Annotated in this window: 30 protein-coding genes (2 of these 30 running past the window's edge); 19 read left to right on the top strand and 11 right to left on the bottom strand. The window is 34.7% G+C overall.

Going from position 1 to position 57671, the window contains the following annotated elements; genetic code table 11:
• From C1H87_RS23555 to C1H87_RS08345, 7 genes are all read left to right on the top strand, one after another.
• A protein-coding gene (locus tag C1H87_RS23555; protein WP_233783402.1) for a MopE-related protein crosses the window boundary here: on the top strand, positions 1 to 3697 show its 3' portion. Its footprint begins 167 nt before the window's first position; the window shows 3697 of its 3864 coding nt (coding positions 168-3864); its start codon lies off the left edge, out of view; it ends in the stop codon at positions 3695 to 3697.
• Between the two features lie 777 nt (positions 3698 to 4474).
• A complete protein-coding gene (locus tag C1H87_RS08370) occupies positions 4475 to 5635 on the top strand; it encodes a T9SS type A sorting domain-containing protein (protein ID WP_102755375.1) in 1161 nt (386 codons plus the stop codon).
• Positions 5636 to 5993: 358 nt separating this feature from the next.
• Positions 5994 to 9320, top strand: coding sequence for a SusC/RagA family TonB-linked outer membrane protein (locus C1H87_RS08365; RefSeq protein WP_233783400.1), 3327 nt, complete (start codon positions 5994 to 5996; stop codon positions 9318 to 9320).
• A 12-nt stretch (positions 9321 to 9332) separates the two neighbouring features.
• Positions 9333 to 10808 (top strand): RagB/SusD family nutrient uptake outer membrane protein, encoded by a 1476-nt coding sequence (locus tag C1H87_RS08360; protein WP_102755374.1) that lies wholly within the window; start codon positions 9333 to 9335, stop codon positions 10806 to 10808.
• Positions 10809 to 10937: 129 nt separating this feature from the next.
• Entirely contained in the window at positions 10938 to 13604 is a 2667-nt protein-coding gene (locus C1H87_RS08355) for an alpha/beta hydrolase family protein (protein ID WP_102755373.1), read from the top strand.
• Between the two features lie 127 nt (positions 13605 to 13731).
• On the top strand, positions 13732 to 14937 hold the full coding sequence (locus C1H87_RS08350) for a thioredoxin family protein (protein ID WP_102755372.1): 1206 nt from the start codon (positions 13732 to 13734) through the stop codon (positions 14935 to 14937).
• 16 nt (positions 14938 to 14953) lie between these two features.
• The gene (locus tag C1H87_RS08345) at positions 14954 to 15673 is read left to right on the top strand and encodes a hypothetical protein (RefSeq protein WP_158655164.1); all 720 of its coding nucleotides are present in this window, start codon (positions 14954 to 14956) and stop codon (positions 15671 to 15673) included.
• Positions 15674 to 16478: 805 nt separating this feature from the next.
• Here the strand turns inward: C1H87_RS08345 and C1H87_RS08340 are convergent.
• The 11 genes from C1H87_RS08340 to C1H87_RS08290 all read right to left on the bottom strand — a co-directional run bounded on the left by C1H87_RS08340 (position 16479) and on the right by C1H87_RS08290 (position 29803).
• A complete protein-coding gene (locus C1H87_RS08340) occupies positions 16479 to 16784 on the bottom strand; it encodes a DUF6520 family protein (RefSeq protein WP_102755370.1) in 306 nt (101 codons plus the stop codon).
• Positions 16785 to 17276: 492 nt separating this feature from the next.
• Positions 17277 to 17585 (bottom strand): DUF6520 family protein, encoded by a 309-nt coding sequence (locus C1H87_RS08335; RefSeq protein WP_102755369.1) that lies wholly within the window; start codon positions 17583 to 17585, stop codon positions 17277 to 17279.
• A 107-nt stretch (positions 17586 to 17692) separates the two neighbouring features.
• Positions 17693 to 18790 (bottom strand): hypothetical protein, encoded by a 1098-nt coding sequence (locus C1H87_RS08330; protein ID WP_158655163.1) that lies wholly within the window; start codon positions 18788 to 18790, stop codon positions 17693 to 17695.
• Positions 18787 to 19242: a MauE/DoxX family redox-associated membrane protein gene (locus C1H87_RS08325; protein WP_102755367.1), complete on the bottom strand. Its 456-nt coding sequence runs from the start codon at positions 19240 to 19242 to the stop codon at positions 18787 to 18789. The genes C1H87_RS08330 and C1H87_RS08325 overlap by 4 nt, the downstream gene beginning before the upstream one ends.
• A 444-nt stretch (positions 19243 to 19686) precedes the next feature.
• Entirely contained in the window at positions 19687 to 19971 is a 285-nt protein-coding gene (locus tag C1H87_RS08320) for a DUF6520 family protein (protein WP_102755366.1), read from the bottom strand.
• Between the two features lie 499 nt (positions 19972 to 20470).
• Positions 20471 to 21085, bottom strand: coding sequence for a hypothetical protein (locus C1H87_RS08315; protein WP_102755365.1), 615 nt, complete (start codon positions 21083 to 21085; stop codon positions 20471 to 20473).
• Between the two features lie 2269 nt (positions 21086 to 23354).
• A complete protein-coding gene (locus tag C1H87_RS08310; RefSeq protein ID WP_102755364.1) occupies positions 23355 to 26018 on the bottom strand; it encodes an outer membrane beta-barrel protein in 2664 nt (887 codons plus the stop codon).
• 797 nt (positions 26019 to 26815) lie between these two features.
• Positions 26816 to 27808 carry a helix-turn-helix domain-containing protein gene (locus tag C1H87_RS08305; protein ID WP_102755363.1) on the bottom strand — a complete coding sequence of 331 codons (993 nt, stop codon included), beginning with the start codon at positions 27806 to 27808 and terminating at the stop codon, positions 26816 to 26818.
• 121 nt (positions 27809 to 27929) lie between these two features.
• The gene (locus C1H87_RS08300; RefSeq protein WP_102755362.1) at positions 27930 to 28916 is read right to left on the bottom strand and encodes a helix-turn-helix domain-containing protein; all 987 of its coding nucleotides are present in this window, start codon (positions 28914 to 28916) and stop codon (positions 27930 to 27932) included.
• 112 nt (positions 28917 to 29028) lie between these two features.
• Positions 29029 to 29412, bottom strand: coding sequence for a DUF7793 family protein (locus C1H87_RS08295; RefSeq protein ID WP_102755361.1), 384 nt, complete (start codon positions 29410 to 29412; stop codon positions 29029 to 29031).
• A 13-nt stretch (positions 29413 to 29425) separates the two neighbouring features.
• Positions 29426 to 29803 carry a DUF7793 family protein gene (locus tag C1H87_RS08290; protein ID WP_102755360.1) on the bottom strand — a complete coding sequence of 126 codons (378 nt, stop codon included), beginning with the start codon at positions 29801 to 29803 and terminating at the stop codon, positions 29426 to 29428.
• A gap of 540 nt (positions 29804 to 30343) precedes the next feature.
• On the opposite strand from C1H87_RS08290, the gene C1H87_RS08285 reads away from it, so the two are divergent.
• The 12 genes from C1H87_RS08285 to C1H87_RS08230 form a co-directional block, all read left to right on the top strand.
• Positions 30344 to 32764, top strand: a complete 2421-nt coding sequence (locus tag C1H87_RS08285) for a bifunctional aminotransferase class I/II-fold pyridoxal phosphate-dependent enzyme/GNAT family N-acetyltransferase (protein ID WP_102755359.1) — start codon at positions 30344 to 30346, stop codon at positions 32762 to 32764.
• A gap of 597 nt (positions 32765 to 33361) precedes the next feature.
• Positions 33362 to 34687 (top strand): sugar MFS transporter, encoded by a 1326-nt coding sequence (locus C1H87_RS08280; protein WP_102755358.1) that lies wholly within the window; start codon positions 33362 to 33364, stop codon positions 34685 to 34687.
• 53 nt (positions 34688 to 34740) lie between these two features.
• On the top strand, positions 34741 to 36669 hold the full coding sequence (gene nagB, locus C1H87_RS08275; RefSeq protein WP_102755357.1) for a glucosamine-6-phosphate deaminase: 1929 nt from the start codon (positions 34741 to 34743) through the stop codon (positions 36667 to 36669).
• A 642-nt stretch (positions 36670 to 37311) separates the two neighbouring features.
• Complete coding sequence (locus tag C1H87_RS08270; RefSeq protein WP_102755356.1) at positions 37312 to 39564, top strand: alpha-N-acetylglucosaminidase; 2253 nt, start codon at positions 37312 to 37314, stop codon at positions 39562 to 39564.
• Between the two features lie 16 nt (positions 39565 to 39580).
• Positions 39581 to 42037 carry a glycoside hydrolase family 88 protein gene (locus C1H87_RS08265; protein WP_158655162.1) on the top strand — a complete coding sequence of 819 codons (2457 nt, stop codon included), beginning with the start codon at positions 39581 to 39583 and terminating at the stop codon, positions 42035 to 42037.
• A 141-nt stretch (positions 42038 to 42178) separates the two neighbouring features.
• Positions 42179 to 44602, top strand: coding sequence for a glycoside hydrolase family 88 protein (locus C1H87_RS08260; protein ID WP_158655161.1), 2424 nt, complete (start codon positions 42179 to 42181; stop codon positions 44600 to 44602).
• Between the two features lie 7 nt (positions 44603 to 44609).
• Positions 44610 to 46169 carry a family 20 glycosylhydrolase gene (locus tag C1H87_RS08255; RefSeq protein WP_102755353.1) on the top strand — a complete coding sequence of 520 codons (1560 nt, stop codon included), beginning with the start codon at positions 44610 to 44612 and terminating at the stop codon, positions 46167 to 46169.
• A 31-nt stretch (positions 46170 to 46200) separates the two neighbouring features.
• Positions 46201 to 48486 (top strand): family 20 glycosylhydrolase, encoded by a 2286-nt coding sequence (locus C1H87_RS08250; RefSeq protein ID WP_102755352.1) that lies wholly within the window; start codon positions 46201 to 46203, stop codon positions 48484 to 48486.
• A 36-nt stretch (positions 48487 to 48522) separates the two neighbouring features.
• Positions 48523 to 51108 (top strand): glycoside hydrolase family 31 protein, encoded by a 2586-nt coding sequence (locus tag C1H87_RS08245; protein ID WP_158655160.1) that lies wholly within the window; start codon positions 48523 to 48525, stop codon positions 51106 to 51108.
• A gap of 123 nt (positions 51109 to 51231) precedes the next feature.
• Positions 51232 to 52578 (top strand): MGH1-like glycoside hydrolase domain-containing protein, encoded by a 1347-nt coding sequence (locus C1H87_RS08240; protein WP_102755350.1) that lies wholly within the window; start codon positions 51232 to 51234, stop codon positions 52576 to 52578.
• 270 nt (positions 52579 to 52848) lie between these two features.
• Positions 52849 to 54900, top strand: a complete 2052-nt coding sequence (locus tag C1H87_RS08235) for a six-hairpin glycosidase-like protein (RefSeq protein ID WP_102755349.1) — start codon at positions 52849 to 52851, stop codon at positions 54898 to 54900.
• A gap of 463 nt (positions 54901 to 55363) precedes the next feature.
• On the top strand, positions 55364 to 57671 hold the 5' portion of the coding sequence (locus C1H87_RS08230; protein ID WP_102755348.1) for a hybrid sensor histidine kinase/response regulator transcription factor. Its footprint extends 2084 nt past the window's final position; the window shows 2308 of its 4392 coding nt (coding positions 1-2308); the start codon lies at positions 55364 to 55366; its stop codon lies beyond the right edge, outside the window.

The following is a 57671-nucleotide window of genomic DNA, read 5'->3' as shown; positions in this document are numbered from 1 at the left end:
CTGTGACGGCACGATAGACGAAGGGGTAACCACGACGTTCTATGCCGATGCGGACGGTGACGGCTTCGGAGATGCGAACAACACCCAAGAAGCGTGTTCAGCACCAGCGGGCTATGTAACGGACAATACGGACTGTGACGATACCGATGCGGGGATCAACCCGAATACGGTATGGTATGCAGGTGTGGACACGGACGGAGACGGTTCCTTCGGGAGCACGATCTCGACGGTACAATGTACCTCACCGGGTGTAGGATACACGACAACAGCGCCCTTGGCCGATGACTGCGACGACACGAACAATACGGTATATCCGGGCGCTACAGAAATCTGCGACGGACTGGACAATAACTGTGACGGCACGATAGACGAAGGGGTAACCACGACGTTCTATGCCGATGCGGACGGTGACGGCTTCGGAGATGCGAACAACACCCAAGAAGCGTGTTCAGCACCATCGGGTTATGTAACGGACAATACGGACTGTGACGATACCGATGCGGGGATCAACCCTAACACGGTATGGTATGCAGGTGTGGACACGGACGGAGACGGTTCCTTCGGCAGCACGATCTCGAGCGTACAATGTACCTCACCGGGTGTAGGATACACGACAACAGCTCCCTTGGCCGACGACTGCGACGATACGAACAATACGGTATACCCTAACGCACCAGAAATCTGCGACGGACTGGACAACAACTGTGACGGCACGATAGACGAAGGTGTAACCACGACGTTCTATGCAGATGCTGACGGCGACGGCTTCGGTGATGCTAACAGCACCCAAGAAGCGTGTTCGGCACCGGCGGGCTATGTAACGGACAATACGGACTGTGACGATACCGATGCGGCGATCAGCCCGAATACGGTATGGTATGCAGGTGTGGACACGGACGGAGACGGTTCCTTCGGCAGCGCGATCTCGACGGTACAATGTACCTCACCGGGTGTAGGATACACGACAACAGCGCCCTTGGCCGATGACTGCGACGACACGAACAATACGGTATATCCGGGCGCTACAGAAATCTGCGACGGACTGGACAATAACTGTGACGGTACGATAGACGAAGGGGTAACCACGACGTTCTATGCCGATGCGGACGGTGACGGCTTCGGAGATGCGAACAACACCCAAGAAGCGTGTTCAGCACCAGCGGGCTATGTAACGGACAATACGGACTGTGACGATACCGATGCGGGGATCAACCCGAATACGGTATGGTATGCAGGCGTGGACACGGACGGAGACGGTTCCTTCGGGAGCACGATCTCGAGCGTACAATGTACCTCACCGGGGGCAGGCTACACGACAACAGAGCCCTTGGCCGACGACTGCGACGATACGAACAATACGGTATATCCGGGCGCTACAGAAATCTGCGACGGACTGGACAACAACTGTGACGGCACGATAGACGAAGGGGTAACCACGACGTTCTATGCGGATGCTGACGGCGACGGTTTCGGGGATGCTAACAGCACCCAAGAAGCGTGTTCGGCACCGGCGGGCTATGTAACGGACAATACAGACTGTGACGATACCGATGCGGCGATCAGCCCGAATACGGTATGGTATGCAGGTGTGGACACGGACGGAGACGGTTCCTTCGGCAGCGCGATCTCGAGCGTACAATGTACCTCACCGGGTGTAGGATACACGACAACAGCGCCCTTGGCCGATGACTGCGACGACACGAACAATACGGTATATCCGGGCGCTACAGAAATCTGCGACGGACTGGACAATAACTGTGACGGTACGATAGACGAAGGGGTAACCACGACGTTCTATGCCGATGCGGACGGTGACGGCTTCGGAGATGCGAACAACACCCAAGAAGCGTGTTCAGCACCAGCGGGCTATGTAACGGACAATACGGACTGTGACGATACCGATGCGGGGATCAACCCGAATACGGTATGGTATGCAGGCGTGGACACGGACGGAGACGGTTCCTTCGGGAGCACGATCTCGACGGTACAATGTACCTCACCGGGGGCAGGCTACACGACAACAGAGCCCTTGGCCGACGACTGCGACGATACGAACAACGCGGTATACCCTAACGCACCAGAAGTATGCGACGGACTGGACAACAACTGTGACGGCACGATAGACGAAGGGGTGACCACGACGTTCTATGCGGATGCTGACGGCGACGGTTTCGGGGATGCTAACAGCACCCAAGAAGCATGTTCGGCACCGGCGGGTTATGTCACAAATAATACAGATAATTGCCCATTTATTGCAAACCCAGACCAATTAGATACCGATAACGATGGTATAGGTGATGTTTGTGATGATAACAATAACCCATGTCATACTTTTAATACTAACGATTTCGAAAGTGGATGGGGTATTTGGAATGATGGAGGTAGTGATGCCAGAAGGTCGTCTTATGATTATTATTACGCTAATTCTGGATATTATGCCGTTAGATTAAGAGACAATTCAGGAGAAGCATCTTCCATGTATACAGATGATTTGGATTTGAGTGACTATTCAAGTCTAGATATAAGTTTTTCATTTATTACACTTAGCATGGAATATAATGAGGATTTCTTTTTCGAAGTTTCAACAGATGGAGGTCATTCGTATTCAATTGTAAAAGAGTGGAATTCTGGAACAGAATTTATAAATGGAGTTCAATATGACGAAGCATTTACTATAAACGGAATAACCTTTACGGACAATACTGTTTTAAGAATTCGTTGTGATGCGTCATCAAATTATGATATGATATTTATAGATGATATTGTTATTAAAACATGTGGAGCGGCTTCAGATTCAGATGGTGATGGTGTGCCCGATGGAAGTGACAATTGTCCGCTAATACCAAATGCTGATCAGGCTGATATGGATGCTGATGGCATAGGAGACGTTTGTGACGATACCAACAACCCATGTACTGTTTTTGATACTAACGATTTCGAAAGCGGATGGGGCATTTGGAATGACGGAGGTAGTGACGCTCGTAGATCATCAAAAGATTTCTATTATGCCAATACTGGAATCTATACCGTTAGGTTAAGAGACAATTCTGGACAAGCATCTTCTATATATACAGACGACTTGGACTTGAGTGCATATTCGAGTTTGGATGTAAGTTTCTCATTCACTGCACTCAGCATGGAATACAATGAAGATTTCTTTCTTGAAGTTTCAACAGATGGAGGTAGTAGTTATAGCATTATAGAAGAATGGAACTCCGGAACCGAATTTGTTAACAATACAAGGTACAATGAAACAGTGACAATAAGTGGAATAAACTTTACAGATGAAACTGTTTTACGTTTCCGTTGCGATGCTTCTGGCAATAAAGATTATGTTTATATTGATGATGTAGTTATTAACGCTTGTGGAATTGTATCTAGTTCTAAAGAAAGTGGAAAAACACCTAGTGACTCTAATGCCATATTAGAAGCAAATGATGATGTTGAAATCTATAATATAGATGTGAAATCTTGGCCAAATCCATCAAATTATTATTTTAATGTTAAAATTAAAACAAGTAATACCATTGATAAAGCAGAGATATATGTTTTCGATGTTAACGGTAGACAAGTACATTACAACAGATTTGATGCCACTAAGGTATATCAATTTGGAGAAGAACTTGAAGGTGGTGTTTATTTAGTTAAAGTTATACAAGCAGGAAAACAACAATCTATGAGATTAGTGAAATATTGATAATCTCCAGTTATTTCCTTCTAACCAATTAATAAATCAAATTAGTTAGAAGTATACCTGTATAAAAAATGAAAATGACTTAACAATAAAAAATGTAAAATTAAAAGTAAAGAAAACAAAGAGGTTGAACTCTAAGTTAGAAGCAAAGAGTTAACCAAAAAAAGAAGCCTAATCGTAAAGATTGGGCTTTTTTATATTCTATGATTTATGAAAAGTGAAGATTGTTGTCTTTTAATAAACCTAAAACATCATACAGTTAACTTAACTTTTACGACATTTAAAAGCTAAAACTATATACTTTCCTTTTTTAAGTAGTTTTTGTTTTAATATTGTATGTTGTAACTTTTCTTACGCTATTATAGTCGTCATGAATGTAAATACGTAAGGGATTACTTGTGATTTTTATTTTTAATTTATTGAAAACTAAAGCATTGTGGTTTTTCGGGAAATTTCCCGCTAGTTTTCCCACTCTTCTTTTAATTTTTGTTGTGTTAATTAAAAAATTCATAATTGTTACTCTCAAATCAAAAATAAGAATAATACTTTCAGTCCCATAATCTCCATTATTAGAACATAAATAGTGTTATTGTACTATGGTGAAAAGAATGAAAATGATTAGTTGTTGTGGATAAACGAAATGTAAGTAATTGAACTATGGATGTTACAGTTAGTTGACAATTAATAGGCCATTTTTGTAAAACCAAAAATTTCTTTTAAAGAGTTTACCATTATATTGATTAGATCGTTAAAAATAAATATTAAATAATCCTAAAATTCATGAAAAAAACTACATTCTTACTAGTTGTTTTAACAATTGTTTTTAATACCGTTAATGCACAAACGGTATTTGATTTTGACACAAATGCTACAGATAACGGAGATAATATCACCGAGACAATAGATGGAATCACGATGACCTTATCTGGTGCATCGGACTTAAGGCTAGTAAATGGAGGGGGAGCATTTGGAACATCGGGAGATGCCGCAATGACGACCATAGCGCCGACTTCATTAACAATTACCTTTAGTGAAGCGGTGAATGTAAATTCGATACTGCCGTTTTCAGCTTCGGCTCAGTCATTAACCTATACCCTTACACCAGATGGAGGTGGGTCGCCAGATATGGTAGTATTAACAAGTGGATCGTCTCCAGGAGAAAGCCCTGTTGATTTGAATTGGACCAATGTAACCACTATAACTGTAACCTCGTCCACAGGATCGGCAAATTTTGGATTTGATGATATTTCGGTGAGTGCCATTAGTAGCCCACCAGCTACCGTATTTGATTTTGATACAAATGCTACAGATAACGGAGATAATATCACCGAGACAATAGATGGAATCACGATGACCTTATCTGGTGCATCGGACTTAAGGCTAGTAAATGGAGGGGGAGCATTTGGAACATCGGGAGATGCCGCAATGACGACCATAGCGCCGACTTCATTAACAATTACCTTTAGTGAAGCGGTGAATGTAAATTCGATACTGCCGTTTTCAGCTTCGGCTCAGTCATTAACCTATACCCTTACACCAGATGGAGGCGGATCGCCAGAAATGGTAGTATTAACAAGTGGATCGGCTCCAGGTGAAAGCCCTGTTGATTTGAATTGGACCAATGTAACCACTATAACTGTAACCTCGTCCACAGGATCGGCAAATTTTGGGTTTGATGATATTTCGGTAAATCCTATTACATTATCCGTTCAAAATGATACATTATCAAAAATAATAGTGTCTCCTAACCCCGTAAGAAACGTAATTTATATTAAAAATATTTTGAATCTAAAATTCACAAATGTATATAATAGTTTAGGACAAAGGGTGTTACAAAGTAAAGATGAAAGTATAGACGTAGGGCACCTGTCGAAAGGTGTATACTTTTTACAAGTACATGCCGATGAGGGTGTGCAGGTTAAAAGAATCATTAAAAAGTGATATTTATTTTAATTGATAAAAGATTGCAAAAAGTTTGTCTGTCTCAAGTAAAGTATATAAGAATGGCATCTATATAATTTAGTGAGCTTCAATAAAAAATGATGATGACAAACACAAAAAGAAAAACAATTCTTTTTCATGAAAAATGAGATAGTCTTCATGATTTAAGGATGAATTTCGATTTTCACCCAAAGTAAAATTAATAATAAAATAAAAGGATAGCCATTGAATTGTAGTTAGTGGTTAAGATAATAAACAAAAAAGGAAAACAGTTCACACCTGGTAAGTAAGAAACTGTAATCCCTTTAAGATGCATTCATTAATTATAAAAATGAATTAACAAATTACATGTAAATTTATGAAATTTGAATTAATCCGCGTGCTTTTCTGTTTTGAGGAAGCATTTTTAAAGGTCATTATGCGAACTTTTATTTTATTGTTTTGTACAACACTATTTGGTTTGGCTCCTAGGCATGGGGTTTCCCAAAATGACAAAATCAGGATAACTGAAGATAAAGTTATATCTATTGATGAAATATTCCAAATAGTTAAAAAGCAAACAGATTATATGTTTGTATATCGTCGCGATATGTTTAAAGGGTTTCCAAATGTACATCTTAAAAAGGGTGTTATTCGGTTAAACAAATTGCTAAGTAATAGTTTGTCAGGAAAGAATATAAACGTGATTTTTTCATCTAACAATACAATTATTATAAAGGAGAAGATTCATCATTCCAAAGCACAACAACACTCTGTTTCAGGTAGTGTTAAGGACCAAAATGGGGTTCCTGTGGCTGGTGTAACTGTTTTAATAAAAGGTACGAATAAAGGAGTCGTTACCGATTTTGATGGATTGTATGAAATTTTAGTGCAGGACCCAGCCAATGTACTGGTGTTTTCATCCATGGGCTTTGAGTCTCAAGAGATCACCGTAGGAAACCAGACTACAATAAATGTAAGTCTTAATGAAAGCTTAAGTGAATTAGATGAAGTAGTTATAAAAGGGTATTACAAGTCTACAAAAAGAAAGGAAACGGGGAGTGTGGCTAGTATAACAGCAAAAACTATCGAAAAACAACCAGTTGATAATCCCTTAGCTGCTATGCAAGGACACCTATCAGGGGTTAATATTTCACAAAACACGGGGCTCCCAGGGGCAAATTTACGCATCCAAATTAGAGGACAGAATTTTTTGGATCGCAGAGTGAGTAGTGGAAATATAGATAATGATCCTTTATATGTTATTGATGGGATTCCGTATAGTTCAGCTACATTGGAAAGTACTTTTATAACTGATCATATTATTGGTCAAAGAGTAAGCCCTCTCAATAGTATTAATCCTGCAAATATAAAAAGTATAGAGGTATTAAAGGATGCTGATGCCACAGCTATTTATGGGTCTCGTGGTGCCAATGGTGTAGTTTTGATTACAACTAAAAAGGGGCAAGTAGGAAAAACAAAAGTCAAGCTTGATGTTAGCACCACTTTAAGTCATGTTCCCCGTTTTGTGAATCTATTAAATACCGAACAATATTTGGGAATGCGCCAAGAAGCATTGATTAATGATAATTTGTGGCCTGTAGCAACGGAGGATAAGTCAGATTATCCAGATTTATTTATATGGGATCAAAGTCGGTATACAGATTGGCAGAAGGTACTAATTGGAGGTACAGGGTATAGACAAAATGCTCAGTTATCCTTGTCAGGAGGAAGTGCACAAACCCAATTTTTGTTAAGTGGTGGTTATGTAAGCCAATCCACAGTTTTTCCAGGAGATTTTATGTATAACAAAGCTTCAGTTCAATTAAATACAAATCATCAGTCTAAAAATGAAAGATTTAAGTTAAACGTATCCGTAAATTATAGTGGGGATACCAACAATTTGCCGGGTACTGATTTGACTGCGCAGGCTAGAATTTTGCCACCAAATGCTCCGGCACTTTATGATGATCAAGGAAACTTAAACTGGGAAAATTCTACTTGGCTAAATCCTTTAGCTATTTTGGAAACAAAATATAACGCGGTAACACGTAGCCTTATCGCAAATACAGTTTTGTCTTATAGTCCAATATCTTCGTTGGAGTTTAAAGTCAGTATGGGATATACAGATTATCGTTTGAAATCTTATTTAACCGAACCAACAACTGCTTGGGATCCCAATATAATTCAAGGGCAAGATATCAGCTTTTCATCCATTAAAAGAAATGAGGGAAATCGTAAATCTTGGATTATAGAACCACAAATGAACTGGAAACAGCATTGGGATAACGCCAAATTAAAACTATTAATTGGAGGGACTTTTCAACAGGATAAAAATGAGCAATTAGCTCTATTCGCAAGAGATTTCCCAAGTAATGATTTGCTATTGAGTTTAAGTGCAGCTAATTTTATTAAAATAGGAATAGATCGAGAGTCTGAGTACAAATTTCATTCCATATTTGGTAGACTGAATTTTGATTGGAAAGATAGATATATTATCAACCTAACAGGGCGTCGTGATGGTTCTTCTCGTTTTGGACCTAATAAAAGATTTGGTAATTTTGGAGCTATAGGTGCTTTATGGATATTTTCTGAAGAGGGTTTTCTTAAAGATAATACCGTCTTAAGCTTTGGTAAATTGCGCGCTAGTTATGGCATTGCAGGAAGTGATACGTCTCCAGATTATGCTTTTTTAGATACTTTTGAGTTGGACGGTAGCAGCTACAATGGTTCAGGATTAGAACCTACGCGGCTATATAATCCAAATGTTGTTTGGGGGGAGACTAAGAAATTAGAAGCCGCTTTGGAACTTGGGTTTTTTAAAGGACGTTTTTCTATAAGCACATCCTGGTATCGTAACCGATCATCTAATCAGTTAATAGAAAGACCTTTACCTACAACTACTGGTTTTAATGGTATAAATGATAACTTAGATGCTATTGTAGAAAATTCAGGTATTGAGATAGACTTCAATTCAACCAATATTAAAAACAATCATCTTAAATGGCAGACCACGTTTAATATTTCTGCCAACAGAAACAAACTAGTAGCATTTCCTAATCTTGAAAATTCGGTCTATAATAATCAGTATGTTATTGGAAAATCGTTGAGTATAGGAAAACGTTATCATTTCATTGGTGTAGATTCAGAAACTGGGATAGCTCAATTTGAAGATTATAACAATGATGGAGTTATAAATGGTCGTGACCTTTTAAGGATTGTAGATTTTACACCTAAATATTTTGGAGGGTTAGGTAATACGTTAGAGTATAAAAACTTTCAATTGAATGTGTTTTTTCAATTTAAGAAACAAAAAACATCAAGCTTGTTAGAGCGACTGACGCGAACTGACCCTGGAAGAGCACCATTGAATGTTCCTGTAGCAATATTAAATCGCTGGCGTCAAGCTGGTGATCAGAATCCAATACAACGCTATTCTATAACTGACAGTCAGGTGTTTGATGCAGGATCTAGATATAGAAACAGCAATGCAACCGTAATAGACGCTTCTTATATTCGATTACAAAGTGTATTACTAAACTATAGGGTACCCAAAACGGTGACCAACGGATTGGATTTAAATATTTATTTGCAAGGTCAAAATTTATTTACTATCACATCGTATGATGGACCAGAACCAGATATGGGGTTAAATACATTACCACCATTACAACAATTTACTTTGGGTTTTAATTTGGGGTTTTAAAAAAATACAATAATGGGAATTAAAAGAAATATAAAACATAAGAACATTTTACACTGCTCAATAAATAAGATAATTATTAGGCTTATCACAATAAAAAGTTTAGCATTTTTTTTGTTATTTGGCTGTAGTGGTTTTGTCGATGTAGACCTTCCTAAAACCCAACTAACTTCAGAAACAGTTTTTAATGATATAAATACCGCAACTTCTGCTATAAGAAGTGTCTATGCCAAAATGCGAGATGGAGGGGTGCTAAATAGTAATAGTGGCTTCTCAAGGAATTTAGGACTATATGCTGACGAATTGGATATCTCTCTCATCAGTAATACGTTTTATGAGCATACCATATCATCAAGTGGCGGATCAGCAAGTTGGTGGAGTTATTCTTATAATGTGATCTATGCAGCAAATACAATTATAGAAGGTGTTGAGGGGTCAATAGGTATAAGCGCAGAAGATAGAGATCAATTATTAGGAGAAGCACGGTTTATAAGGGCGTATTCACACTTTTTGTTGGTACAACTTTATGGTCCGGTTCCCTATGTCGCAACAACCGACTATATAACAAATACAACAGTATCGCGTACCCCTGTAAGTGAGGTGTATAATAATATAATTAATGATTTAATAAAGGCTTCTAATTTGTTAGGAGATGATATTTCAGGAGAACGAACACGAGTTTATAAAAAAGTGTCAGAAGCATTGCTATCCAGAGTTTACTTGTACAAACAAGATTGGAATAATGCAGCAGATATGGCATCTAATGTTATTAATTCGTTCGTGTTGGAATCAGATATCGCTAAGGTATTCTTAAAAAATTCATCAGGCACTATTTGGCAATTGAAATCAGAACTGGAAGGAGAAAATACAAGGGATGGACTTAATTTCATTTTTACAACTACTCCTGGTACTAGGCCTTCATTATCTAGAGTCTTAGTTGAAGGTGTTTTTGAACCTAATGATTTACGGTCCTCAAGTGAATCTAATTGGGAATTTAGCTGGGTAAAAGGCGTCGTAATTGGGACAGAAACGTTTTACCATGCCTATAAATACAAAGAAGCGGGTGATACATTTATCTTAAATAGTAATAATGAAGAAGTGCCTACATCATTTGAATATCCCGTCATATTTCGCTTGGCAGAACAGTATTTAATAAGGGCAGAAGCAAGGCTAGAACTTGGTGATATACCTGGAGCACAGTCAGATTTAAATGTAATTAGAAACCGGGCAGGATTGCCTAATACAACGGCAGCTACTACTAATGAATTGTTAGAAGCTATTCTTCAGGAACGCCGTGTAGAATTCTTTACAGAACAAGGGCATCGATGGTTCGATTTAAAACGTTGGTTTGAATTGGGAAGGGCAGGACATGCAGCAGAAGTCTTGGCACCAATAAAACCCAATTGGCAGGACAGAGATATTTTATTTCCTGTTCCTCAACCCGAAATCTTATTGAACCCCAATTTATTGCCTCAAAATAATGGATATTAATAAGCCTATTTTCCATTCCTATATAGATGCGGGCATAATGAACTTTCAAAAAGCTTGAATAATAATAACAAACAGAAAAATAACACCTAGTTATATTCTGTTTTAGGAAATAATCATAAAAAGTTTTCTATGAAAAAAACAACCATAATATTATTATCATATATACTTGGTTTAAGTTTACAAATAAATGCACAGTCGCTTATAAAAAGAAATAGTGATAGTGAGGCATCTCAGCAAATTAAAACAATACAAAAAAGGCATTTAACTCCTGAAGATTACAAGTTATGGGAAAACATAAAGAATTATTTCATATCTGATAACGGTGACTGGCTTACATATGTTAAGTATAAAAAAGATGAAAGCACCTTGTTTCTTCAATCTACTAAAAACGCTTTAAAGTATAGTTTTTCATCAGGAGGAATCCACCAATTTAATGTTGGAAGTAAATGGTTTGCTTGTTTGGTCGCAAAAAAAGGTCTGGGATTGCTGAATTTAGAAATAGGAAATACGCAATGGATTTCAAACGTAACTAAATTTGAATTTTCTTCAGATGGGAATTATTTAATGTATATAAAAACGGACGATGTCAATAAGGTGTCAAGTTTAATAATTCGTAATTTAAAAACAGGAAAAGTAGATGCCATAGCAAACGTAAATGATTATTTGGCAAACCCGTACTCAAATCAATTGGCTTATATTCAAAGTACAAAAGAGAAAAAGGCGGTTAAAATTCTATTTCTAGGTTCAACAGTATCTACAACAACTATTGCTGAAAATAATTTACACAATTATAAAGGATTGACTTGGAACTTAGAAGGAATGGCTTTAGCGTTTTTACAAGAAAAACTTGGTGCTACAAAGATTCAAAATGCTTATAAAATCTATTGTTATAAAACCTTAAAAAATAAATCGAAATTGTATAGTTTGGATACTTTTTCGGATAATAACTTATTTATTGGAAGGCGCATAATATATCACCGATTCAAACTGAAATTTGCTCCAGCCGGGGCAGGACTCTATTTTAATGTTTCTAGATTGGAAAATGTGCCAAAATCTATTAGTAATAAGGGTGTCGGAGTAGAGGAATGGAAGGCAAGTGATAAAGAGTTATATCCAACCCGTAAAAGAAACCAAAATTCGAAGAACTATGGAGCAAGATTGGTGTCTTGGTTTCCAGAGACAGGGAAGGTAACTGTTTTAGAGACAAATCTTCTTCCTAAGGCTGTTATTACGAATAATGAAAAGTATATGCTGTCATATAATCCTTTAACATATGAGCCTAGTTTTGCAGTAAAAGAGAATAATGACCTATACCTGATGAATTTGAAAACAAAAAAATCTAATTTGTTTTTAAGACAATTTGGTGGGATTGCTCATATATCTCCTAATAGTAAATATATTAATTATTTTAAGGATAAGCACTGGTGGGTTTATGATTTAGAGACGAAAACCCATACCAATATTACTAAAGGTATACCGATAGCGTGGCATAAGGATTTCCCAAAGCATCCTCATAAGAATGGAGTAAAACCTTATGGGGCACCAGGATGGACCAAAGGTGATAAACAATTAATTGTTTATGATAAATATGATGTTTGGCTAATTTCTCCAAAAGGAAAAGCCCAAAAAATCACTCAAGGGAGATCATCTCAAATCAAGCATCGTGTTTATAGTAATTCCATATTGTATAAAGGTCAAATTAAATCATCTGCTTATGGCGTTAGTGGAGTGAGCAGCATTATAAAGACAACACAGGAAATTGACCTTTCAGAAGGTTTGACATTCTATATAAAAGGTGCAGATAAGGCGTCAGGATATTCTGTTTGGGAGCCAGGAAAGGGAATCAGAGTTTTGGTATATGAACATAAGCATATTAGTGATCTAAGGAAGGCCCATAAGGGAAAAAGCTACACTTATGTAGAACAGTCTTTCAACATTTCACCTCGAATCATGTATTTAAGTGATAAAACTTCTAGTTCAAAAGTTTTAGTAGAGAGCAATACACACCAAAAACAATTTTATTGGGGGCATTCCGAACAGGTACGTTATAAAGGACCTAACGAAGAAGATCTAAAAGGCGCTCTATGTTATCCTGCAAATTATGATCCCCAAAAAAAATACCCGATGATTGTGGAGGTTTATGAAAAACTTTCTGATAAATTACACCTATATCAAAACCCTTCAGAATACAGTAGCGATAGATTAAATACTTCTAATTATACCACAGCTGGCTATTTTATGTTTTATCCTGATATTGTTCCTGTATTTAATAATGTGGGAATGTCCGCAGTGCGTTGTGTAGAAGCTGGTGTTAAGGCAGTTGTCAAAAAAGGAGTTGTGGATGCAGATCATATCGGTCTCGCTGGTCATTCCTTTGGAGGCTATGAAACCAATTTCATAATTTCTCAGAGTAATCTTTTTTCTGCAGCTGTTGCTGGGGCAGCAGTATCTGATTTAGTAAGTTATTATCATCTAGATAACATGAAGAAGTTTGAAGATTGGCAATATAATTTTAAAGATTCTTTTTATGAAAACCCAAAAGCCTACATATATAATTCTCCCATATATCATCTAAGGAATGTGAGCACTCCTTTACTGCTATGGGCAGGGAAAAAAGATAGTACTGTGGATTACAGACAGAGTCTTGAAATGTATTTCGGACTTCGTCGTTTAAACAAGACCTGCGAATTGTTATTATATCAAAATGATGAGCATAACTTGATGAAAGCAGAAAATCAATTAGATTTAACTAGGCGTATCAAGATGTGGTTTGATAAATATTTAAAACTTGATTAACTCTTCCTACTTACAGCTGTTAAAAGTTGTTTGAAAGAAGGGGATTCATCCAATGGATGTTTGCAAAATATGAAAGATCAAAGACATGAGACTATGGTAATTAGAAAAAAGTAATAAAAATAAACGTATGAAAATAAACAGGTTATTAATTGGTATATTGTTGTCTCTAATCTATGGGAGCATTAAGGCACAAGGAATTGAATTTAAAGTAGGTGATTGGGAAGTGGTTAAGACCAGAGCTAAAGCTGAAAACAAGCTGATTTTTGTAGATGTCTATACTACTTGGTGTGGTCCATGTAAAAAGATGGATAAATATGTCTTTAAGGATAAAAAAGTGGGGGCTTTTTATAATACTAACTTTATTTCTTTTAAAATTGATGCTGAAAAAGAAGAAGGTGTAGATTTTACAAAAATATATGAGGTTAATAGTTACCCCTCTTTTTTATTTATAGATAATAACGGAAAGCAAATAAATAGAAAAACGGGGGCTTTGGAAAGGGAAGAATTTCTAAAACTTGGGGAGAAAACATTAAATTCAGAAAAGGACTTTGTATCATTAATGTCTGCATATAATAATGGGAATAGAGAACCAGAATTTATCCTGAAGTATCTTTCTTTATTAAAAGGGAGGGGGCTACCAACAGAGGAAATCGCATTATGGTATTTTACAATGATTGAAAAAGAAAACTGGACATCTTTAGAGAATCTAAAGTTAATTAAAGCATATTTGAATAATCCTTTTAGTTCTGTTGTAGGATATTTAGCAAAGAACAAGGAGCCAGTTAGAGTTCAAGCAACACTAAATTCAGTGTATTATACTCTTTTTTACGTGTATAAGAACTATATAAACACAACAATTTCTAAAAGAAAGAATAATAAAGAAAATGATGCATTACTATTATCTCATATTAGTTTGAATTTTTATCCCAATGAAGCTGACTACTTAACTTTTATTGCAAAAAGAGTCATTTTTAGTAGAGATAAAAATTGGAAAAGCTATGTAGAGGTCGTTGTTGGTTACGTTGATAGCTTTAAAAAACCCAATGCTTTAACATTGAATGAGTGCGCCTACCTGTTTTATAAAAATAATATAAATGACGAGAGTGCCTTGAATATAGCATTAAGTTGGATCAATACAGCATTGGACATAACAAATAAAAACCATCATAATTATTGCCATTACCTGGATACCAAAGCAAGTATACTATATAAGTTAGGTAAAAAAGAAGAAGCACTTCTGTTTGCCAAACGAGCCATAAAAAAATCAAAAGAATCAGGCTCAGATACTAATAGTACAATGGACTTAATAAAGAAAATAGAAAACCACAGTTAAAATGGATTTTAAAAAAATGATTAAGAAACCAATACAACAACAATACTTACTAATATGTTTGTTAGCAGGTATGTTCATATCGTGTAGTGAAAATGATAATGATTTCGTAAAAGCAGCAACAGTAAAAGTAGTCAATTTAATGAGTGGAGAAGATTCCGATTCTCTTTTAGTAAAATTAGGGAGTAACCCGATCAATTATGCCACAACAAAGGCTGTTGTTACTTTCGAACAACCAGAAAATTTTTCTATTGCCCAGAATGTTACAACACAATTGGAGATTGTATCGTTAAGTGATACCTTAACCTCAATTTTTTCAGAATCATTGAATTTAGAGGGGATACATTCATTGTTTTTTATTGGAGATCGGGATGCTTCAAATACCCTATTAATTGAGGATAAACCAAAACAATTTACAGATAGTCTAGTGGGGGTTAGGTTTGTAAACCTCTCTCAACTGGCTGGTTCAATAACTATTAATGTTGCGGGGGGAGAATCAATTGTAACAGGGTTAGATCAAAATTCGGCAACAGATTTTATAGAGTTTCCTGCAAAAGTACAAGATGAGAGTTATGTATTTGAATCTAGAAATGCTACCGGAGAGCTGTTATCTAGTTTTACATTAAATCCTACAGAAAGTAATAATGTCTCTGTTAAAAAGAATTTAACCCTTGTTATACACGATAAAATAGCTTTTGCATCACTTATTCAAGGTTTTAGTAGGGTAAACAGTTATTAATTTGAAAGAGGTTAACAAGGAATTCGGAACATGAAGTCCAAATTAATAAGCGTATGGATGTGAGATTAGTTTTGTTAAATAATGTATTTGAATGAGAGATTAACCAAATAAAATAAGTCCAGTTTGTGTAAACTTGTTAATTTAATCTTTATCACACCTTTTTAAATAAATTGATATCAATTTTAATATTTATTGAAAGCTTGTCTGTTTTTTGTATGGTGTATCCACAAGTATGAACATTTTATTAAGGATTAAAAAAACAAAAACTTAATAATAATCTTAAGAACGGGTTATCGGTAAATCACGTTATTTATAAGAATAAAAATGTGAAAATTCAAAAACCAGCTACGAAGTAATAGATAAAACAATTAAGGGATGCAATTAAGACTAGGCATATCTCAAAGAGTTAGAGAATATATTCCTTTGAAGTGGCATTTCTTTGTTTACTTTTTTTGTCCAAGGAACTGTAAATAAAAATATAAAAGAGAAACTAACTAAAGTTATGAGCACAGCAACAGACAAAGACAAGGTCCGAAATTCATTATTATAAATTATTCCGCTTTTGTGTTCAAATATAATGTACGTTGTTTCCATAATGTTCAGAATTAACTTTATTTAAAAAAATTAACTATGTAATTCTAGGAATAAATGGAATGAAACTGATTTTAATTTAATAGAGTTTCTTATATTAAAAACAAGTAAAAATATTTAATAATTATAATCTATAAAAAACCTAATAGGGGCTTATGAACTAGTTTAAATTTCACTACCCCCCCCTTTTTTTAAATTAAATCTCTTTTTCTAATTATAGAGGTTTTGTTAATAAATTAGTGTATTCAAAACTTATACATGGGCTGTCTTCGTACAATGCCACATTGGCAGCATTAGGTTGTCCTAATATGTATACTGTACACACAATACCTCCATGGGTTGTACAATTAATTATTTTAGTCTCATGAACGGTTATAGCTGTACAGGCATTATTATTATTTGCATCTTTGTAATAAACATTAATTACATTGCCACTTGCTTTAGAAGTAAAGGCAAGCGAAAAAGCGATGGCTATAATTGAGGCTATAGTGGGTAAAACAATTTTAGTAAAAATCTTCACAATATTAATGTTTTAAAAATTAATGATTTGCTCAGTTTTATAGGTTTTCAGTCAGAAGGGTTTATAGACATTTCTGCTTCTTTTTTTGAATTTTGGATATGTTAATCGAGGGGATGCCTTAAGATCATAATTCGTTAAAAGTTTTGTTTAATTAATAACAAAAACGATGTGATTTATTGGACATACTCTAATTTCAAAGTTCAAACAAAATCAATATGATATGGGGCAATTGCTCGTATGTCAGAGGCGAGGATAATGTAACACTTTAATATAGCCATAAAAGAATCATTAAAAGGTTATGTTGAATTCATTATGACAAAATACTATATAATCCATAAAATAAGAATCTAAATACAAATGTAAATGTTCATTTTTTAATAAATAATAAGGCTAGATTGTTTACCATGGATTTAATTTAACTTGAAAAATCAGTTGGTTTTAATGGAAAAGGCATCTGTTAAGATGCCTTTTCCTTACCATTTGAACCTTATATTATGGATTCTTTGGTTTTTTTAATAGATTATCTGGAATAGTAGCACAATCATCTGTATCGTATAGACTAACAGTGCCAAGCCCAAATACAAAAGTTGTACATATTTCACCATCATTGATTGTTTTACAGTCTGGTATTTCTGTTATGTCATCAAGCGTAATTAGTGTACACAAATTATTATTGGTTGTGTCAATGTAGTATGCGTCTTGGGGAGCTTCATCACTTGCATTGGTTGTAAAAGCTAGAGAAGCAGTAATTGCTAACATTAACGCTAAAGCTGGTAAAGCGATTTTAAAAAGATTTTTCATAATATAGATATTTAAAAATTAATGACCTACTCTATTTTACAGGTTTTCGGTCTTATCCCTGACTGCAGTTTTGTTAACAGATATCTCTGTATTTGTTTTTTTAAATTTTAGATATTCTTATTTAGGTTTTGGGGCTCTATTGGGGGAGATGATTCATCAAAATAACGATCATTTAGTTGATATGAAATGATGTTATTGCCAATAAGCCCTATTAATTTATTATCAAGCATGTAAAATGCTTTAAGTTTATTTTCTCCAATATCCTTAACATAAAAGCTGAATTTATATTTTTTTTTCTCGATATTATACACATCAATGGTAGTAGATTTTTTCCAAGAGACCAGATGTTCTTTTCGTCCTAATATTTGAGAGTTTATAAAAAGATGGTCTCCGGAGGTTGCACTATACCTATTTACCATCAACGAAGGAGCCAATTTTTTTTCTTTTTTAGTGGTAATCACTTTTATTTGAGCCTGACTAATGGAATCAATAGTTTTTCCTCGTAGTTGTAATTGGAGATTATCGTTAACAACGATGTATTGGTTACGATAAAAATAGGTATATATTAATTGTTTTCGTTGTCTATTGTACAGAAGTTTTCCATCTACGTCAAAAATACCATCCACTTGTTTTTGTAAAAGTTTATGAGATAGGGTTATTGTAGCTGAGTCTGAAAGGTGTATAGTTCCCAAGGCAAGTTCTCTAGTTTTACTACTCATGGCACTTACAGCCAATGAAATCGAATCTATGGCTTGTACATCAGTAAAATAAGGTATAGTTTCCGATATGGAATATGCTTTCCAGTCTTTGGTGTTTCCTCTAAGGATATAAGGAACAGTACCATCCATTAAAAAGAAATAAGGAGGTATCACTCGTAGCTGCGGATTGCGTATAAGTAAGCTATCCTGGTCTATACTCAAACGAATAATTTGCTTCTTTTGAAGAGCTGAGTCTACTACAGTAAGACTTAAGGGAGAACTTGGGTGCCCTAGATAAATTTTATCCTCAGCAGCTCCAGCAATATAATACCGATTAGATTCGAGATCTAATTTCTGAATTTTAGCTGGGGAGATATGCTGATAGAAACGACGAAAACTTGTATCTATTGGTAGCTTTTTCTTTGTAAAAGCAAACAAAAGAACCATAAACCCTATACTGGCTATAGTACAGATTAGAATCGATTTATATGAGTTTTTAAGTGTCATAAAGAGGCGTATTTCAGGGGTGTGTGATTTCTTTTTTCGTTTATTAAAAGTATTCCCATAAACCCTAAAATCACAAAAAAGATATTAAAGATTAAATGTTCAGTCCATCCAAGTTTTTCTATAATTCCTCCACAGGAGCAAGGGATGTCGTCACTAAAATTTAAAACAATAAAGATATAGGCAGTAAACATAACCATGAGATTAAATGCAGCATACATACCAAGCTGCCTAAATCTTGGAAAAATTATTAGTAGAGCAATTAGAATTTCTAGGGGTGGTATAATCCAGACTATAATGCCTGCAAAATGAGTGAGCATTTGGGATTGTTCAATCTGGGCTTTAAACGTATCAAAAATCAGTAATTTGCTTAAGGCTGCATATACAAATAAGAGGATATATAGAAAACAAATTAGTTCTAATAAAATGCTTTTGTATCTATTATGAATTTTCATAAATTAATGATTGTTATTTGACAATACAAAGATGAGAGATAAAACTTATTTTAAATGGATAAATAGTTGCCTTAGAGGGATTTGTTAGTGAAACTCAATTTTGAGAATTCCGATTTATATCGAGAGCAGTCAAAATTGTAAGTTGAACTAATCCCGCCTTGGGAGGGATATGAATATTTGATTTGTTTATGAAGAGCAAATTTCAGTAGGCATTTTAATATTTAGGAGCTTATAAAAGGCATTAGCCAAAACCAACGAAGTGGATGTGTATAACTGATAACAAATGAAGAATTATAAATTGGAAAACCAGGATTTAATTAACAATTTGAAGATATAGGGTCATATACAAGTTTGTATGATGTTTATAAGTGATTGGCTTTACTTTTAAATACAGTTGGTTTTAAGAAAAAGGAGATTATTTAGGCTCCTTTTTCTAATTACTCATTAAGGTTTTCTTAAATGTAAAGTGCAATTAGCGTCTGCAAAAAGGAATGCCGCACCTTGTCCAAAAACAAATATAGTACATACAGGGCCTGTATTTATAACATTACAATTAGGTATGAATGAGTCATCAATAGTTACGCATATACATTCATCAGTGTCTTTATCTTTATAATAAACATCGATGGGAGCCTCTTCAGATACATTTGGTGCAAAAGCAAGTGAAGTAGTGATAGCAATAATTAAAGCAAAAACAGGTAAAGCGAATTTAAAAAAAATAGATTTCATAATACGGATATTTAAACATTAATGGCTTACTTTATTGTACAGGTTTTCGGCCTTCTTCCTGGGATAGTAGTGTAAGAACATTTTGAGCATTTAAGCTAAAACATTTTCAGGGTTTGAATAAAGTTCTTTATAGCAATGGAAAAGAAGAAATTATATTTATTCAATTACCTTTATTGAGATATGACTAAAGTTACATAATAGGAATTGTTTGTGGAGGATAAAAACTTGCCTGATACGGATTTTTGAAAAGGTGTGGCTTAAGTAAATTTTAATAAATATCAATTGATAGCTCTTTTGAAGTTTTTTTGGGTGCTTATTTGTGTGAACTAAAAGCCCAAAGAGTGACTATTATAAGTTGAGCATAAAAAGTTAAAAATATATAGAAAAAACCAGAGCGAACTGTTTTTGAAAAGAATTCTAAAATTTAAGAAAAGTGGATGCTGCTCTGGTCTTTTGGGGGATTGTTTATAGTAAACTCTTGATTTTACTCAAAAGCTACTTATAGGGTAACATATGGTAGCTTATTTAGTTTTGCGAGTTCATTTGACTTTATTTGTTCAATAAGCTCAGATCTGTCTATGCCAAAATCACTGGACAGGTAATGAACCTGGTTTTCTCCTTCTAAACGATTAGACGTCGTAAGAAAGCAATGCCAGTGTTCTCCAGAGTCGATAATTTTAGCAACCGATCTATATCCTTTTTGGGAAAACTCAGAAACGTATTGACTTAAAGTGTATCCAAACTCATGGTAAGCTTTAAATATAAAAGATGTGAGTGTTTCAAGAGGTAGAAAATAACCATTAAGTAATTTTTCCTGGTCCTTTTTTCTTTTGGTTTTTAAAAGTTTAATTAAGTTTTTAGGAACTTTTATTCTTTGAAAATCTTTTTTTAGGTTTAACCAATGCTCATAAGCATTTTTAAATATATCTTGACTTTTAGAAGTGAAAGGTTTTTTGCCAGTCATTTCATCTTTGGGTACGCCATTTAGTATCATCTGTTTTACTATAATGTCATTCCCATACTGTTTGATGGGATTTTCTTTTTCAAACTCTCTATCATCAAACATGATGTATTCCTTTTTTGTTTTCTTATGTGTGTATATGCGTTGTGTCATTACTTTTTTAGATTATGGGGTGACCTCATCTAATGAGCGAATAAAATTCGGTAATAAAACTTATTCTAAAAGGATGAAAACTTACCCGAGAGGGATTCCTTGGTGAAACTGTAAATACTGAACTTGTTTCAGTATCTCAAAAAATTAAAAGATATACTTAAAGTTTAAAGAAAAATCTTTTAATTTATTTCTGTAGGTTGATTCTGGAACTGTTGGAAATCTTGTAGGTTTTTATCTTATTTATGTATTTTAATTATATAAAAAAGGAGAGATTGATTTTTAAGTTTAAAGTTTTGGTTAGTAATATTTTAAAAACTGGGTAGGTTCATTTGAGAAACGATTTTTAGGACAACCACAAATTCGGACTACCCAGTTTAGAGGGGTATTATAAGTAAATTTAAATCAATTACAAATTTAGCTAATGAGAGTTTGCTTAAGCGGAGTAAAAATTGTCTGAGAGGGATTAAAAAAGGTATAATGTTTTAAATTTAGTGTTATTCGATTTTGTCAATTTAAGATTCGATTTAATTATTGATTGCTGTGTTGTAGAACTAAGACCGCTTCAATGTAAGAACAAAGATAAAAACTTGTTTGTAGTTGGTAGGAAACATTACTGTTTATAGATTTGTACGAATGATCCTATGAAAACTTAGAAAAGAAGCTTGTTGTTTGTCATTCCTGCGAAGGCAGGAATCTACTTGTTTACGCAACACTCTATACGGTAATGTATCATTTAATGTTTTCTATACTTCACAAATAAAATCTAAAGGAATGAAGTCGATGGATTCATACTTTGCTTTGTTTATATTGTTAAATCGTTGTTTGTTAACAATATAAATATTATTAACCTTTTTTTATTTAAGTCCACATTAATTTTATACTTTCAAGTGTTTCGGTGGATTCCTGCCTGCGCAGGAATGACAAAGTCCGTTAAATATACAATGGGTTGGTTTACATATAAATTTCAGCTACGCTCAATCTCCAAAATCCCTATGAAAGGTGATCGGGCGCAACCGAAATTGTGTATCAGACAAAACAAATATCGACGATATGATTTAATTTTAAAGGATTAAAACTTATCTAAAAGGGATATCTTATGATGCTCAAATTGTTGGCATATACGAAGTTAGAAATTGGTGTTTGTTATGTGTAAATAAGAACAAATATCGCTTTGCTTTAAGGGTTAAGAATAGAGATTTGTTTATAGCAGGCTTTTAACATTTTGACTGGTTATCTATGTCTTATATTAGGTTTATTCCTATTATATTAACGTGAAAAACTTGCATAAGAAAATTTATGTCAGTTTGAGTGATCCCGATTTTCTTCGGGATCGTATCGAAAACCAATAAATTTTCGTCAACAAAAGCTTCTCGATAGCTCCGCTGAGCGTAGTCGAAGTGCTAAATTCTTCCAGAATTTCACTCGAAGTGACATCTTGAACTTTTAAACAAGATTCAAGTTATATTATTAAACGGTTTTAAAGAAAAGCTTGTTTTGAGGATAAATAAGTATAATCCTCGACAAGCTCGGATTGACATGACGTTATTCAATTGTCAACCTAACTAAATGAAAAGTATTATCGAATCGGAAAGACAAATTGAAGTTACTTGTCATGCTGAGCTTGTCGAAGCATCTTATTGAGACTTAGTTTTAATTTGAATATATTAACCTTCTATACCTGAGGATAGTCAAAACCTATTTAAACTTACAAGTTTTAATAACTTTTCGACTTTAGTTTATAAGGAGGCAAATAACAAAATTAAAATGCTTATCGTTAAAATATACCTATTTTTAAATCGAATTCTCATTAACCTAATAATTTTCTTTTAAAGACAATTTATAAAACTAGACCCTGTTTAAATACTTTGGATTTGTTTTTAGAGAAGAAATAAAACTTTAAACTTCAGAAGATAATTTGTGATTTATAAATCTTTTATTCGGCTACGCTCAATCTGTAGAATTCCAATAAATGGTGATTGGGCGCAACCGAAGTCAAAAGACAAAAATTACTAACCATTACAAATATCGAGTATAAAGTTTAACTCAAATGGATTAAAACTTGTCTTAAAAGGATTTTACATTATAATTTGGACATATATGAGGCTTAAAAACACGTATTGTCATTGCGAAGTAGCGCCCACTGAGCGTAGTCGTGCCCACTGAGCGTAGTCGTGCCCACTGAGCGTAGTCGAAGTGTAGCAATTTGTTTAATTTTAGAATTATTTCAAAAGATTCTTCACTTCGTTCTGAATGACAAGTTAACTTAACTTCAAAAGTTGTTGAATTTCCAACTAAAACTTAACATGAAGTATTGCTTAAGAACGGTGCTTTGAGAATCTTGGATATAATTTTGGGTAGCAATACGTCTGGCATTGGTATTTTGATTTAACAAATCGTAGACCTTCAAAGTTAAAGTGCCACGGTCTTTAAACATATCATAAGCCAAAGTTGTATTCCAAAACCAAGCGCTTTTTTGAAAACCTTCGGCTACGTTTGGGTTATAATTAAAGCTAATGTTGTGTTGCCATTCAAATCGTTTAGGTACGAATGTCGTTATTTGTATCCCTGCTGAATGATTGATAAATTCCTGATTTTCAAAATCGTCTAGATCGAATGTCGTTTTGTTAAAAGATAACCTATAATTAGGGACAACCATCATCACGTTGTCCCATGTAAAGGTGATGTCGGCATAAGGCGTTAAAGATATATTATCCGAAACATATTGTACATCATTATTAAAGTTTACGGTTCTATTTACTCCAGTAGATAGACCAACATTATATTTAAGTGTTTTCAAGCTGTCTATTTTTACGGTTTTGTTATAGCTTGCGCTGGCATTCAGACTATAGCCTCCGTCTACATTGTCATAACTGGTATTTCTCACAAAATTTTCGTCAATAGTTGTTTTAGTAACTACCTGATTGTTGCTTAAGTTGGCATATATATGGCTAAAGAAACCGTTACGTTTTTGAAAGTTAAAAGTATTATAACCAAAGTAAAAGCTATGTGTGTTTGTAGGTTTTAAATTGGGGTTTCCCTTTATAGTGTTTAAAGGGTTGGAGACATCTTGAAAAGGCTGTAATTGTGATAATTGAGGCGGAATGTTATCTAGCCCATAACTAGCATATAAATACGATTTTGGATTAAATTGATAGTGAAGATACGATCTCAATTCTACGGTTTCAAAATCTCTGGTGAGACTTAAATCTGGTCTTAAAAGGTCGGTATTTTGCATGGTTCTAAATACATATCCTACTTCGGAACCAATAGACCACTTTTCTTTTTTGTAAGTAAGTTTTAAAGTGGGGGTGCTTCTTTTGTTTTTATACTCAAAATCTGTACTTAGGTCTTTATTAAATACTGTAAAACTTTGTGTGTTTTCATCAAAATCATAAGTGCTATTTATATTGTCTTGTTTATCATTTCTATAGTTGTATTTAAAATCTAAAAAGAAAAGGTTTGCTTTTAGTGGCCATCTAAATGATGCGGTTGTATTTATACCTTGCGATTTCCTATCGCCATCAGTTAACTGATTTCGACTAATGGTTTCGGGTGTTGTTCCAAAAATTAAGGTTTCGGAATTTATAAACTTGTCAGATTCAGAGGCCTCGTGTCTATTTGAGAGGTTGAATTTAATATAGGCCCCTTTTTTTCCAATCCGTTTTGTGATGTCCATGTAGTTGTTAAAGTTTTTATTTGTAGTTTCTGAAAATGAGGATACATCGGATTGATTTGTTATGGTGTTCGTATCATCTTTGGATACTTCACCGGTAGATGTTTCTATTTTATTATTAGTAAGAGTAAATGATGGGCGTATATTGATTAAAAGCGTAGAGTCAATTTCAATATTAAAGCCCAAATTAGCATTGTGATTATTGTTTTCACTATAAGAGTTTGAAGTTGAATTGGTAAAATATCTGGAGTCGGGGAGGATGTTTTCTCGATTCGTTATATTGTCATTTTCTGTACGAGTATTAGAAAAGAAATAGTTAGCAGAAATATCACTGTTCTTTTTCAGTTTATCTGCATAATTGGCTCCGTAGTTTTGGGAGGTAATAATGCCTTGTCCGCTTGTAAGCCCTCTTCCAAAACTAAATCCGGGAGAATTAACATTATTTCCTCCTGCCAGTATACTTATACGTTGGTCGTTATCAAAAAGATTGAGCATACCAGCAAGTTCGTAACGCTTATTAGTTCCAGTACCAGCTGCTATTTGTCCAAAAGTACCGTCGTTATTTTCTTCTTTTATAACAAGGTTGATTGTTTTTTTTTCTTTTTTACCCTCGTCTCCGGCAAAAGCTTCTGCTTTTGTTTTTGTATCTGTAATTTCAACGTTTTCAATAATTTCTTTTTTTAAATACCTGGTTGTTATGGTTGGGTCGTTACTAAAAAAGGGTTTCCCGTTTACCAAAATGTTATCTACATCTTTACCATTTATGGTAATCTTTCCTACCTCGGAAACTTCAACCCCGGGCAATTGTTTTAATAATTCCTCAACATTGGCATCTTTTCTAGTTTTGAAAGATGTAGCATTAAATTTTAGAGTATCTTTTTTTATAACAACCGGCGGAGTTACTTTTATAAGGACTTCATCCAGAGCGTCGAGGTCTGTTTTTAAATTAATCGTACCCAAATCGGTTGATTCTTTGTCTAGGTTAATAGATTGAAAATGGGTTTTATAGCCTACATAAGAAATAAAAAGGTTTAGTCGTTTGTCTGCTATTTTACCTTCTAAAGAAAACTTACCGTTTTTATCTGAAATAGTATAAGTAACTAGGCTACTATCTTGAACACGTTGTAAATAAACAGTGGCGGCTTCTAGAGCCATTTTATCGGCTTCGGTAGTTAAAGTTCCAGAAATTTTAAAAGGTTTAGTTTGTGCGAAAGTTCCAGTTGCCCAAAGAATTGCAAATATAAAAACACAATATTTCACACGTTTACATTTTAGTTAGCTTATGTGGCTCAATTATAATATTAAGAGGTTCCTCGAACCCGTTTTTATCAAATGATACATTCTATCCAAAAGAATTCCTTGAAGATTTCTTTTAGGCTTTCTGTCTTATATTCGTATAAGTGTGTATTTTTTTATTCATACATTAAGCTTAAGCTCTTAAGAGTAAGCTGTTTTGTTAATACTAAGAGAATGATTACCAATTGGTGTTATAAATTGACTATTCATTAAATGTGTCCTTTTCAAATCCAGCTACGCTCAATCTCCAAAATCCCAATAAAGGTGACCGGGCGCAACCGAAGTTGAAAAGACAACTAACTAACTAACAACTATGAAACAAATATCGAGGATAAAACTTAACTCAAATGGATTAAAACTTGTCTGAAAAGGATGTAATGCAGCTAAGGAAATTATAGCAGTTATTTTGAGAGATTATCATGCTAAATTTTAATTAATATATTGAAAATGAATCTTAAAATGAGTTTAATAGTAGATTTTTGTGTGATAAATCAAAAGACAAAAGGTGGTTCGCTTGTCACGCTCGGTCTGTTGAGTGTAGGTTAAAGCAAAATGAATTTATTAAGAGTCCTCGACAAGCTCCGACAGACAATCTCGTAATTAAATTGTCTTGCTAAAAAAAGGTTAATATTAAATTAAAAGAGATGTTATACCAAGTATATCACGCTGAGTTTGTAGAAACGAAACCAAGCATCAAGAATATAACTTTCGATGCTTGGTCAATACTTCATTGTATTTGTGCCAGCTCTTTTTTTACTTGATTACGGCTGATTTTTATTGGTTTGTTTTCTCAGATCCCTTGGTGTAAAACCATATTTTTCCTTAAAGGCTTTAGAAAAGTGAGGGGCACTAACAAACCCAGTAAGATGCGCTACTTCTTTTATTGAGGTGTCTGTATGTTGAATTAAAAGACTGGCCTTTCTCAACCTTTCGTTAATTAAAAATCGAAAAACAGTTTCTCCATACAATTGTTTAAAACCATACTTTAATTTGTATTCATTAGTTCCAAAGGTATGTGCTAATTCTATTAGTGGAGAAAGAGGTTTGTCTAAGTTGTTTATTATATGATCATGAACTTTTCGAATTTTTCTTATGTCGGAAAAGCTAAGGTTGAGTTGTTTACTTTTTGTGTTTGATAAATCAGGGATAGCCATCTTATTTTTGTCCTTAGCAGAGTTTATTATTTTCTGCAGTTTGTTTTCTCTTTCTTGGCTACTTTTAATAATTTCGATAGAGGTTATAACAATTCTTTCAGATTGATGGATGTGGTCTACGAATTTACTAACCAAACAATTAGTCATTAAAATTAGTTTTTGTTTGGTTTTAAAAGATAGCACAATAAACTCTTCGTACGAGTCTAGATTTGTGTGAGCTATTTTAGATTTTAGTTCTTCCCAGGCTAATTTAGAATCTTTAGTTAGAAATTTAGAAAAAGATTCTCCCTGTAATTCATCATCGTCAAAAAACAACATTTGTTTTATTCTGGAATTAAAGGCAACAATAGTGCCTTCAGTATCCAGAACAAAGAACATTTGCACCAAATGCTTATATGTTTCATTTAGATTTACATAGCCTTGATGCAGAAAAGAACCTTTAATTTCCTCAAAAGTCATATTAACAAGTGCGGTAAGCGCTTCAATATCATCATTTAAGTCTGATCGTTCAAGTTTGTAAGCAAAATTCCCACTAGCAAACTCTAAAAGCATAGTGTGTATTTGCTTAATTCTTTCTTTATTAATCTCATCATCGTTCATAAATAAGTAAGTTTAGATTTGTTAATATTTGAGAGACTTAATATAAATATAAACAGAAAAAACTAAAGATTATTTTATTCAAAAAGACACAAGGGGTTGTAAATCCTGTTTTTATAACTGGTTAATTGTCATTGGATTGCCTTCTCAGGTCTCTAGGTGTGAACCCATATTTTTCTTTAAAAGCTTTAGAAAAATGGGGAGCACTAATAAATCCTGTTAAATGCGCCACTTCTTTTATGGATGTGTCCGTATGCTGAATTAAAACACAAGCTTTTCTCAACCTTTCATTAATTAAAAACCGGAATACGGTTTCTCCATATAGTTGTTTAAATCCATACTTTAATTTGTATTCATTAGTGCCAAAAGTATGGGCTAGTTCTATTAAAGGTGAAAGTGGTTTATCTAAGTTGTTTATAATATGATCGTGAACTTTTCTAATTTTTCTTATATCAGAAAAGCTTAGGTTTAACTGTTTATTTTTGTTAACGACCGTTCTGGGCTTAATCGTTTCATTTTTGTTCTTTCCAGAATTTACAATTTTCTGTAATTCAATTTCTCTTTCTTTACTGCTTTTAATGATCTCGATAGAGGTAATGACTATTCTTTCCGATTGATTAATATGGTCTATAAATTTGCTTACCAGGCAATTAGCTGTTAAGATTAACTTTTGATTCGTTTTAAAAGATAGCATAATAAACTCTTCATGAGAATCCATGTTTGTATGCATTATCTTTGATTTTAAACCCTTCCAGGCTAGTTTAGAATCTTCAGTTAGAAATGTAGAAAAATCTTTTTCCTGTAATTCATTGTCGTTAAAAAGTAACATCTGTTTTACACGAGAGTTAAATGTTACTATGGAGTTCTCCATATCTAATACAAAGAACATTTGAACCAGATGCTTGTACGTTTCATTTAGGTTTACATACCCCTGGTGCAGAAAGGAGTCTTTTATTTCTTCAAGGGTCATATTAACTAATGCAGTGAGCGCTTCTATATCATCATTCAAGTCAGATCTTTCAATCTTATAAGCAAAATTTCCACTTGCAAACTCCAAAAGCATAGTGTGTATTTGCCTGATTCTTTCTTTATTAATCTCATCATCGTTCATAAGTAGTTAGTTTAGATTTGTATAATGTTAGGGAAACTTGGATACGGTTAAAAATAGAAAAAATTAAAGATTATTTTTTTTGAAAAGTAAAGGATACATGAGTTTTGGGGTTTTAATCAATTGTCTTTATATTATTTAAGAATTCAATGGCATCCTCTTTTTCTGTAAATATTTGAATTTTAAAAGCGGGATTATTGGCTTTAAGAAAAAATCCAGATATGGCACTGGTCAAAGGAGGGTTTACTAATAAAGCAACGGCTTTAATTAGAACAGAACCTTCTAAGGCAAAATAATTTCTTGCGCTTTTGTTTACACTTTTAACGCCTCTCAAATCGCAATAGATTAGGAAGTCTTTTCCTTGCTGTAAAAAAAGCCGATCTTTTACGATTTTTATCGCTCCGGATAAATCTATTGAAGCCCCGTCCTTATAAACAGTATAAAGAATGTCGTCTTCAATCCAATATTTAACAAATTTATTTTCTATATGATCAATCAAAACTATTATAAATTTAGGGGTTTTCCGAATTTAAAAATTTTAGAGCATCTTCTTTTTCAGTAAATGCTTTAGTTACAATAGTAGGGTTGCTCGTCTTGATATAAAAACCAGATATCGCGTTAGTTAATGGGGTGTTAATTAATAGGGCAACTGCCTTAATTAGCACGGAGCCTTCTACAGCTAAATAATTTCTCGCGCTTTTGTTTATACTTTTTATTCCTCTCATATCACAAAGAATTAAAAAGGCCTCTCCTTGTTGCAAAAAAAGCCGGTCTTCTACAACTTTTATAGCTATAGATAAATCAATAGAAAGACCATCTTTATAAACAAAATAAAGAATGTTTTTTTCAATCCAGTATTTTGCATACTCATTTTCTATATAGTCTATCAAGTTATTTTAAAATTTAGGGGTTTAAAAATTTTACTTGTTTAAATCTAATAATACATGCGTCGTCATTAACTTTTTTGTATCAATTTAATTTACTAGGGGAGAGATTTGTCTTTTATAAAGTGAAACAAATTAGAACAAAATATATTAGAACAAAACAAATATAATTACAATTATTTTAATGTAACTGGGGTAAAACCGTACTTTTTGATACCGCAAGTATAATTTGGATACATATTGTGTTTAATTTTTTGTTTCCCTAACTTGGAGGTGTGTGTTTTCACTTTGTAAGGTGTTAATTATTTGTAATTAAGCTTTTTACGGTGTTTTGTTTTTTTCTTTATTATTTCAAAATGCATCTTTTTATTGGTATAAAACTTGTCTTAAAAGGATAAAAACTTGCCTGAAAGGGATTTTTTATTGAGACATGAGAATTGTTATGAGATTTGATCGCTGAATTTTCATAGCTTTATGTTCATACATATTTTTTATAGTTAGACTAGCCCCTCTATAAATCATTACTAACTACTAACAAATTTCAAAATGGCAAAAATTAAACACAATAATTTTCTAGACACTGTGAATGAGGTTTTTACAGATGCTAAAGAGCAGGGAGTACTGCATTTATATGCAGAAGGAGACAGCTTTACAGGAAGAAAAATAAGAGTTAAACAAAAAGATCTTTTTCATTTTGGAACAACCGGATACTTAGGTTTGGAGCAAGATAAGCGTTTAAAGGGAGCTGCAATGAATGCTATTGATAAGTACGGAACACAGTTTCCGCTTTCAAAAGCCTATATTTCACATCCATTATACCGTAAACTTGAAGAAAAGATTACCGAATTATTTAATGCACCCACTATTATAACAAAAAATAGTACCCTCGGGCATATTGGGGTTATTCCCAGCGCTGTTGAAGACGGAGATGCTATAATTCTAGATCATCAGGTGCATTGGACTGTGCAAAGTGCAGCAAATATGCTTAAAACTCGTAGTGTGCCTGTAGAGATGATCAGGCACAATAATCTTGATATGTTGGAAGATAAGATTAAAAAACTATCAACTAAATGTAAGCGGATTTGGTATATGGCAGATGGTGTGTATTCCATGTATGGCGATGTTGCTCCTTTGGGAGAGCTTATGGCGTTATGCGATAAATACCCGCAGTTGCATTTATATCTGGATGATGTTCATGGTATGAGTTGGTCAGGAAAAAATGGAACAGGTTATGTGCTTAGTAAACTAAACGAATTGCCTGAAAATGTACTGTTAATTACTACATTAAGTAAAACTTTTGGAGCTAGTGGAGCAGTAGCGGTGTGTAACCATAAAAAAAGGCATCATAAAATTAAAACTTTTGGAGGGCCCTTAACTTTTTCGGCGCAATTAGAACCGGCCTCTGTAGCTGCTGCCATTGCATCAGCCGATATTCACCTTTCCCCAGAGATTTATATGCTCCAAAACGAACTTTTAGAGCGTGTCACTTTGTTTAATACATTATTAGAGGAAACAGATTTACCTTTGGTTGAAAAGAATAATTCTCCTGTATTTTACATAGGGACAGGCATGCCAGTTACCGGATACAATTTTGTAAATAGGTTGATGAAGGAAGGCTTTTTTGTGAATTTAGGAATATTTCCAGCAGTACCAGTGAAGAATACTGGGATAAGAGTAACTATTTCACGACATAATCAGGTTGAAGAAATGAAAGGCTTAGTAGATGCTATGGTGTATCATTATCAGAAAGCTCTAGAAGACACACATGCTACACCTGATCAAGTAAGGAAGATGTTTAAAATGCCTGTTTTAAATGAGTTACCAAAGAAGAAAATTGTTGACGATTTTCATATAGTATACGAGGAGACTATTCAGAATATAGGCAAGGAAGAATGGAATAATCTTATGGGTAAAAAAGGAGCTTTCGATTGGGATGGCTTGCTTTTTCTCGAAAATGTTTTTAAGAATAACAAACGCCCAGAAAACAATTGGGACTTTCACTATATCATTATTAAAGATGCAAAAAGTGTACCCATATTGGCTACATTTTTTACATATGCTCTATGGAAAGAAGATATGCTTGCCCCGATTTCTGTTTCAATTAAATTAGAGGAAATACGAAAAGAAGATCCCTATTACCTTACCTCAAAGGTGCTAGGTATGGGGTCGCCTTTTACAGAGGGAGAACACCTGTATTTAGATAAGTCGCACCCATATTGGGAATTGGCAATAAAGCAGATGTTGGATAAAGTTGAAGAGTTAGAGCAACAGTTTAATTCAAATTGGGTGGTGTTGAGAGATTTTGAAAACGAAGAGAAACTAAGCCAGTTATTCCACCAACAAGGATTTATTAAAACTGTAATGCCAGATTCTTGTCAAATACTGGATCTTCATTGGAAAACAATAGAAGAGTACCCAGAAGCATTGTCTACACGTTCCAGGAAACATTTCAAGAAAGATATTCAGCCCTACGAGGAGCGTTTCAAGGTAGTATATAACAACAAGTCTACACCTAAACAAATAGATCAATTTTATGAGCTATATAGCAATGTAAATAAAAACAATCTCGCTCTAAACATGTTTCCTCTGCCCAAAAAGCTGTTTACTATGATGGCTAAGCACCCTAATTGGGAATTTTTAGTGCTCTACTTAAAAAAGGAATATAACGTTGGACGATCACATATTCCGGTAGGTGTTATGTTTTGTTATAAAAATTTAGAACATACGTATACGCCAGCCTTTATTGGTATGGATTATGATTACACAGACGAACATCAGGTTTATAGACAATTGTTATACCAAACAGTTAAACGTGCTACAGAGCTTGGATTTAAACAGATTGATTTTGGTATGACAGCATCTTTCGAAAAGAAAAAAGTAGGTGCTACAATTATCCCGAAAACGTCTTATATACAAGCCAAGGACAACTTTTCTTTAGAGTTGATGGGCGTCATGCAAAATAAGTAATTAGTGTTATATTAATTATTGTCTTGAGAGGTACTTCCAGATGGTTAAACAGCCTAGTTCTGTTTTAAAAATGCCATTGTTATAAGACTACCCAAAAAGTAAATTTAAATCGAAGAGGCTGTCTAAAAAAGTGTCATTCAGAACATAGTGAAGAATCTCTTAAAAATTAAATATCTGTTTATTAGGATATTGAGATTTTTCGACTTTAGTTTATGCTGAGCGCAGACGAAGTGCTCAAAATGACAATTCAAGAACTTTTTAGACAGCCTCTTTTTTATTTCCAAAATATAAGCTGGGGGCATTGGACGAGTTTTAAAAACGGTTAAGATTTTCCGATTGTAAAGATGCTGTTTTAAATAAAAAAGTAAGAGTGATATTCTTTTAATATTTTGTAATAGAGTGTTTTATGTTGGTTTTTTATAGCGGTAATCACATGTGGCGAAGTTGGTTTAAATTTCTTATAAAATAGTTTCAAGTACGATTTTATAAGTAAATGGTACAGCATTATAAGTAGCGGCAAGAGGTCTGTTCTATTTTTGTTTACGACTTCTTAGTGTTTTATTAAGAAGTGTAATATTTCGTTTAAAACATTAAAATATGACAGCATCACCAAGCGTGTCGCCAAAAAATCATTTAGTACCCATATTAATTATAGCGGGTCTGTTTTTTATTTTAGGATTTGTTACCTGGATCAACGGGGCGCTTATTCCTTTTATGAAAACGATAAACGAATTAACAGATGCACAATCTTATTTGGTGGCTTCGGCATCATATATATCCTTTGTAGTGATGGCTTTGCCAGCTTCCTATATACTAAATAAAATAGGCTATAGAAAGGGGATGTCCCTTGGACTAATAATAATGGCTGTTGGGGCGCTTGTTTTTATTCCGGCAGCAGAGGCAAGAACTTATTGGGTATTCCTAACAGGAATTTTTATTCAGGGTATTGGTATGACCTTATTACAAACCGCAGCCAATCCATACATTACAATATTAGGTCCCATAGAAAGTGGTGCTAGGCGTATAGCTATTATGGGTATAGCCAATAAAATAGCAGGAGCATTGGGTTCTCTTATATTCGGGGCGCTGTTGTTGTCTGGTATCGACAAAGTTAAAGATCAATTAACAAATGCTTCTGCAGAAGAAAAAAGCCTTCTTTTAGACACGATGGCCGATAGTGTTTTTATGCCGTATGTTATCATGGCAGTTGTATTACTGATTTTAGGTTTGCTTATTAGAAAAGCACATCTTCCGCATGTAGAAGCGGCAGAAGCAGAAGACACAGAAGCAGGAGCCACCACAAAGACGAATATTTTTCAATTTCCGCATTTGTGGATAGGAGTGCTGGCACTTTTCGTATACGTAGGAGCTGAGGTTATAGCCGGAGATACCATAATAGCTTACGGTATTTCATTAGGCTTTCCTGCCTCAGACGCAAAATTCTTTACAACTCTAACCCTTTTAGCCATGGTTATAACCTATGCATTAGGAGTTCTATTAATACCCAAATACTTAAAACAAGGCGCAGCATTGAAAATAAGTGCAGCATTGGGAATTATTTTTAGCATATTGATCTTACTAACAACGGGCTTTACATCTGTTTTGTTCGTAGCCTGTTTAGGAATTTCGAATGCATTGGTTTGGCCGGCTATATGGCCATTGACTTTGGAAGGGTTAGGGAAATTTACAAAAACAGCATCAGCTTTATTGATTATGGCTATATCTGGAGGAGCAATAATTCCCCCTTTATATGGGAGAATAGTAGACTCAAAAAAGCTGGAGTTAATAAGTAACGGCATAGAAGAATCAAAAGCATTATCTGAAGCCTCAACAAGTAGTTATTGGATTTTGATACCCTGTTATGCATTAATTCTGTTTTTTGCCATCTGGGGATACAAATACAAAAGTTGGGGTAGAAGCTAAAGAATAATTGAATTAGAAAATCATTAATAAATACAACCCAAAAAATAAAATTGATGTTAAAGAGTCCAATTGATAAAGCCACCGGTTTCGAAAAACGTTTTGAAAACATTGAAACTGTAGTTTATGAAAATTCAGTGACCGCCTCGAAAGCAGTAGCCAAAGAAATAGCCGATCTCATAAAAGTGAAGCAATCTCAAAAACAACCTTGCATATTAGGCTTAGCGACGGGCTCATCTCCAAAAGGACTATACGCAGAGTTGGTACACTTGCATAAAGAAGAAGGTCTTAGTTTTAAGAATGTTGTAACTTTTAACTTGGACGAATATTACCCTATGGAACCAGATTCTGTTAACAGTTATGTACGTTTCATGAAAGAACTGTTGTTTGATCAAGTAGATATTCTCCCAGAAAACACCCATATTCCCGATGGTACCCTTACTAAAGCAGAAATCGCCCAATACTGTAGTCAATATGAGGCAAAAATAGAGGTATTAGGTGGTATCGATTTACAAATATTAGGTATAGGAGGTAATGGCCACATTGGTTTTAACGAATCTGGCTCACTACAAAACTCAAAAACCCGATTGGTCGCCTTAGATCATACCACAAGAGTAGCGGCTAGTAAAGATTTTTTAGGGTTAAATAATACGCCAAGAACCGCTATTACCCTAGGTGTAAAAAAAATAATGGAAGCCAAGCGCGTTATCCTTATGGCTTGGGGTGAGAGTAAGTCCAATATCATAAAAAAATCTGTGGAAGGCGCTGTAGTCTCTCAAGTGCCTGCATCATACCTACAAGAGCATAATAATGCAACCTTCATACTGGATAAAGAAGCAGCCTCCAAACTTACCCGTATAAACACGCCCTGGTTGGTAGAAAAAATAAAGTGGACGGAGAAACTAATTCACAAAGCGGTACTAGGTTTGGCGCTACACTTAAAAAAGCCCATTTTAATGCTAACCGATGCAGACTATATAGAAAACGGAATGAGCGATTTGTTAGCCGATTCTGGACCTGCATACGATATCAACATAAAAATCTTTAATAAGCTCCAACATACCATCACTGGTTGGCCGGGAGGTAAACCCAATGCAGAAGATACTCATCGCCCAGAAAGAGCAGAACCTTCAAAAAAGCGTGTGCTTATATTCAGTCCGCATCCCGACGACGATATTATTAGCATGGGAGGTACCTTTAAGCGCCTGCAAGAACAAGGACACGAAGTACATGTAGGCTACCAAACTTCTGGAAACATAGCTGTTTTAGACAGTGAAGCACTCCGTTTTGCCAGCTTTGTATGCGATTATAATGACCATTTCCAAATAGAAAGTAAAGAGGCAGTAGACATTTATAAAAAATCATTAAAGTTTCTAAAGAACAAAAAGGCCAGCGAGATAGATATCTCCGAAGTAAGGCACATTAAAGGGCTCATAAGAAAAGGAGAAGCTCGGGCTACCTGTCAATTTGTGGGTATTCCAGATAACCAGATTCATTTCATGGAACTTCCGTTCTATGAAACAGGCACCATAGAGAAAAAACCATTAGGGGCAGCGGACATTCAGGTAACCGTAGATTTAATCAAACAGATCAAGCCTCATCAAATATATGTGGCTGGCGATTTGGCAGACCCCAACGGTACTCATAAAGTGTGTCTGGATGCTGTAAAAGCGGCACTATCAGAATTAAAATCGGAAAAGTACATGCAAGACTGTTGGGTGTGGCTATACAGAGGCGCTTGGCAAGAATGGGAGATAGACGAAATAGAAATGGCTGTACCAATGAGCCCGGATCAGGTATTGGAAAAACGAAAAGGAATATTTAAGCACCAATCCCAAAAAGACGGTGTCGTATTTCAAGGATCAGATACTAGAGAATTTTGGCAAAGAGCAGAAGATAGAAATAGAGAAACAGCAGAACTGTATAACCAATTGGGATTATCCAGATATGCAGCTATGGAAGCCTTTGTTAGATTAAGATATTAAGTAAATTAAGTTTGTTTATTTAAGTTTAGTTTAAGTTTAGTTTGAGTTAGTCAAGACCATGTCACGGTGTTTTTTTCTATGCATTTAGATAAGAACATGTGGCAGGTCTTATTAACGAAAAAACTACGGTAGTTTTGGTGTTTTTTAAGTCTATAATTTTTATAATCCTTAAAATAGATGTTGCTAGTAAAGGACTAGTTATAACCTCACCATTATTATTAACGCGCATGTTTTTGATAACATGTTTTTTTTGAATACTTCAAAATACAAATACACAAGATTTGATACTTAACGAATATAAAGTTCAAGTTGCAATACAAAAATGTGAGTCGAAATGATAGCGTTTTGTGTTATAAAAAAGAGTTTAAAGATGCTTATTAAAGCAATTAATGTTGTTTTAGTTAGAAGTTTATGAAGCAATGGCTTCAGGGTGTTTTAGTATGATTTTACATGAATTTGGAACTCTCATATCATTATAGTGAAAGCTCTTAAGATAATTTTGTAGATGACCGTATGTGCAAAATGCTATGGTAAATAAACTCTTAAAGGTTTTATGTTAGAGTGATAAATCTTATTTTTTAAAGTAGTGCTGAATAACCGAATATATAGTGTAATTTAAAAACTTAAAAAGAAAAAATATTGATGAAATTAAAATTTCTAATCCCTATTTTGTTTATAGCAACCCTAGTAGGTTGTAAAGAAAAAAGAAATCTTACCTCTTTTGAAAAAGAGTCATATGATCTTTTAGAGAGAATTGTCCCTAATCATAAGGATAAATTTATTTTTCAAGAGTTTTCAGATTTAAAAAGCAACAAGGATGTTTTTGAAATAAGCAGTGTAGATGAAAAAATCCTCATTAAAGGGAACAATGCTGTTTCAATGAGTTCGGGGCTGTATTGGTATTTAAAAAATTACTGTAATGCTCAGATCTCTTTAAATTACAATCAGGTTGATCTTCCTAAAACATTACCAGCCCTTACCGAGGCTATAAAAGTAGAAACCCCTTTTGAATATCGTTATATATTTAATTATTGTACATACGGTTACTCAATGCCTTGGTGGGACTGGGAACGTTGGGAGCAAATGATAGATTATATGGCATTACAGGGTGTTAATATGCCATTGGCGATGATTGGTCAAGAAGCCGTATGGAAAGAAGTTTATAACGAATTAGGACTAACAGACAAACAGCTAGAAGATTTTTTTGTAGGTCCAGCGCATCTTCCTTGGGGATGGATGGGTAATATAGATGGGTTAGGAGGTCCGCTTCCGCAGAGTTGGATTTCACGACGATCCGAATTACAAAAAAAGATATTAAAAAGAATGCGTTCACTGGGAATGAAACCAGTGTTACAAGGTTTTACAGGACATGTACCTGAAACACTAAAAGAATTATACCCTAACTCTAAAATAACCCAAATTGAACCTTGGGCAGGAATTCCAGGAACCCATTTTCTAGATCCAACAGACGATTTATTTCAAAAAATAGGAAAACTGTTTATTGAAAAGCAAACCGAAATGTATGGTACAGATCATTTGTATGATGCAGATTGTTTTATAGAGGTTGATCCACCGTCTAACGACCCAGAATTTTTAAAAGAAGTCAGCAAATCAGTTTACCAATCTATGGCGTCAGCAGACCCTGAAGCAACTTGGGTCATTCAAGGGTGGTTTTTCTTCTTCAAAAAAGATTTTTGGCAGCCAGAACAAGGACGTGCTTTCTTGGAAGCCATACCAAAAAATAAAGCCATTGTTTTAGATTTATATGGCGAAAAGTTCCCGACTTGGGATAAAACCGAATCATTTTACGGTCAGCCATGGATTTGGAATGTAATTTGTAATGAAGACCAAAAAGTAAATATAAGCGGTGATTTGAAGGTTATGCAAGAAAACTTTCAAACCGCATTCAAAGCCGAAGGAAAAAATAACCTTAGAGGTATTGGTGTAATTCCAGAAGGTATAGGCTTTAATCCCGTTATACAAGAATTCATTTACGAGCGTGCTTGGGATACAGATATTATTGAATTAGAGAAATGGATAGGGGATTACGCATTACGCAGATATAATACAACAAGCCCTAAAGCAAAACAAACTTGGGAGAAAATGCTAAAAACAGTTTATGGCAGAACGCGTACCATGTGGTCTCCATTAATAACAACCCCGCGATTGGTGGCTATAGATAAATCTAAAGAAGACATAAGGCACGTAAGAGAAAAAATAGCAATTACAGACGAAGACCGTTTTGCCTGGGATTTTGATACATACGAATTTAGTGAAGTCGCTAAGCTCTTTTTGGAATTAGCACCAGAATTACAAGATAGTGAAACCTTTAAGTTTGATATGACCCATGTGTACAGAGAATACCTGCATATGTTTTCGCATCGATTTATACACGATATAAGTGAGGCATACCAAAATAAAGATATAAATGCTTTAAATAAAGCAGGGAATAACCTACTTAAGTTATTAGATGATTTAGAAACAGTAACAGGAACCAACGAAAACTTTTTGTTAGGAAAGTGGTTGGAAGATGCTAAATCATGGGGTAACACTCCAGAAGAGAAAACGTATTTCGAAAATAACGCACGTACCATAATAACCATATGGCAACCATGGAAAGAAGGTGGTTTACGTGACTACGCAGGAAAAACTTGGAATGGACTATTCTCAGGGTATTATAAACCACGTTGGGAGTTATTTATTAATACATTAAAAGAAAGCCTTGAGAAAAATACAGTATTCGATGCAAGAGCATATGATAGTGCAGTACGTGAAATTGATTATAATTGGACACATTCAAACGAGCTTTATCCAACTGAGCCAACAGGTAATATATTTGAAGTAGCACCCGGCATTATCAATGAATATCAATCGTATTTTAATAAAGCCCACTAACAATTATAGTTGTAAAATGAAAAAAAGTATAGGTGTTTTAGTATTGTTTGTGTCTATGCTAACATTAAATGCGCAACAAAATTTAGTTAAGACAAAAGTTAACAGAACGATTGGTAACCACAGTGAATCCTATAAATCATTTACGTTTAATGGATCTTGGTGTTGGTATACAGACCCAAGAGCTGTTTATTTTGAAGGCAAGTACAAACGCACCTATTCTGGTTGGATTGATAATTATGGGAACATAACCATAGGCTTTTATGATCATGACACAAAAGAAATTGCAACTCATATCGTGGAAGAAAATTTGGAGGTAGATGATCATGACCATCCATCATTACTATTTGATGAAGCAGGAAGACTGCTTGTTTTTTTCAATAGACATGGTTATGGTGAAGATACAATAGCTCCTCCAGGGTTTTTAATTCGTGCTGAGAATCCAGAGGATATCTTGCAATGGAAAAAAGTTCAGGAATTGTATTTAAATGATGAAAAACTTAAGCCATCACGAAATGCTTCTTTTTCTCAAGACTACAGCCATCCCATTAAGTTAAAAGCAGAACAAGGAAGACTATATCTTTTTTGGAGAGGCATTGATGGTAAACCCACTTATTCCATAAGTAATGATAACGGTGAGACTTGGAGTAAAGGTAAGTTTGTATATATGCCTGATCCTATTTATGCATTTCGCAGACCTTATACAAAAGTGTATTCCAATGGTGAAAGCAAAATACATTTTACATTTACAGATGGCCATCCAGATAAAGAGAAAAATAACAATATATATTATACCTATTATGAAAATGGGGCTTTTTATAAAGCAAATGGCCAAAAAATAAAAAACATAGAAGATTTACCTTTAAAAACAAAGGAACTAGATATCGTTTATGATGCCAAAAAAAGCGGTGCAAAAGCTTGGAACTGGGATATTGCCGAAGATGAAAAAGGGAATCCCGTAATAGCCTATGCTAAGTTTCCAACAGATACTACACATTATTATTGTTATGCAAAATGGTCTGGAAAGGATTGGATAAATAAAACACTTGTTCATGCAGGTAGTTGGTTTCCTAAAACACAAGAGGGAAGAAAAGAATGGGCGCCTCACTATTCTGGAGGCATGAATATCGATCATGAAAACACAAACGAAATCTATTTATCTGTAAAACGAAATGCTGTCTTTGAAATTGAAAAATGGACAACAAAGAACAATGGGAATTCATGGAAAGTGGAACCTATTACTAAAGGTTCTGAAAAAGACAATATCCGTCCATTTGCAGTAAGAGGCGCAAAAAAAGGAAACCCTTTACAAGTATTGTGGATGCAAAACACTAAATACATCGTTTACAGTCATGCCGCTTGGACTAATACCACATGGGATGAACGCTTTCACAGTAGTATTAAAATTGGGGTTCAATCTCCAGAAATCACCAACCCATTAGAGCCTAAACAGATTATAGATGTTATGCGCCAAACTGCCGATTGGCAGTTTGCCAACCCGTTTGACCTTAAACAAGTTATCGACTGGCATTGGGGTACATACTATGTTGGTGTTGAGGCGCTTTATGAATTAACAAAGGAAGACCGTTATAAACAAGAAATGATTAATGTAGGGGAACACGCAAACTATTCTATAGGTGGCGAGATTTTTCATGCAGATAAGGCCACGGTAATGTCTAATTGGGCATGGTTATATGAGGAGGATAAAGACCCAAAAATGATTGAACACAGCAAATGGGTTATGGATGCTCATATAGGCTTACGCACTGCTAGAAAAGCAGATGTTAGATTTGCGGGCAACCCTTATTTTACTGAATGGTGGACTTGGTGTGATGCACTCTTTGTTGCCCCGCCAGCTTTCGCTAAAATGTGGGATGTAACTGGTGAGAAAAAGTATTTGGACTATATGGACAGGATGTTCTGGATTTCAAAAGACTATCTATATTCAAAAGAAGACTCTTTGATGTTTAGAGATGATCGCTACTTCAAAAAACGATCAGAAAACGGTAAAAAAATATTTTGGGGACGTGGTAATGGCTGGGTAATAGCTGCTGTAACTAGAATTCTGGATCTTTTGCCTCAAGACTATCCAAGTAGGCCAAAATACATTGAAATGTATAATGAAATGACAGCTAAACTTCTTGAACTTCAAAATAAAGAGGACGGTATGTGGAGAGCAAGTTTACTAGATCCTGAATTTTTTGATGTAGGAGAAACAAGCGGTAGCGCATTTTACATATATGCAATGGCTTGGGGGCTCAATAATGGTATTTTAGATATGAAACACAGACCCGCAGTTGAAAAAGGTTGGATTGCATTATGTGATAAAGTAAATAAAAATGGTAGGTTGGGCAGTGTGCAATATGATGGTGTAGACCCTTATAAGTTTAAAGAAGATGATTGGCAAGTTTACGGAACAGGAGCCTTCTTAATGGCTGGAAAGGAAATTTATCAGCTAATGGGAGGTAGTAAATAAAATAATAGTAAACCTTTTGAAAATAACTTAACGGTTGTTTTAAAAAGGTGGTAGAGAGAGATAAAGATAAATATCAATAAATAAAAAGGAATTAAGTATAGTATGAAGAGAAACATAAGCGTTTTTATATTGTTTGCGACGATGTTAACATTAAGTGCTCAGCAAAACTTAGTTAAGACAAAAATTAACAAAACTACTGGTAACCATAGCGAATCATATAAATCAATGACATTTAATGGGTCTTGGTGTTGGTTTACAGATCCTAGAGCCGTTTACTTTGAAGGGAAGCACAAACGCACCTATTCTGGATGGATCGATAATTATGGTAATATTACTATAGGGAGTTACGATCATGATACCAAACAAATAACAACACATATAGTTGAAAAAAACCTGGAAGTAGACGATCATGATCATCCATCCATTTTGTTTGATGAAGCAGGGAAACTATTGGTCTTTTTTAACAGACACGGCTATGGGAATTCATCAGTAGCACCTCCGGGATATTTAATTAAATCAAAAAATGCCGAAGATATATTAGAATGGAATAAGGTCCAGGAATTATATTTAAATGATGAAAATTTAAAGCCTAAACCAAATTCGTCCTTTTCTCAAGATTATAGTCACCCCATTCGTTTAGAATCTGAAAAAGGAAGAATTTACCTGTTCTGGAGAGGTATAGATGGTAAGCCAAGTTATTCTCAAAGTGATGACAATGGCGATACATGGGCAAAAGGGCGGATACTAATGATGCCAGACCCTATTTACAGTTTCAGACGTCCATATACTAAAGTATACTCCAATGGCGATAAAAAAATACACTTTACATTCACCGATGGTCATCCCAGAAACGAAAAGGACAATAGCATATATTACACGTACTATGAAAATGGTGCGTTCTACAAGGCTAATGGAGATAAGATAAAAGACATAGCAGATTTACCTTTAAGACCAGAAGAATTGGATAAGGTATACGACGCCAAAAAAGGAGGCGCAAAAGCATGGAACTGGGATATAGCAGAAGATGAAAAAGGAAATCCAGTAATCGCCTATACCAAATTCCCAACAGATACAGCACATTACTATTGTTATGCCAAATGGACAGGGAAAAACTGGGTGAATAGAACCCTGATTAATTCTGGAGCATGGTTCCCTAAAACGGCTAAGGGTAAAAAAGAAATGGAGCCCAATTATTCAGGAGGAATAAACATTGATCATGAAAATACCAATGAGGTATACCTTTCTGTAAAACGAGATTCTGTATTTGAAATAGAAAAGTGGGTGACTAAAAATGATGGTAAATCATGGAAAGTCGACTTTATTACCAAAGGATCAGAAAAAGATAATGTACGTCCCTTTGCAGTAAGAGGTGCAAAAAAAGATAACCCTTTACAGGTGTTATGGATGCAAAACACAAGTTATCAGTTTTACAGCCATCAGTCTTGGACCAAAATTCCATGGGAAGACCGTTATCATAGTTCCATAAAAATGGGGTTACAATCCCCAACAATTACAAACCCATTAGAGCCTAATCAAATTGTTGATATTATGCGTCAAACTGCAGATTGGCAATTTGCTAATCCATACGACCTTAAAAGACTTCTTGAGTGGCATTGGGGAACTTATTTTGTTGGTGTACAAGAATTGTACGAACTCACGGGAGAAGATCGCTATAAACAAGAAATGGTGAATGTTGGGCAGCACGCTAATTGGAAACCTCTCGATAACATTTTTTATGCAGATCAATTAAAAATTATTTCTAATTGGGCGTGGTTGTATAATTTGGACAAAGACCCCAAAATGATAGAATATAGCAAATGGGCTATGGATATTCATTTATCAACAAGACGGAAATATATGGCAGATGTTCGATTTGCCAACAATCCGTACTTTGTTGAATGGTGGACTTGGTGTGATGCCTTATTTATGGCACCTCCTGCCTTTGCCCAAATGGCAAAAGTAACCGGAGAGAAGAAGTATTTGGACTATATGAATACCATGTTCTGGGTTACTGTAGATTATCTTTATTCAAAAGAAGATTCTTTAATATACAGAGACGATCGTTATTTTAAAAAGCGCTCAGAAAATGGAAAGAAAATATTTTGGAGTAGAGGTAATGGTTGGGTTATGGCAGGTATAGCAAGAATATTGGAAGCTATGCCAGAAGACTATTCAAGCAGAAGCAAGTATATAAAGTTGTACAGTGATATGGCTGCTAAGTTATTAGAACTACAAAGCGAAGATGGCATGTGGCGTGTTAGTCTTTTAGATCCCGAATATCAAGATGTTGGTGAAGTAAGCGGAAGTGCGTTTTATATATATGCCCTGGCATGGGGAATTAATAATGGATTGATAGACCAAAAGTATAAACCACAAGTATTAAAAGGTTGGAAAGCACTCTGTACTAGCGTAAACAAAAATGGACGCTTAGGAAATGTACAGCCAGAAGGTATCGATCCACGAAAATTCACCCCAGAAAATTGGCATGTATACGGTACCGGTGCTTTTTTAATGGCAGGCAGCGAGACTCATAAAATGATTACGGCCTCAAAAAACAAAAAATAAAGAGGAGATGCGTCATATCTTTTTAAAACAATTTGCATTACTATTTATTGTCGTAACAATATTAATATCATGCAAAGAAAGCACGGAAATAAAACCATTTTCAGGAAGTGTGGAAATACTTCCTTTACCTAAAGAAATAATAGAAACACCAAATCAAGTATTTCTTTCGGCCGAAAGTGAAATATATGCGCCCAATACAGAGGTGAAACCTTTACTTAAAATATTTAAAGAAGAGATTCATGATCTTACTAAGATCGATTTAAAGATTTCTAAAGAGAAAAATAGCAATACAGATATCCTTTTTGATATTGATACTAAATTGGCTAAGGAGGAATATCGTCTTACTATTAATAACGTTATAGCAGTTACCGGAGGAAGTTATCAAGCACTTGCTATGGCGCGAACAACGCTTTTACAACTAGCAACAGTGCAAGATGGCTTACTAGGATTTCCTGTGCTTGCCATAAAAGATTATCCAGATGCCAATTACAGGGGGCTTATGATAGATTTAGCCAGAGCGTGGCATCCCGTAGCTTCCGTTAAGAAGTTTATTCAGATGGCATCGTTTTATAAGTCTAACTATGTGCATTTGCATTTTACAGACTATCAATCTTATACATTACCATCAAAAGAATATTCAAAATTATCAACGCCTGAAAAAACATACAGTTTTGAAGAGTTGGAAGAATTGGAAGCCTATTCTCAAGCACGAGGGGTAACCATTATACCAGAAATTGATATACCAGGTCATTCAAGTCCGTTTGTAAAAAAATACCCTGAAATATTTGCCATTAAAGACGTTGAAAAAAATCCTTGGATCATTAACATGGGTAATGAAAAAACCTATGAAGCTATTGATGTGCTTATAAGGGAATTAACATCGGTTTTTAAAGCCTCTCCTTATTTTCATATAGGTGGCGATGAAGCTATTTTTAATGAAGTAACAAACGACCCAAAGGTACAAGCATATATGAAAGAACATGAGCTGGGTGAAGATGTGCACGAATTGTATCGCCATTTTATTGTACGTGTAAACAAAATAGTAAAGAAATATGGTAAGCAAATGTGTGTTTGGGAAGGTTTTAAAAGAGAAGGCACCATAGAAATTCCGAAAGACATTATTGTTTTTGAGTTTGAAACCAATAAGTATTTACCCAATCATCTTGTAGAAGATGGGTATACGGTAGTAAATACTTCCTGGAAACCGTTATACGTAGTAAACCAGAAGAAATGGGAACCTAAAACCATTTATAACTGGAATATGTGGCGATGGGAAAACTGGTTCTCAAAAGCTCCATCAATAGTCCCGATTCAACTTGAAAAAACGCCTTTAGTTATAGGTGCTCAAATGTGTTCCTGGGAACAGCAGGATAAGGTAGAAATCCCTAGTTTAAGAAGACGATTACCAGCCCTTAATGAGCGTATTTGGAATACATCCAAAAAAGTGTCTTACGAGGTGTTTATGAAACACCTTGATAGCACGGACGAGAAATTGTCCTTACTAATAAAAGACAGTAAACAGGACAGTTTACTACTTAACCATAACTTTAAAGAAGAGAAAAAATAAATTGCTATTAGTCAATAAAAATATATTACGAATGAAGCTTAGCTATAAATACTTAATACTTTTAATCCCCTTTTTATTTATACAATGTATGGAGGCACCCATGCCCGATGTGCATATGGTTCCAGAACCTCATAACTATTCCATAAATAAAGGCATACTTAAGATCAATAATAAAACCAAAATTATAGCCTTAAGCGATTCATTAAAACCTTTAGCATATTTTTTATCAGAACAAATACATAAAGTATCTGGGTTGTCATTAGATGTTGCTACAGAAGGTAATGAGAAAAGAAATATAGTACTAGGGTACAATAAAACGCTAAAAGAAGAAGCTTATCATCTTAATATAGAGAAGAAAAAGGCTTTTATAGAAGCAGCAAACTATAACAGTTTAGCTATGGGAACCGCTACATTGTTACAGTTAATAACTGTAAAGAAAGGGCAGGTTATTTTACCGAATATTTCAATATCAGATGAACCGGATTATAAATACCGATCGGTTATGTTGGATTTGGCCCGTTTTTGGCATCCAACGGAAACGATAAAGGAAACCATAGATCTATTGTGGTTATACAAGATAAAATACCTGCATTTACATTTATCAGATAATAGAAGGTTTACATTTCCTTTAGAAGGCTTTCCGGAATTACAGCGTTTCGATGAGAAAGGCTCTAGGGAGTATTATACCATTGAAGAATTAAAGGAGTTGGTGGCATACGCAAAACAGCGAGGCATCACCATTATACCCGAAATAGATCTACCTGGACACTCAACAGAACTTTGGTCTAAATACCCTGAGACTTTTGGAAGCATAGACCCCAAAACCAAGAAAGCCAAAGCGCTCTATGTTGTTAACATGGCAAAAGAAGAAACTTATAAGGCTTGCGAAACCATAATAGACAAGTTAAGTGAGGTTTTCTATACAAGCCCTTACATTCACTTTGGTGGCGATGAGGTTTATTTAGAAGCGATTAAAACCGTACCAGAATACAAGACCTATTGTAAAGAGCATAATTTGGAGTTGGCACTTAAAGGAGACGCAAACGAATTGTTTTGCCATTTTATAAATAGAATGGATGCTATGGTTAAAGCCAAAGGTAAAAAATCGTTAATATGGGAAGGGTTTCATGGTACAGGAGCAGGCAAAGAAACCATTTCTAAAGATATTACGGTTATTGTTTGGAATGCCACGTATAATAAACCAGATAATTTAGTAGCAAACGGATACAAAATAGTTAATGCCGCATGGATTCCGTGGTATATGGTTGGAGCTATGAATTTAGCGCCTTCAACAGAAAATGCCTATAACTGGGATGCCCAAATGTGGAGCCATTGGGACGATAAAATCGATGATATTAAAATAGAAGCCAACCAAGCAACACTTGGAGCACAAATATGTTTTTGGGAACAAAATCATTACAAAGTAATTCCAGTGCTTCGGGAGCGAGTTCCGGTAATGGCAGAACGTTTGTGGAATAAAAATAGAGTTGACGACTACACCAGTTTTTTAAACAGATACGAGAAACAAAATCAGTTGTATTCGCAATTATTTAGCCCCGTAGAAATTGTTGTCGATAGCCTAATTCAAGAAGAAGATCAAACCTTCACGGAGTTTATGGATATTACTTTAAAATCGTCTTTAGAAGGTCAAATAAAATATACCTATTCAGATTCCTGGGACATGCCAGATATGGATAAAGCTTCAGTTTATAACGAAAAAATAACCCTTAAGAAAAGCGGCATTCTTACCACACAACACTATGGTAAAGATGGTAATAAAATAGGGTTTCCTATACAAGAGTACTATTACAAAATAGAGCCTATATACCAATATAAAGTTTTTGGTCCTGCTCCGAATAAAGGGTGGAACGAGATGCCAAATTTTGAGGAGTTACAGCGTATTAGAGAAGGCGTTTCCGGAAGAATGACATCAGAACGCTTAAAAAAGATTAACGGAGAGCTTTTCGCAAAAGTTAAAAAAGAAGGTCATATAGAAACCCGATTTAAAGGAATTTATAACCAATATGCCGTAGAGTTAAAAGGCAATATTTCTATTAAAGAGACCAACGACTATCAATTAAGGTTGCAAACCCACGATGGTTTGGCAGAACTTTACATAGATGACAAATTAGTTGCAAAAGGCGAGAATTTTGGCAACAAACCTGAAGAATTTAATCTGAAATTAACAGCAGGTACTCATAAAATAACCATAAAATATTTTTACAAGCAGATACAGAATCAACTAAGTATTTTGTACAAAACCCCAGAAATGAAAGATTTTGAACCTTTTGAAGATTTGGCTTTGCCCTTAAAATAGTTTGCAATGAGTAGTAGTGTTATAAAAACAATAAACATGTCCAAAATTTCGAAAATGCTTTTAGTGGCATGTTGCTGTATCATCAGTTTTAATTTAAATGCCCAAGTTACTGGGAAACCTGTTAACCAAAAGGAGGTAAAGGCTACTGTTGTTCAAGATAACTGTAGGTTTACAGTGCTTACTCCGCGAATGATACGATTGGAATGGACAGAGGATGGTCTTTTTGAAGATCGTGCGTCATTGGTATTTGTAAACCGAGATTTGGATGTGCCGGATTTTAGTGTAACCAAACAAGACGGTTGGTTGTTGATTAAAACTGAAGCCTTAACCTTGAAATATAAAATAGGGACAGGGTCGTTTAAAAAATCAAATTTAGCTATAGAAGGACAGACCGGAACAAAAAAAATAGCTTGGTCTCCTGGACAAAAAAATAATGGAAACCTAAAAGGAACTACCAGAACTTTAGATCAAATTGATGGAGCAACACCTCTGGAAGATGGTATTCTTTCTCGCGAGGGTTGGACGCTTATAGATGACACGGGAAAACCCGTTTTCGATAATTCTGATTGGCCATGGGTAATGTCCCGAGACGAAAAAATGGCACAAGATTGGTATTTTATGGCATACGGATCGGATTATAAGCGAGCATTAACAGATTATACATTAGTTGCAGGAAAAGTGGCTTTTCCGCCAAAGTATGCCTTTGGAACCTGGCAATCCCGTTGGTGGAAATATACCGATGAAGATTTAAAGGCTCTAGTAGAAGAATATAAAACAAACGATTTTCCTCTCGATGTATTAGTGATTGATATGGACTGGCATATAGTAAATCTTCCGGAAATGTACGATGGTAAGAAAAAAAGGCCAGATCAGGCCGGACAAGGTGCCGGATGGACAGGGTTTACATGGAATAAAAATTATTTCCCAGATCCTAAAGCCTTTTTAGACTGGACAGAAGATAACGGCATAAAAACCTGTATGAACCTTCATCCAGCCTCAGGAATCCAACCCCATGAAGATACTTACGAAGCATTTGCAGATGCTATGGGTGTAGATCCAGAAAGTAAAAAACACATCCCTTTTAATATTACCGATAAGTCTTTTGCAAAGCATTACTTCGATATTGTTTTAAACCCTATGGAAGATGAAGGTATAGATTTTTGGTGGCTCGATTGGCAACAATGGAACAATACGGATATTCCTGGAGTTAACCCAACGTACTATTTAAATTACCTCCATTATACAGATATGCAAAGACGTGATAAAACCCGTCCGTTAATCTATCACCGTTGGGGCGGTTTAGGGAATCACCGTTACCAAATAGGTTTTTCGGGAGATACCTACAATACATGGAAATCGCTTCAATTTCAACCTTATTTTACAGCAACATCGTCAAACGTAGGATGGGGCTATTGGGGGCATGATCTTGGCGGTTTTTTTAAAGGTAAAGAAGAACCAGAGCTTTTTACCCGTTGGATTCAATTCGGAATTTTTTCTCCTATTACAAAAATTCATTATTGGGCACATCCGGAAATGGATCGAAGACCATGGGCTTACCCGCCAAAGTACGCCAATGCTATGCGCGAAGCGTACAAATTGCGTTATGCGTTAATACCATACATATACACCATGGCTCGTAAAGCTTACGATACCGGGGTTTGTATGAGTCGCCCAATGTATTACGAATCGGACGAAGAATTAGCCTATAAATACAAAGACCAATACTATTTTGGAGATGATCTTATTATAGCTCCAGTAATCGATAGTTTAGGAGGAGAGATGGCTTCCAATAAAAAAGTCTGGTTGCCAAAAGGAAAATGGGTAGACTGGAGTTCGGGAACACTTCTAGAAGGCGGAAAGGAAATTGAATCTAAGTATACTATTTCAGAGATTCCCGTATTTGTAAAAGCAGGAGCCATTATTCCAATGATGCCTGAAATGAATAATACGAACGAGAAACCTGTAAACCCGCTAATTCTAAATGTTTTCCCGGGAGCAAATGGCAGCACAAAGGTTTATGACGATGCAGGAAACACACAGGAGTACCAACAAGGCCAATATACCTTTACCCATGTTAACTCCCAATCCAATAGAAAAAAGACCACAGTGGTTATAGAAGGCATTAAAGGAGCGTATGATGGGATGTTATTTAAACGCGCTTACGAATTGCGTTTCCCTCTTAGTCATGTGCCCGAAAAAGTTATAGTAAACGGTAAAGAACTCTTTTTTTCAAAAGAAGAAAAGCAAGGTACTTGGAAATACAATGGTGTAAATGTTGAAGCCATTATATATACTCATGAGTATAGTGTACATGATAAAGTTACGGTAGAAGTAACATTTGAAAAAGAAGACATTGAATTGATAAATGGTGTTAAAGGCTTAATATCACGATCGAAAGACGTATTTGAATTTGCCCGAGAAAACCATTGGCCAGATTGGAAATATCCGTTCAATAATTTTGTTCATGCTGCCCAAACAGGCAACAGGGTTAACTTAAACCCTAAGGAAGCTATAAAAGAATATACGTTGCTTCAACAAACATATAAGAAGAATCAATCTGAAATAGAACTATGGTCTAAAGATCATACCAAATACGAGAAAATAAATAATCTATTAAAATAAGCGTACATGAAACACTAGTAGCAAGACTTTAAAATGTTTATAAATCAAGACAGGTCTTATCATTAGGGGTACGGAATAGAATAAAGAACAAAAAAGAATAATACAATAAAAACAAAACCACTCATGAATAAATACATACTAAAAGTAGGTAAGAAAATAGTTGTTCTATCTAGTATATGTGCTTTGATGCTTAATTGCCAAAACACAGAAAAAAAACAAATAGCAAGCGAAAGCACTAAAGAAGAAACTAAAACGATGAATACAGAAGATTTACGCCCTTTGTTAACCAGTATAACTTCTAAATACGATGAACTTAGACCAAAGGTTATTCAGCCAGGAGAAGGCTATTTAAAGTATCCGTACCTAATTCCAGCAGGCTTTTACAAACAAATGTGGGATTGGGATGGTTTTTTTATGGGAAATCATTTTGTAAGTGTAGGAAAGCCAGAATACCTAAAATATTGGGCGCTTAACTTAATAGAAGGTATCGACGACGAAGGATATGCCTCTGGTTGTGCAACAACAAAAGGACCTCGATTACTTTTTGGTAAATTTGCCATGAAACCATTCTTGTCGCAAGGCGTACATTTTGCTTCAAAAGGATTAAAGGATTATAAGTGGGTAGAACCTTATTACGAAGACCTTAAAAAAGTACTGGCTTACAGAGAAAAAACACAACAAGATGAAAAAACAGGGCTGTTTTTCTGGGACAATGGTATGCAGAGTGGTGCAGATAATAACGTAGCAATGAACTACTTTACCGATGATAAACGATCGTTTTTAGCACCAGATGCAAGTGCTTTTCAGTACAATGAATACTTAGCCCAGGCTCAAATAGCCAAAAACTTAGGTAAATTAGAAGAAGCAGGCGAGTACAAGCTAAAAGCAGAGCAATTAAAAAAAGCTATTAATGATCACCTTTGGTCTGAAGAGGACCAAATTTACTTTACGGTAGATAGGGAAACTGGCGATTTTTATAAACGCGTAAGTTACTCTTCTTTTGTACCGTTAATGCAGAACATTGCACCTCAGGAAAGAGGACAATCAATGATCTCAAAGTATTTGATAAATTCAGACCATATGAAAGCTAAATACGGATTTAGGTCTTTATCATTACAAGATCCAGATTATAACAACAAAAATATCATTATTCCTTTTTCTAACTGGCAAGGACCTGTTTGGCCAATAGCCAATTTTATTTACTCTATCGGGTTAAAAAATTATGGGTTTGACGAGGCTCTTTATTGGCAAGCAGAAACTTTAGGAAATTTACTGCTAGACGATATAAACAAATACAATACCATGCATGAAAATTATCATGCAGATACCGGGGCACCATTGGCGCCTAGTCACGATCATGTAGATCGCGAGGGCAATATTGTTGGGTTTATTAGCTGGAATCTTTGTATTCAAAACCTTTTAGAAGGTGTTGTTGATGATAAATGGATGTTGTTAAATATAGAAGAATAAAATAGGTATTATATTAAGTTTAATGACGTGCCAACCAAATGCTATATCAAATGAATAGTTTGATATATTCTAAATGTAGAATTTAATGAAATTAGAGCGACATCAAAAGTTACTAATAATTCCTTTTGGTTCCCTGACTGCAGCATTAAAGTCTTTTGGTTGGCATAGATTAACACCTCACAATTAATATCTTGAGGATTATAAAATAATGAATCAATGAGGGAAGGAATACTTATATTTTCTTTTCCTCATTTAAACTATATATAAATCATGAATAAAAAGCATATGATTAGAATTTCTTTAGTGCTGTTGTTTTTTCTCGTTCAATTCTCGTTGGTTGCTCAAGATATTGTCAATACATCAGGAAAACATTGGAGTATTTCTGGCGATAGAGAAATCACTTTTGATATAGACAAGAAAGAAAACGTACCATATACAGACAATATCGAAATGTCTGGCAAACGTGTTGCTGGTATTGTAGAATATAGTATAGATGATAAGGGGAAATTGTCATTAAACAGGAAAGTATTCTTTCCACAACTGCATGAGTTTAAAACATCAGAAAGCACGTGGTTTCATGATTATAGAGCCTATTTAAAAGGAGAATATGCAGACGATTTACTGCCAAAACTTTATATTAAAAATGAGCAATTTGTTCCGGGTGCTGTAAAAACGATATCTATAAACGGTATTCTCAATTTTGTGCACCAGCCTTCTAAAAATGGATTGAAGTTATCCCGATCTCTTTTTCCATCGATGGATGAACGACTTTTTACGGAAAAATGGACTATAAAGAATACAACGGATGCCGTTATGGAAATCCGTACTGGTAATACATCTCTTGAGTTTAACGATTATGGGGCTAAAGGAAAATATAGTAGACACATTCGAACAAATGCGCCAGAAAACATCACATTAAAGCCAGGTGAAGACATATCGTTTTCGCTAAATATAATGGCTAAAACTTCAGAAGAAGAATTTCCTAAAGAAGCAACCGAAACTACACTGTCAAATAGAAAAGCGTTTGTTGGTTTAATGGCAGAAGCTTTACAGCTCGAAACACCAAACCCTGTATTAAATACATTGTTTGAGTTTTCAAAAATAAGAGCATCGGAAAGTATTTTTGAGTCAGAATTAGGATTAATTCACTCCCCAGGCGGAGGTCGATATTACGTAGGGATATGGGCGAACGATCAAGCCGAATATATCAATCCGTTTTTCCCATATTTAGGCTACGATATAGGAAACGAATCGGCAATGAATACTTTTAGGGCATTTGCTAAGGAAACCAACCCTGAATACAACAAAATAAGATACTCCTTCGAAATAGAAGGCTTGGTAAAACCCTTCTTGAAAGATAGAGGCGATGCTGCTATGATTGCTTATGGAGCGGCACATTATGCTATGGCGCTTGGTGATACAAAAATCGCAAATGAGTTGTGGCCGCTTATCGAGTGGTGTCTGGAATATTGTAACAGACAACTTAATGAAGAAGGTGTTGTAATGTCTGAAACCGATGAAATGGAAGGACGAATTGAAACAGGCAATGCTAATCTATCAACATCTTCATTGTATTATGGCGCATTGCACCATGCAAGAGATTTAGCAAAATCTCTTAAAAAATCAAAAGCATTACAAAATAAATATAAAGCCCAAGCAAGTAAACTTCGCAAAGCTATAGAAAGTTATTTTGGAGCAAATGTAGAAGGACTGGATACTTATAAATATTACAAAGAACACAAGTACCTACGTCATTGGATTTGTTTGCCGTTGGTTGTTGGAATTAACGAAAGAAAAGATGCTACTGTAGAGGCGCTTTTCGATCGCCTTTGGACAGATAATGGTGTTCACGTAGAAAAAAATAGCGATAACGAAGCCATTTCTAAGATTTTTTGGGATCGAGGTACTTTATACGCTTTACGAGGTACCTTTGCTTCTGGCGAAACAAAAAAGTCCTTAGAAAAACTAGAACAATTCTCTAACGAAAGATTATTGGGAAATAGAGTGCCCTACGTTGTAGAAGCATTTCCAGAAGGCAATATGGCACATTTATCTGCAGAAAGTGCATTGTACTGCAGAGTTTTTACAGAAGGTGTGTTTGGTATAATGCCTAAAGGTCTTAACAGTTTCACCTGTACTCCCAGGCTTCCGGAAAATTGGAATTATATGTATTTAAACAATATTAAAGCCTTTGAGGAAAGCTTTAGTATAAAGATAGACAGAGTAGGTAGTAAAATAAGAGTGAAAGTGATTAAAAGCAATGGAGGTGTTGTGTTCAGCAAGAAAATCAATGAAGGAAACACTGTTCAGGTAACACTTTAGAAAATAAGCGGAGATGCTACTTTTTAAATAATAATGTGAGTTCGATTAAAAAAGCAATTTTTAATGATAAAGCCAATAATAGCCTTGCTTGTCAACCTGACAGCTAATCATCTGTATTGGTAATAAAAAAAGATTTGTTATTTAAATTGAACTCACATAATAAAGCTAACTTGATAGATCAACAAGTATTATTTAGTTGGCGACCAAAACATTAAAATAATCTGTCTGTTTGGGTCTTCCAACTTTAGTTTATGCTGAGCATAGACGAAAGGTTCAATGAGGGGCAGGTAGCCTTAATAGTGAGTTTACCCTTAAAATCAGACTGTATTTTTAAATCGAAACTTACGTTAAGTTAAAATAAGTACTTATTAAATTGATTTGTTTTTTTGCTTACTTTAAATTTGTTGATGAATTTAAAGCAAGTCCTAAGAATAAAATATCTATCTAAGTACGAATTTGTATTATGTGTCTAGCAGGAGTTAAAATAGCATATTATCCGTTTTCTTATAACTTAAAGCGCAAGTTTAGAACCTTTTTCGGTTTATTATTTGTTCTATTATGTATATATAAGCAAGGAGGTGCTCAAAATCTCAATTATAAAGTAGGCACCCTAGCTAATCAATCAAATATCACGCACAACACCGTATCGTCAATTTACATTGATAGTATTGGGGTTATGTGGTTTGGTAAAATGGATGGTTTGCATAAATACAATGGGTATGAGGTTGAGGTTACAGAGTTAACATTTAATGGCGTTACCGGTATTAGTAATCCTTGGGTAACCGATATTAAAGGAGTTGATAATCATTTACTAATTGGTACCAGAAATGGATTAAACATTCTAAATAAAAAAAATCAAACATACAGCTATGTTTTTCCTTCAGATTATAGTTTCTCGTATAGTAACCATATTACTTGTATAGGTGTTAATAAAAACAACGAGATTCTTGTAGGAACAGGAAATAAGTTTTTAACCATAATAGCAGAAAAAGCCAATGCTTTTTCGGTGGATGAGATTCATTTTGAAGGATTTCGATGGAAAGAGTCAGATATTCAAGCCCTGCAAATTATTGATGTACCTAACGGCAATCTCATTCGTACTTCCAAAGGGATATTTTTTTTAGAAACAGCTTCTCGCATAGCAAGGAAAGTCCTTTTGAAATTTGATTCTATTGAAGAATCGAAGAAAATAAGAACGATTTATTTAACAAAATCAAATCAATTATTAATAGGTACAGATAATGATGAATACTACACCAGTTTTAATGAAACTCAATTAGCTTATAAAAAAGAATATGATGTAAACCCGTTGTCTGATATGTATCCCAATTGGCCAACAATAAAAAAGACAAATGTTTTTTTAGAAGATTCTAATGGGTTGTTATGGGTAGGAACAGAAGGAGAAGGTTTATTTGTTTACGATAAAAACACTTTTGAATCGAAGACATATAATCGAGAAATGTATTTTGCCGATGGTCTGGACAACGATTTTGTAAAAACACTTTATGAGGATAAATCGGGTATGATATTAGCCGGTACAGATTCCGGAATAACTACATTTAACCCATTGTTTAATAGATTTCAGCTCATTAACAGAATTAAGAATGATTACAGAGAAGGAAAAATATTAAATGTACATTCCATTCTACAGGATAATTATAAAAATTTATGGTTAGGTACGAGAGGAGAGGGAATCTTTATTATAGGTCATGGCAGAAAATCTCAAGCCAATATAAAAAGAGCAGGAAAAAGTTCTTTAGATCTTATTACGGCCATTGTACAAGATAAAAAACAACATATTTGGATAGGTACAGAAAAGGGGATTTATGTTATTGAAGAGGTTAGCGACGATATAAACAAACTAATTCAGGGTTTTAAGAACAAAACGCCAAACATTCTACCTGATGATTTTATACACGGTATTTTAGAAGATGAAGACGGAAATAAATGGATAAGCTCTTATAGTGGTTTATATATTTATACATCAAAAAATGTTTTGAGAAAAATAGGAGGAGGGTTTCAGGCTATAACCAACTCAAATAATCAAAATGTTTTAAAAGATGAAGATGGAAACAAATGGCTAACGTCTTATAGTGGTTTATATGTTAACACATCAAAAAATGGTTTAAGTAAAACTGATGATGGTTTTGAAGCCATAATAAAAACAAATAATTACGACATCCATACGCTGTTACTTGATAGCGACAAGCGAATTTGGTACGGTACATCTAATGGTATGTTAGGGTATATCGCTCCAGAAGATTATCTAAACAAAGATATGTCGCTTCCCAGTAACTTCAATTCAATTGAATTTAATCTAATTAATGTTATACCAGAATACAGGAAGTTTTACGATAACTATTCTATATTTTCGATTACAGAAACAAGAGATAAAAATATATTCGTAGGAACAAATTTAGGGTTGTGTAAAGTAGATAAGGAAAGAAATGAATTATCACCTTTCTCTAACGTTCCACCAAATTTTAATTCACGAAACATACAATCCAGTTATATATATAGTTTACTATACGATAATGCTAATAATAAATTATGGGCAGGCACAAATAACGGATTGTTTTCATACAATTTCAAGACCAAGGAAGAAAATAATTATACCGTAAAAGACGGTTTGCAATCTTTGGAGTTTAATGGAGGTGCCGCATACAAGTCGAAAGACGGAAATTTGTTTTTTGGAGGCTCCAAAGGGATCAATATCTATAATACATCGCATCAACTTGGTAAAAGTGATTTTCGACCAAATTTAGTACTTA

Origin of the sequence: Flavivirga eckloniae, assembly GCF_002886045.1 — a bacterium.
In the GTDB taxonomy this organism is placed as follows: domain Bacteria; phylum Bacteroidota; class Bacteroidia; order Flavobacteriales; family Flavobacteriaceae; genus Flavivirga; species Flavivirga eckloniae.
The sequence above is the reverse complement of the archived record's forward strand: the minus strand, read 5'-3'. Positions and strand labels throughout refer to the sequence as shown.

Bases quoted from the DNA above. Each gene is read 5' to 3' on its own strand.
- C1H87_RS08370 (WP_102755375.1), top strand. From the start codon at position 4,475: ATGAAAAAAACTACATTCTTACTAGTTGTTTTAACAATTGTTTTTAAT.
- C1H87_RS08365 (WP_233783400.1), top strand. From the start codon at position 5,994: ATGAAATTTGAATTAATCCGCGTGCTTTTCTGTTTTGAGGAAGCATTT.
- C1H87_RS08360 (WP_102755374.1), top strand. From the start codon at position 9,333: ATGGGAATTAAAAGAAATATAAAACATAAGAACATTTTACACTGCTCA.
- C1H87_RS08355 (WP_102755373.1), top strand. From the start codon at position 10,938: ATGAAAAAAACAACCATAATATTATTATCATATATACTTGGTTTAAGT.
- C1H87_RS08350 (WP_102755372.1), top strand. From the start codon at position 13,732: ATGAAAATAAACAGGTTATTAATTGGTATATTGTTGTCTCTAATCTAT.
- C1H87_RS08345 (WP_158655164.1), top strand. From the start codon at position 14,954: ATGATTAAGAAACCAATACAACAACAATACTTACTAATATGTTTGTTA.
- C1H87_RS08335 (WP_102755369.1), bottom strand. From the start codon at position 17,585: ATGAAAAATCTTTTTAAAATCGCTTTACCAGCTTTAGCGTTAATGTTA.
- C1H87_RS08330 (WP_158655163.1), bottom strand. From the start codon at position 18,790: ATGACACTTAAAAACTCATATAAATCGATTCTAATCTGTACTATAGCC.
- C1H87_RS08325 (WP_102755367.1), bottom strand. From the start codon at position 19,242: ATGAAAATTCATAATAGATACAAAAGCATTTTATTAGAACTAATTTGT.
- C1H87_RS08320 (WP_102755366.1), bottom strand. From the start codon at position 19,971: ATGAAATCTATTTTTTTTAAATTCGCTTTACCTGTTTTTGCTTTAATT.
- C1H87_RS08315 (WP_102755365.1), bottom strand. From the start codon at position 21,085: ATGACACAACGCATATACACACATAAGAAAACAAAAAAGGAATACATC.
- C1H87_RS08305 (WP_102755363.1), bottom strand. From the start codon at position 27,808: ATGAACGATGATGAGATTAATAAAGAAAGAATTAAGCAAATACACACT.
- C1H87_RS08300 (WP_102755362.1), bottom strand. From the start codon at position 28,916: ATGAACGATGATGAGATTAATAAAGAAAGAATCAGGCAAATACACACT.
- C1H87_RS08285 (WP_102755359.1), top strand. From the start codon at position 30,344: ATGGCAAAAATTAAACACAATAATTTTCTAGACACTGTGAATGAGGTT.
- C1H87_RS08280 (WP_102755358.1), top strand. From the start codon at position 33,362: ATGACAGCATCACCAAGCGTGTCGCCAAAAAATCATTTAGTACCCATA.
- nagB (WP_102755357.1), top strand. From the start codon at position 34,741: ATGTTAAAGAGTCCAATTGATAAAGCCACCGGTTTCGAAAAACGTTTT.
- C1H87_RS08270 (WP_102755356.1), top strand. From the start codon at position 37,312: ATGAAATTAAAATTTCTAATCCCTATTTTGTTTATAGCAACCCTAGTA.
- C1H87_RS08265 (WP_158655162.1), top strand. From the start codon at position 39,581: ATGAAAAAAAGTATAGGTGTTTTAGTATTGTTTGTGTCTATGCTAACA.
- C1H87_RS08260 (WP_158655161.1), top strand. From the start codon at position 42,179: ATGTTAACATTAAGTGCTCAGCAAAACTTAGTTAAGACAAAAATTAAC.
- C1H87_RS08255 (WP_102755353.1), top strand. From the start codon at position 44,610: ATGCGTCATATCTTTTTAAAACAATTTGCATTACTATTTATTGTCGTA.
- C1H87_RS08250 (WP_102755352.1), top strand. From the start codon at position 46,201: ATGAAGCTTAGCTATAAATACTTAATACTTTTAATCCCCTTTTTATTT.
- C1H87_RS08245 (WP_158655160.1), top strand. From the start codon at position 48,523: ATGTCCAAAATTTCGAAAATGCTTTTAGTGGCATGTTGCTGTATCATC.
- C1H87_RS08240 (WP_102755350.1), top strand. From the start codon at position 51,232: ATGAATAAATACATACTAAAAGTAGGTAAGAAAATAGTTGTTCTATCT.
- C1H87_RS08235 (WP_102755349.1), top strand. From the start codon at position 52,849: ATGAATAAAAAGCATATGATTAGAATTTCTTTAGTGCTGTTGTTTTTT.